Below are 56,990 nucleotides of genomic sequence, written 5' to 3' on the forward strand. Positions count from 1 at the left end.
GCAAGCGCCCCGGCAAGCTCCACGCCGACAAGGGCTACGACTACCGTAAGTGCCGTGTGGCCCTGCGCAGGCGCGGCATCAAGTGCCGCATCGCCCGCCGCGGCATCGAATCCACCCAGCGGCTGGGGCGGCACCGCTGGGTGGTGGAGCGCACCTTTGCCTGGCTCAACCGCTTCCGCCGCGTGCGCGTGCGCTACGAACGACGCGACGACATCCACTTGGCCTTTACCATGCTCGCCTGCGCACTCATCACCTGGAGAGCCGTTAAACGGTTTTGTTAGACACTCTAAACACGTTTTCCGGCTACGGAACAGGAGCGGACGCGAAACGGACTGTACCTTCGTTTTCTGTTCGCTCTTTTTTGTGGCCGGCTCCGATGGGGAGTCCGGCAGCAGTTCCCGCATGAAAAAACTCGATAAGCTGATTCTGAAGGCCTTCGCCGGCCCTTTCCTGCTCACCCTGGCGGTAGTGGAGTTTATTCTGCTCACGCAATACATGCTCAAGTACCTTGACGACCTGGTGGGCAAAGACCTGGGGGCTGAGGTGCTGGTGCAGCTGCTGTTCTATTTTGCGGTACTGCTGCTGCCCATTGCCCTGCCGCTGGCCGTGCTCCTGTCTTCTCTGATGACGTTCGGCACGCTGGGCGAGCACCACGAACTCACGGCCATCAAAACATCGGGCATCTCGCTCACGCGCATCCTGCGGCCGGTCATGATTACGAGTGTCTCACTGGCCCTTTTTGCGTTCTGGTTCAATAATACTATTGTGCCCAAGGCCAACCTGAAGGCTTTTAGCCTGCTCTGGGACGTCCGGCAGCAGAAGCTGGCCCTCGATATCCGGCCCGGGGTTTTTTACAGTGGCATCCCCGGCTATACTATCAAGGTGAACGACAAGCTGGGCGAGGAAGGGGATGTGCTGATGGGCATTATGATTTATGACCACACCCAGGGCACGGGCAATATGCGCGTGATTCTGGCCGACTCCGGCCGCATGTTTACCCGCTTTGGCGGGCAGTATCTGGGGTTGGAGCTGTTCCGGGGGCAGAGCTATGTAGAGCAGCCGGATTCGCGCAGTCGCTCCGGGGCCACCTTTATCCGGCAGGCCTTCAACCGCAACATGATTACGTTCTCGCTCAAATCGTTCGACCTCAACCGAACCAAAACCGAGCTGTTTGCCGAGAACAAAATGATGAAGAACATTCCGCAGCTGGTGGCCTTCATTGACTCTTTGCAGAAGCGCCTGCGTACCGAGCGGAGCCAAGTGCCTCATTTGGTGGCACCCTACTATGCCTATCTGCGCTTCGATACTGTCGGGCAGGCCCAGAACCGGCGGGCCGAGCTGGTACAGGTGCCCGATACGCGCCTGCCCGTGCTAAATGCCGGTGTGCTGGAACAGGCCACCAACCGGGCCCGCAACCTCAAATCCTTTGCCGGCAGTACCGGCGAGCGGCTGGCCAACCTGGCCAAGGAGTCCGGGAACTACCGCATCGAAATCTACCGCAAATACGTGCAGTCCACGGCCATTCTGCTCATGTTCCTGATTGGTGCGCCGCTGGGCGCCATCATCAAGAAAGGCGGGCTGGGTGTCCCGATTCTGGTATCAATCCTCTTCTTTATTGTCTACTACATCCTCTCCATCATGGGCGAGAAGTATGGGCGCGAAGGGGTAATGCCCGTGTCATTCGGCATGTGGATGTCGACGCTGGCGTTGCTGCCGTTCGGCCTGTTCTTCCTCTATCAGGCCCGCAACGACTCCGGCCTGCTCGACTGGGACCTGCGCCGTTTGCTCCCTGCCTGGCTGCGCTGGCCCTTCCGTGGCTACAAAAAGACGCTGTAGCGGTTTCGGGGCTTTCCTTTGTGGAGAGCAGAGCAACTACAAGAACTTCAGCAGAATGCACGGCCATAGTGCGCCGCATCAAATAAATCCCTACCTTTGCGGCCACCCCGAGGTGCGGGGTGAATTTCTTCTCATTTTTAATCCAGGACGGGGAAACCTATCTGCCGATGAAACTTACTACCGAAGCAAAACAGGCCATTTTCGAGAAAAACAGCCTGCAGAAAGTGGCCACCGACACCGGTTCGGCCGAAGCACAAATTGCGCTGTTCACGCACCGCATCACGCACCTGACCGAGCACCTGAAGGTGAACAAAAAAGACTTCTCGACCCGTCTGGGCCTGCTGAAGCTCGTTGGTAAGCGCCGCCGCATGCTGGACTACCTCCAGCACCGCGAAATCAACCGCTACCGCGCCATCATCAAGGAACTGGGCATTCGTAAGTAAGCCCACGGTCCGGAGCAGGGAGCCTTTCACCCGAAAGGTTCCCTGCTCTTTTTTTGTCCGAAACCGGCCGCATTATTCTGCCGGTTTCGTTGTTTAGTCTCCCGAAGAAGAATTTTAGAGCAAAGTGGGGCCACTGCTGGCCCCATTTTTACGGCTGCTCGCCCGCTGCACGCTTTCCCAAAGCAATCCTCTCAGATGCCCAATTACACCGCAGTTACCAAACACATTACGCTGCCCGACGGGCGGCAGATTTCCATCGAAACCGGCAAGCTGGCCAAATTCGCGGATGGCGCCGTAGTGGTGCGCCTCGGCGACGCCATGCTGCTCGCTACGGTCGTGTCGCAGCCCAGCGCGCGCGGCGACGTGGACTTCCTGCCCCTGTCGGTTGATTACCAGGAGAAATTTGGTGGTGCCGGCAACATTCCCGGCTCGTTCCAGCGCCGCGAAGGCCGCCTCTCGGATTACGAAATCCTGGTGTGCCGTATCGTAGACCGTATCCTGCGCCCGATGTTCCCCAAGGACTATCACTACGAGGTGCAGGTGATGATTACCCTGATTTCGGCCGATAAAACCGTGCAGCCAGATGCCCTGGCCGCCCTGGCCGCTTCGGCTGCCCTCTCGATTTCGGATATTCCCTTCGCCGGCCCCATCTCGGAGGTTCGCGTAGCCCGCATCGACGGCAAGCTGCAGATCAACCCCCTCACCGCCGATATTGCCCGCGCCGACATCGACCTGATTGTAGGTGCCACGGCTGATTCGGTAGCCATGGTAGAAGGCGAGATGAACGAAGTGAGCGAGGAAGAAATGGTAGAAGCCATTGCCTTCGCCCACGAAGCCATCAAGGAGCAGGTACGGGTGCAGCTGGAACTGGCTGCCGAGGTGGAGAAGTCGCACGTGAAGCGCGAGTACCCCAAGTACGAGGAAAACGACGACCTGAAAAAGCGCATCCAGGAAGGCGTATACGAGCAGGCCTATAAAGTGGCGCACTCGGGCAACCCCAGCAAAGCCGGCCGTAAGGAAGGTTTTGGAGCCATCAAAAAGTCGCTGACCGAGAAACTGCTGGAAGAGCAGCCCGAGCTGGACATGAAGATGTTCGGCCGCTACTACTCTTCGGCCGAGAAAAAGGCCATCCGCGACATGATGATCAAGGAGCGCACCCGCCTCGATGGTCGTCAGCTCACCGAAATCCGTCCTATCTGGAGCGAAGTGAACTACCTGCCCGGTGCCCACGGCTCGGCCCTGTTCACCCGCGGCGAAACCCAGTCGCTGACCACGGTAGCCCTCGGCACCAAGCTCGATGAGCAGATCATCGATACGGCCATGACCTCGGGCTACAGCAAGTTCATGCTACACTACAACTTCCCGGCCTTCTCGACCGGCGAGGTGAAGCCTAACCGCGGCCCCGGCCGCCGCGAAATCGGCCATGGCAACCTGGCTCAACGCTCGCTGAAGAAGGTAATGCCTTCCGACGACGAGAACCCCTACACCGTGCGTATCGTGTCGGACATCCTGGAGTCGAACGGCTCTTCGTCGATGGCCACGGTATGCGCTGGCTCGATGGCGCTGATGGACGCCGGTATTCCGGTGCGCGCTGCCGTTTCGGGTATTGCCATGGGCCTCGTGCAGGATAAGGAAACCGGCGAATACGCCGTGCTTTCGGACATCCTGGGCGATGAGGACCACCTCGGCGACATGGACTTCAAAGTAACCGGCACCGAGAAAGGTATCGTTGCTTGCCAGATGGACATCAAAATCCAGGGGCTGAGCGCCGAAATCATGACGGCTGCCCTGCACCAGGCCCGCGAAGGCCGCCTGCACATTCTGCGGGAGATGGCCAAGACCATCAGCCAGCCGGCTGCCGAGCTGAAGCCGCATACGCCCCGCTCGCACAAAATGCTGATTGACAAGGAGTTCATCGGTGCTGTAATCGGGCCCGGTGGCAAGGTGATTCAGCAGATCCAGAAGGATACCAACGCTACGGTTATCATCGAGGAGAAGGACGAGAAAGGCCACGTGAGCATCTACGCTTCCAACCAGGAAGATATGCAGGCCGCTATCAGCCGGATTCAGGCTATTGCCGCCGTGCCCGAGGTAGGGGCTACCTACAAAGGCAAAGTGCGCAGCATTCAGCCCTACGGTGCCTTCGTGGAAATCATGCCGGGCAAAGATGGCCTGCTGCACATTTCGGAGGTGTCGCACGAGCGACTGGCTGCGCTGGAAGGCGTGCTGGAAGTAGGGCAGGAAATCGACGTGAAGCTGCTCGACATCGACAAGAAAACGGGCAAATACCGCTTGTCGCGCAAGGTGCTGCTGCCCAAGCCGGAGCGCGCTGCTGATTCCAACGGCGCAGCTTAACCCGCTGCCGCCGAACTTTCGCGGGTACCGGGGTGTTGCTCTCAACTGACCCGGTACCCGCGTTTGGGTATCCCTCGTATACCGGACCAACACGACCTTACTAGCATCAACAACTCAACTCTCTCGCGCCCGCAATGAGACAGCTAAAAATCAGCAAGCAGATCACCAACCGCGAAAGCCAGTCGCTGGATAAATACCTCCAGGAGATTGGCAAGGTGGATCTGCTAACCCCCGACGAGGAGGTAACGCTGGCGCAACGCATCAAAGAAGGTGACCAGCAAGCGCTGGAAAAACTCACTAAGGCCAACCTGCGCTTCGTGGTGTCGGTGGCCAAGCAGTACCAGAACCAGGGCCTGAGCCTGGGTGACTTGATCAATGAGGGCAACCTCGGCCTGATTAAAGCCGCCAAGCGCTTCGACGAAACCCGGGGCTTCAAATTCATTTCCTACGCCGTTTGGTGGATTCGTCAGTCGATTCTGCAGGCTCTGGCCGAGCAGTCGCGCATTGTGCGTCTGCCCCTGAACCGGGTGGGCTCACTGAATAAAATCAGCAAATCCTTCTCGGAACTGGAGCAGAAATTCGAGCGGGAGCCCTCGCCCGAAGAAATTGCCGAAGTACTCGAGCTGACTACCTCGGAAGTGGTGGACACGCTCAAGATTTCGGGCCGCCACGTATCGGTGGATGCTCCCTTCGTGCAGGGGGAGGAAAACCGCCTGCTCGACGTGCTCGAAAACGAAGACGAGGAGTCGCCCGACACCGGGCTGATGAACGACTCGCTCCGCAAGGAGGTGCAGCGCGCCCTGAGCACGCTCACCAAGCGCGAAGCCGACGTGATTACGCTGTATTTCGGCCTGAACGGGGAACACTCGCTCACGCTGGAAGAAATTGGCGAGAAGTTCAACCTGACCCGCGAGCGGGTGCGCCAGATCAAGGAAAAAGCAATCCGCCGCCTGCGCCACACTTCGCGCAGCAAGGCCCTTAAGCCATATCTGGGATAGTTTGTTACTATTCCGTTACAAAAAGCCCTGACCTTTGGTTGGGGTTTTTTGTTGACGTACAGGGCCTTGGCTTTCCATTGTCCTGCTTTCTCGGCGATTCGGACAAAGTGGCCGACTTAGCGGATTGGCTTAATTTTCGGCAATACGCGGCCGCACCGGGTGATAATCCGGGACGCGTGTACTTTTGCACCCCAACTATACTCTTCATCGCGCCGGCAGAATCCGGCGCTTCGAACCTTCTCATGGCAACAACCACCCCGGAACACATCAAGTGTCTGATTATTGGCTCCGGCCCGGCTGGCTACACGGCCGCCATTTACGCCGCCCGCGCTAACCTCAAGCCCGTTATGTACCAGGGCCTGCAGCCCGGCGGCCAGCTCACGATTACCAACGACGTCGAGAACTTCCCTGGCTACCCCGACGGCATCATGGGCCCCGAAATGATGGAAGACCTGAAAAAGCAGGCCGCCCGCTTCGGCACCGACATCCGCTACGGTATTGCTACTTCTGTAGACTTTTCGGGCCGCCCGCACCGCATAACCATTGATGAAAGTGTGGAGCTAACGGCCGACACGGTCATTATTGCTACCGGTGCCTCGGCCAAGTGGCTGGGCCTGCCCTCGGAGCAGCGCCTGAATGGCTCGGGCGTATCGGCCTGCGCCGTGTGCGACGGGTTCTTCTACCGCGGCAAGGACGTGGCCATTGTCGGCGCCGGCGATACGGCCGCCGAAGAAGCTACGTACCTGGCCAACCTGTGCAACAAGGTGTACATGATTGTGCGGAAAGGGGAGATGCGCGCCTCGAAAATCATGCAGAAGCGGGTAATGGACAACCCCAAGATTGAGGTGCTCTGGAACACGGTGACGGACGAAATTCTGGGCGAACATGCCGTGGAAGCCGCCCGTGTGAAAAACGCGCTGACCCACGAGACCCGCGACCTGGCCGTGGAAGGCTTCTTTGTGGCTATCGGGCACGAGCCGAACTCCAAAATCTTCCAGCCCTACCTGCACCACGACGAGCAGGGCTACCTGAAAACCATTCCGGGCACGGCCAAAACCAACGTCGACGGCGTGTTTGCCTGCGGCGACGTGCAGGACTATACGTACCGCCAGGCCGTAACGGCGGCGGGCTCCGGCTGCATGGCCGCGCTGGATGCCGAGCGGTATCTGGCCGCGCTAGGGGACCACTAATGTGCATGAGTAAATGAGTGAATGAGTGATTTAGCGGGTTGGCACACTATCCAAAATGGGGAAGCGTTCAGCCAGCTACTTCTTTCATTCACTCATTCACTCATTCGCTTACTCACTCATTAACCTTTTGCCCTTGCTTAATTTTGTGAAACATTGGCTGCTGCCGCTGCTACTGATCGGGCTGTTTCTTGGCTTGCCCGGCCAGCTGCTGGCCCAGCGCCGCAAAGCGCCGCAGCCGAAGGCGAAAGCCGGCGCGGCAGGCAAACGGAAGGATTTCTTCCGCATCAAATCCCCGACTATCCGCTACGTGCGGCCCGATACCACCATCCTGATTGAGACGGAGGAACTGCCCGACGAAGGGTCCGACGCCGCAAAATCCATCTTCTTCAATCCGGCCAAAAAGCTGTCCATCGTGAGCGAGGACACCACTACGCTCAACGAAGGCGGGCAGCATATTGTGGAAGTAAAGGAAGAGGTGCAAATCGATTCTTCCTGGATTCAGGTGGCCGGCTATTATGCCATCTGGGATACGCACAACATCAATCCGTACCGGGTAGATGGCCGGCGCATCCGCGACACGCTCAACCTGAAACTGATTGAGCCGGAGCGGCAGCGCTACGCCAAAATGCCGCTCGTGAAAACGCTGCTGACCTCCGATTTCGGCTTCCGCGGCTACCGCTGGCATTACGGCGTGGACCTAGACCTGGAAACCGGCGACTCGGTGAAGGCGGCCTTCGATGGTGTAGTGCGCATTGTGAAGTGGGACGGCTCGGGCTACGGTAACTACGTGCTCATCCGCCACTACAACGGCATCGAGACGCTCTACGGGCACATGCAGAAGTCGCTCGTGACGCCGGGCACCTTCGTGAAGGCCGGCCAGCTGATTGGGCGCGGCGGTAGCACGGGGCGCAGCAGCGGCTCGCACCTGCATTTTGAGGTCCGCTACGAGGGCAACCCCATCGACCCGGAGAAGATGTACGACTTCCCCGACTACCGGCTCATCAAGGACAACTTCCAGATAACTTCCGGCCTGTTTGCCTACTACAGCAAGTCGCTGAAGTACCGGGGCGGCAGCGTGCCGGGAGCGGCCAGCCGCAGCAGTAGCAGCGGCAAGCCCACTGCCGCCCGCCGCGTAGTCACGCACAAAATCCGCAGCGGCGATACGCTGTCGGAAATTGCCGATAAGTATGGCGTTTCGCAGGCCCAGATCCGGCGTCTGAATGGCGGCACTGCTGTGCTGCGCGTAGGCCGCGTATTGCGGATTAAATAAGGTGCTGGTTGTTGAGTGGTAGGTGTTGGTTGGCGGTTGTTAGTTCGTTCTAGCAACCTGCAACTAACACCTACTACTCAACAACCAGCAACCAACAACTGATACAGATGAAACTGGATATCCTGGCCCTGGGGGCGCACCCCGATGATGTAGAAATGTCGGCCGCCGGTACGCTGCTGGCGGCGGCGGCGGCGGGCAAGAAAATCGGTATTGTTGATCTCACGCGGGGCGAGCTGGGCACGCGCGGCACGCCGGCCACCCGGGCGCAGGAGGCCGAAGCCGCCAGCCGTATTCTGGGCCTGAGCGCCCGCGAAAACCTGGGCCTGCCCGACGGTTTCTTCCGCAACGACCGGGAGCACCAGCTGCCCCTGATTGCAGCGCTGCGCCGCTACCAGCCCGATGTAGTGCTTTGCAATGCCATTCAGGACCGCCACCCCGACCACGGGCGCGGCGCCGAGCTGGCCCGCGACGCCTGCTTTCTGAGCGGCCTGCGCATGATTGAAACCCTCGGCGCCGATGGCCAGCCCCAGACGCCCTGGCGGCCCCGCGTGGTGTACCACTACATCCAGGACCGCCAGCTGCCCGCCGATTTTGTGGTGGACATCACGGCGCACTGGCCCGGCAAGTGGGCCTCGATTCAGGCGTACAAAACCCAGTTCTTCGACGCGGAGAGCAAGGAGCCCCAGACCTACCTGTCCAGCCAGGAGTTCAGCAAATTCATGGAAGCCCGCGCCCGCGAGTTCGGCCATCTGATAGGGGTGGAGTTTGGTGAAGGCTTTACCCGGGAGCGTCCTCTGGGCGTGCAGGAAATCACCGAGCTGATCTAGCCGCAACCAGCACAGGTACAACGGCAGAGTAGGAGAGCAACTGCCCGGTTGGTAGAGCTCCAGCTTGACTTTATACAAAAAGCCCGGTCCGCAAGGCCGGGCTTTCTGCGTGAAATATGGGTGCTATGGGAGGTTTTCTCCGTGCTTTTACAGAAAATGTAAAGTCTGATGAGAGGTTTCGAAAAGCTGATGTATGCTTGATTACAGCCAGTTTTGGTGACTTTTTAAAAGTCTGATGAGGGCGTGAATTGCGTTGGGTATTCGGTTGCCGTGGTGCTACTTCGGGCATCCCTTCTGGGTAGGCCCACCTGCAAGGCGCAGTCTACGGGAAGCGAGTTACTCCACCTTATTCTCGATACGCATGAAACGCCTTCCTGCCCGCCTGCCGCTCTGGCTGAAACTGGTGTTCACCGCTTTTCTGCTGGTGATGGTGCCGGTATACTGGCTGAACTACGGCCCCACCAACTTCCTGTACTTCTGCGACGTGTCGTTGCTGCTGTGCCTCATCAGCGTATGGACGGAGCGCCGCCTGCCCGCTTCCATGGCGGCCGTGGGTATTCTGCTGCCCCAGGTGCTGTGGTGCGCCGATTTTCTGGGCGAGCTGCTGGGCGTTCATCTGGTTGGGATGACGTCGTACATGTTCGACGAAAACCGCTCGTTGTTTCTGCGCGGACTTTCCTTCTTCCACGGCTGGCTGCCCTTCCTCATCCTGTTTCTGGTGAAGCGCCTGGGCCACGACCGGCGCGCGCTGCCCGCCTGGACGCTGCTGCCCTGGGGCCTGTGCCTGGTGGCGTATTTCTGGCTGCCGCCGGCCGGGACCATGCTGCCCGACCCAAAGATTCCGGTGAACATCAACTACGTGTTCGGTTTCGATGATGCTCAGCCCCAAACCTGGCTGCCCGCTCCGTTCTACTTAGTAGGCTGGCTGCTGACGCTGCTGGTAGTGGTGTACCTGCCCACGCACTGGGCCCTGCGCCGGTGGCGCGCGCCCAAAGCCGTTGCCGCCGAGCCGACAGTCCGCTCCGGTGAGTTGGTGTGGAAGTAGCCGTGAGTTGCGTCAATCTCTCGCCGGTCCACTATCTTGTTATGAAAATCACTCGTATTGTCGCCCCCATTACTCGCCTTATCCTGATGGCTATCCTCGGTCCGGAGCAACTCCCCACTTTAGGCTCTCAGCCAGCTGAAACCGGCCGCCGTCAGCGCCTGGCCGCTACCACCGCCACGCAGCTGCTGCCGCTGCTCAAGCTGCTCGATACCATTCAGCCCCAGGTTGCCAGCGACTCGGTGTTTCACCTGCGGCGGCTGAAGATTCAGGCGCATTTTGCCGAGGTGCGCCGGGAAATCCGGGCGGAGCGGCCCCGGCGGCAGGCTTTGCAGTTTGCCCTGCAGGCCCTCACCGAGCTGGTGCGCGAGGAAGTCCGCGACATTCACCGCGACGAGCTGCAGCAAGCCGCCAGGGAAGTAGTGTTGGCTACCCTCACGAATGCCCCAGCGTTGATTAACGTGGACAATCAGGCGCGCAGGCTGTTGGTGTAAGGATAGAAAGCGTCGCGGATGAATACTATTACTATATTTGTGTAACTAAAAAATAGTTACCAATGTTATGACTCAACTCGAGAAGCTGCACAAGCGAATCTGTAGCCGGCCCAAAGACTTTACCTGGGAGGAGTTGGTCCGGCTGCTGAAAGCGCACGGCTACGACGAGTTAACCGGCGGCAAAACGGGCGGTAGTCGCCGCCGGTTCTTTAACCCGGCTACTCAACTCGTCATCACGCTGCACAAACCACACCCCGGCAATATTCTCAAGGAATATCAGCTTAAGGAAATCATTGCCCACCTCGGCATCTGCCGCTAATTCGCTCTGCTATGGATAATGTTCTCACGTACAAAGGATACATCGGCTCGGTGCAGTACAGCCCGGAGGATGAGGTGTTTCACGGCCGCATCGAAGCCATTGCCGATTTGGTAACCTTTGAAGCCGACTCCGCCAAGCAGCTCCGCCAGGAGTTTGAAGCCGCCGTGGATGATTACCTGGAAACCTGCCAGCTCGCCGGCAAAGCCCCGGATAAGACGTTCAAAGGCGTGTTCAACGTGCGCCTCGGTACAGAACTGCACCGCAAAGCGGCCCTGGCGGCTTTATCGCGCCGCATCAGCCTGAACGAGCTAATGGCGCAGGCGGTGCGGCAGTTTGTGGACTGACTGGCGCGAGTTTAGTGGAGCTTAACTCGTGTCAGCTCTGTCAGAGCGACCAATGCCGCCTGAGTTACTTTTAGGCGACGCGTTTGCGGGGTTGCTGCTGGCGCGGCAGTGGAGGCGCAGCCTCCACGTTAAGATTGGTCACGAGTTGCGGCTGTGCCTAAACTCGCGCCAGTTAGGGGAAATAGTTATGGATAACAATATGAGCATGGTTTAAAATTAAGTTCATCTAATAATCTTCCTTTGAAATCAAGTTCGGGGTTAAAATAAACTTTGTAATAATCTCGCAAATCATCTATTAAAGGTTGTTTGTATTTGTCATGATATTGCTTTAGAAATTGTTTTAATCTATCATCTGAAAAACCAGTAGTATTATTAAGTATGGGATTAGGGCTATATCCAAGCCTGCTGGCTTTTGCAAAATGTCTAAGCACTTGTTGTGTAATTGGATTTTGAGAATTGTAAAAATATAATAAGTTATCAATAGCTTCATCTATCCTAGATGTCAGTTGTCCAAGGTCTAGATTTTTTTGCTCTTGCGGTTCTTCGATATTAGGAACATCTTCTTGTTCAAGATTTTCTCTTGTATCAGCAGTTTCATCAGGTTCACCGAAGATTGTTTTCATTTCCTGAAAGAAAAAATCGGTATGTATTCCATATGCTCCTCCAAGTCTATTTATATTTAGCTTATACCAAGATCGGAAAGATTTAACTTCGTTAGGACCCCTCTGTCTTATGTAATCAGGGATTACATAAGTTTTGAATCCCGAATTGAGAAAAGGGCAATGTCTAGATATATGATAACTTGATGCTCTCGCTTCGTCTAAATAAGTGTAGGTGTCTGTTTTGCTAGATTTGTTATAAATTGACTCAATTCCCTCGGGGTTTCTGTATATAACCTTCCAAAGTAAAAGGCTTTTGGTTTCACGCCAACTCAGTTGAGGAATTGTGCGTGGCCATATCTTACCTACTTTTGAAATATAGGAATCTGGTACATCTTCCAGTATAATAGTTTTGAATATTCTGCTTAAGCTGGAATTAGTAATGTATGGCATTGCTAAACGTTTAAGGTGGAAAGGAATAGACTTATCACAGCGTAATTTGGAATCCATCCCAATCTGGTTGGGAAGTAGACTAGTGCTTAGTCAGGCAAATTGGTTAGAGCGTGTTTGGAAATTTGCGAAAACGCCGTTTCTGTCATGCTGAGCTTGTCGAAGCATCTCTACCGCTTGGTTGAAAAGCCTCATACGAAGCGGTAGAGATGCTTCGACAAGCTCAGCATGACGTTCTTTTATAATTCCCAAACACGCTCTTAACCAAAAGAGGGCTGCTGCGGTTGGTGGTTTATGGGACGTTCTTGCCGCACTTTTACCTTGCCCGACGCAGACCGGGCCGAGTTGGAACACTTCACGCGCACGGGCCGGCGGCCGGTGCGGGCCGTGCGTCGGGCGCAGGCGCTATTGGCGTTGGCCGAGGGCGTCGGCCAAGCAGCGGCCGGGCGGGTCGCGGGCGTGAGCCGGCAGACCGTGGCCCAGGTGCGCCAGCGCTACGCGGCCGGCGGCGTGGCCCGGGCCGAGTTGCCGCGCAGCGGCGGCCCCGCGCGCTTCACCGGGGCGCAGCGGGCGGCCGTGACGGCGCTGGCCTGCACGCCCGCGCCCGTGGGCCACAGCCGCTGGACGCTGCGCCTGCTGGCCGATAAAGCCGTGGAACTGGCCTTGGTCGACACCATTTCCCACGAGACGGTGGGGCAGGTGCTGAAAAAAACGAGTTGCAGCCCCAGCGCCAGCAGCACTGGTGCCTGGGGGCGATGAACGCGGCCTTCCTGGCCCGCATGGAAGACATCCTGGCCGTGTATGCCCGGCCGGTTGACGCCCGCTTTCCCGTGGTGTGCTTCGATGAGCGGCCCTGCGTGCTGCACGGCCAGCCCGTCGCGCCGCTGGACCCGGTGCCGGCCCGGCCGGGCCGGCACCGGCGCGAAAGCCACACCTACGTGCGCCAGGGCACGGCCTGCCTGCTGGCCGCCTTCGAGCCGGCCAGCGGCCAGCGCCTGGTCGAGGTATCGGCCCGGCGCACCGGGGCCGACTACTGCCGCTTCCTGCAGCGGCTGGCCGCCCACTACCCGCACGCCCAGAAAATCGTGCTGGTGCAGGACAACCTCAACACCCACACCGACGCGGTCCTCTACCAGCACCTGCCGCCGGCCGAGGCCCGCGCCCTGGCCGAGCGGTTTGAATGGCATTACACGCCCAGGAATGCCTCCTGGCTCAACATGGTCGAACTCGAACTCTCCGCCATCGCCTGCCAGTGCCTGCACCAGCGCATCCCCACCCTGGAAGAACTCACGGCCCACGTGGCCGCCTGCGTAGCCGAGCGCAACGCCGCCCGCGCCACCGTCCACTGGCAATTCACCCTCGAAGACGCCCGCCAGAAACTCAATCGCCACTACCAGAAAATTAGGGGGTGTAGACAATTAGCGTAGCTTTTGGGCATGAATAAAGACCGAACGCTCTTGACGGACGCGCAGTGGGCGCGCTTGGCGCCGCTGCTGCCGGGACAGGCGCACACGCGCGGGGTAACGGCCGCCGACACGCGTTTATTTGTGGAAGCGGTGCTCTGGCGCATGCGCTGCGGCGTGTCGTGGCGGGACCTGCCCGAACGGTTCGGGTCATGGTCGACCGTGTTTGCCCGCTTCTCGCGCTGGAAGAAGAGCGGGGTGTGGACCCGTGCGTTGGCCGCCTTGCAGGACGAGGCGGCCTTGCACACGCTCATGGTGGACGCGACGACGGTGCGGGCGCACCAGCACGCGGCCGGGGCGCGCAAAAAAACGGGCCGCAAGCCCTCGGCCGTTCGCGCGGCGGCTTCAGCTCGAAGTTACACCTGAGCTGCGACGCCTGGGGCCGCCCACGCCACCTGGCCCTGACGCCCGGCCAGGCGGGCGACTGCCCGCAGGCGCTGGCGCTGCTGCGGCCGGACCTGCGCCCCGGGCAACAGGTGCTGGCCGACCGCGCCTACGATGCGGATTACGTGCGGGCAGCCGTGACGCAGGCGGGCGCCCACGCCGTGATTCCCAGCAAGAAAAACCGCACCCACCCCATCCCGCACGACGCCGACGCCTACAAGCACCGCAACCAGATCGAACGCTGCGTCAACCGCCTCAAAGCGTACCGCGGCTTGGCCACCCGTTTTGAAAAAACCGCCGACGCCTACCTCGCCTTGGTCACCCTCGCCGCCATCCGCATGTGGCTCTAATTGTTGACACCCCCTAGGTCAACTAATTCTCCTGACTAAGCACTAGGGGGTGTTAACAGTGGTTAGTAATTTGGAGCATGGAAAGAATGCTCACGGATGCGCAATGGGCGCGGTTGGCCCCGCTGCTGCCGGGCCGGGAAGGCACAAGCGGGGGCCGGGGGCGCGACAACCGCCAGTTTGTGGAAGCCGTGCTCTGGCTGGCCCGCAACGGGTCCCGGTGGCGGGCCCTTCCCCAGGAGCGGGGCAACTGGCACACGACGTACACGCGCTTCCAGCGCTGGGCGGCCTCGGGCGTGTGGCAACGCGTGTTTGAGGCCGTGCAAGAAGACGACGCGCTGCACACGCTGCTGGTGGATTCGACCACGGTGCGGGCGCACCAGCACGCGAGCGGGGCGCGCAAAAAAACGGACCGCAAGCCCTCGGGCGCAGCCGCGGCGGGCTGACCAGCAAGCTGCACGTCGTGGCCGACGCCCGCGGCCGGCCTCTGCGCTGCCGCCTGACAGCGGGGCAACGCCACGACGTCCCGCAGGCCCTGCCGCTGCTCGAGGGCCTGGCCCCGACCCACCTCATCGCCGACCGGGGCTACGATTCCGACCCGCTGGTGGCTGCCCTGGCCGCCCGCGGCACCTGCGCCGTGATTCCGCCCCGACGCAAGCGCCGCCACCCGCGAGCCTACGACCCGGCCCGCTACGCCCAGCGCCACCCCGTCGAACGGCTCTTCAGCCGCCTCAAGCAGTTTCGACGCGTGGCCACACGCTATGACAAGTTGGACAGGCATTTTCTGGCTTTTATTCACCTGGCCGCAACCGTCCTCTGGTTGCGCGACTGTTAACACTTCCTAGTCAAAATCTGAAGCTATTAACGCAGCCCAATCAATCAAGATTGGGCTGCGTTTTTCATGTGCTCCCTCTACCGCGCCCCCAGCCGGTTGCGCTTCCAGGCCGAGCCGGTAGCGGCCGGCGCTTCAGTTGAAGCAGCTATGGCGGGCTTCTTCTCGGCCAGAAGCATGGCCGTGAGCACGGCGGCAAGCTTGGCGGTGGCCTCATCGGGGGCGGCGGGTTTCAGGGCGTCGGCCGGGAAATGGTCCCGGATGAAGTTGGTGTCGAAGTTGCCGCTCACGAAGGCCGGGTGGCGGAGCACGTAGCGGCCGAAGTCGAGCGTAGTCTGGATGCCGGTAATCTGGTATTCGTCGATGGCGCGCAGCATCCGGGCAATGGCCTCCTCACGGGTGGCCCCGAACGTGACGAGCTTGGCAATCATGGGGTCGTAGTAGATGGGAATCTCCATGCCCTGCTCAAAGCCGTCATCCACGCGCACCCCGGGCCCTTGGGGGCGCACATACGTCGTCAGCGTCCCGATGTCGGGCAGGAAGTTGTTCTGCGGATCTTCGGCGTACACGCGCAGCTCCAGAGCGTGCCCGGTGATGCTCAGGTCGTCCTGCCCGAAAGCCAGGGGCAGGCCCTGCGCCACTTTGATCTGCTCCTTCACTAGGTCGAGGCCGGTAATCTGCTCCGTGACGGGGTGCTCCACCTGCAGGCGGGTGTTCATCTCCAGGAAGTAGAAATTGTGCTGGTCGTCGAGCAGGAACTCCACGGTGCCGGCGCCGGTGTAGTTGCAGGCACGGGCCACGTCCACGGCGCAACGGCCCATTTCGGCGCGCAGCTCGGGCGTGAGCACCGCCGAAGGCGCCTCCTCAATCACCTTTTGGTGGCGGCGCTGAATGCTGCATTCCCGCTCAAACAGATGCACAATGTTGCCGTGCTCGTCGCCCAGCACTTGTATTTCAATGTGGCGCGGCCCGGTCACAAATTTCTCGATAAACACAGCTCCGTCGCCGAAGGCCGAGGTGGCCTCGTTGATGGCCAGCTGCATCTGCTCCTCAAACTCTTCCAGGTTATGCACCAGGCGCATTCCTTTGCCACCCCCGCCCGCCGAGGCCTTAATCAGGATAGGGAAACCCACCTGCTGGGCAATCTGCTTGGCTTCATTGACATCGGAAATGGCTTCGTCGGTGCCGGGCACCAGCGGAATGTTATAGGCCTTAACAGCCTGCTTGGCCGAAAGCTTGTCGCCCATAATGTCCATGGCTTCGGGCGAAGGACCCACGAAGATGATGCCGGCCTCCGTGACCTGGCGGGCAAACTCGGCATTTTCCGAGAGGAAGCCGTAGCCGGGGTGAATGGCATCGACGCCGAGCTGGCGGCAGACTTCCAGAATTTTGTCGCCGCGCAGGTAGCTGTCTTTGCTGGCGGGCGGGCCCACGCACACGGCCTCGTCGGCGTAGCGCACGTGCAGGGCGTTGCGGTCGGCTTCGGAGTAGATGGCCACGGTAGCAAGGCCCAGTTCTTTGGCCGAGCGCAGCACGCGCAACGCAATTTCGCCCCGGTTGGCGACGAGCAGCTTGGTGATTTTCTTCATCGGGAGAGAGGTGGAGCGGGTGGGAGTGGAGTCGGATTATGTAAACAGAACGTCATGCTGAGCTTGTCGAAGCATCTCTGCCGCTTCGTTGCAATGCTAACCCAACGAAGCGGCAGAGATGCTTCGACAAGCTCAGCATGACGCTCCTGTTGGCTGTAACAGGCGTTCAGACACCCAAAGAAACGCCATTCCGGCCGCACCAGAAAACGCGCCGGGCCAATTCCTATAAGGTTGGATGCCGGCCGAAAGGCGGCTACCTTTGCGGATTGCCATAACTTTGTACATTACTTGAGCGTTAGGCCCTCGGGCGTAATGTCCCGTTTTCGTTTCACATTCAACCCGTTCCCTCGTGGATCTATTTGAAAAGATTGCCGCCAACCGCGGCCCGCTGGGTAGCCATTCACACTACGCGCACGGCTATTTCACTTTCCCCAAGCTGGAAGGCGAGATTAAGCCCCGTATGATTTTTCGCGGTAAAGAGGTGCTTACCTGGAGCCTGAACAACTACCTGGGCCTGGCCAACCACCCCGAAGTACGCAAGGCCGACGCCGACGCCGCTGCCGAATATGGCATGGCGCTGCCCATGGGGGCCCGCATGATGTCCGGCAACTCTAACCTGCACGAGCAACTGGAAAACGAACTGGCGGAGTTTGTGCAGAAGCCCGAGTGTATGCTGCTCAACTTCGGCTACCAGGGTGTGGTATCTATTATTGATGCCATGGTAGGCCGCCACGACGTAATTGTATACGACGCCGAGTCGCACGCCTGCATCATTGATGGGGTGCGCCTGCACGCGGGCAAGCGCTTCGTGTACGTGCACAACGATATGCAAAGCCTGGAGAAGCAGCTGGAGCGCGCCCAGCGCATCATCGACGAAACCGGCGGCGGTATTCTGGTAATTACGGAAGGCGTGTTCGGCATGTCGGGCAACCAGGGCGACCTGCGTGGCGTGGTGGCGTTGAAGGAAAAATACCAGTTCCGTCTGTTCGTAGACGATGCCCACGGCTTCGGCACCATGGGCGCTACAGGCGCCGGAACGGGCGAAGAACAGGGTGTTCAGGACGGTATCGACCTTTATTTTTCAACGTTTGCCAAGAGCATGGCCAGCATCGGTGCATTCGTGGCCGGCCCCGAGAACGTAATTGAATATTTGCGCTACAACATGCGCAGCCAGATTTTCGCCAAAAGCCTGCCCATGCCGCTCGTAGTGGGCGCTTTGAAGCGCCTGGAGCTGCTGCGTACCCAGCCCGAGCTGAAGGAAAACCTCTGGACCATTGTGCGGGCTCTGCAAAGCGGCCTGCGCGAAAAAGGCTTCAATATCGGCAGCACCAGCTCGCCCGTAACGCCGGTACTGCTGGAAGGCCAGATTCCGGATGCTACGCAGGTAACCTTCGATCTACGTGAGAATCACGGCATTTTCTGCTCTATCGTGGTGTATCCGGTAGTGCCGAAGGGCGTGATTATGCTCCGCATCATTCCCACCGCAGTACACACCCTCGACGATGTGGCCGTTACCATCAAGGCCTTCGAGGCGGTGAAGGAGAAGCTGCAGAAAGGGCTTTATTCCAAAGCAGAAGTACCTGCCGGGCTGCAGAACTAGTTTGTGCTTTGCTAAATACAAAAGCCGGTGCCCCCGTGGGTACCGGCTTTTGTATTTAGTACTATTCTATGATGGTGATGAAGTAGCTGAAACGCGTGAGAAGGGGTTTCATAGGTGAAAAGCGCCTCCCAAGCCTGAAAAACGGCATTAATAAAAAAAGTTGGCAACTTGCTTGTATTTGAAATCCCTGTATATTAGGCCCGTTGAAACTAAATTTTCCACTCCACACAACCCCTCTCACATGAGCAATTTCAGCCAACTCAAGGACCTCGTTATGGGCCTGGAAAGCGACTTCGAGAAATTCTATGACAAGAACAACTCGGCTGCCGGCACCCGCGTGCGCAAAGGCATGCAGGAGCTGAAGAACATGGCCCAGAGCATCCGCACGGAAGTACAGAACGCTAAGAACAGCGCCGCTGGTGCTGCTCCGGCTGCTGGCAAAGCTGCTCCGGCTGCTAAGAAAGCCGCTCCGGCTGCTGCCAAGAAGGCTGCTCCCGCTGCCAAGAAAAAGTAGTCTGGTACCACGCGTCGCGTGGTAGCTATACACCACACAAAAAAGCCCTGCCGATATTTCGGCAGGGCTTTTTTGTGTGGTGGCAAGCCGGGTTATACCAGCTTAATCAGGAAGTAGCTTTTGCCCTTCTGGGCTACCAGGTACTTGTCCAGCAGCGGCGCAATGGCCTCCGCGGTCTGCTCCAGCGTGACTTTCTGCCGGTTGAGCTTCACGCCGTTGTTCTGCACCATCTTGCGGGCCTCGCCTTTGGAGGAGAAGATGATGTTGCCGGAAGCCGTGCTGAGCAGCGTGAGGGCATCCAGGCCCGCCAGTTCCGCGCGCGGTACCTCCACGTGCGGGACTCCGGCAAATACGTCCAGTAGCGTGGCCTCGTCGAGGCTGCTTAGCTCACCGCCACCGAACAACACCTGCGAGGCGGCCAGAGCCGCTTCGTAAGCCGCTTCGGAGTGCACCCGGATGGTGACGTCCTTGGCCAGGGCCTTTTGCAGCACGCGCAGGTGCGGCGCCTGGGCGTGCTCAGCTTCCAGAGCCTCAATTTCGGACTGCGGCAGCAGCGTAAACACGCGGATGAGGCGGGGCACGTCGGCGTCGGCGGCGTTTAGGAAGAACTGGTAGAACTGGTAGGGCGAGGTCATGGTGGGGTCGAGCCACACGGTGCCGGTTTCGCTCTTGCCGTACTTGGTGCCATCGGCCTTAGTGATAAGCTGGCCGGTGAGGGCGTAGGCTTTGCCCTCGCCACCCGACATGCGCCGGATCAGCTCGGTGCCGGTCGTGATGTTGCCCCACTGGTCACTGGCGCCCATCTGCAACGTCGTGCCCAACTCCTTATAGAGGTGGAAGAAGTCGTAGCCCTGCAGCAGCTGGTAGCTGAACTCGGTGTAGCTCAGGCCCTCGGCGCCCGACTCTTCGTTGCCGCTGATGCGGCGCTTTACCGAGTCTTTGGCCATCATGTAGTTCACGGTGAGGTGCTTGCCCACTTCGCGCAGGAACTGCAGGAAGCCGAACTCCTTGAACCAGTCGTAGTTGTTCACCACTTTGGCGCCGGTGGGGCCTTCCGAGAAGTCGAGAAACTTCTCCAGCTGAGCCTGGATGCCGGCCTGATTGCGGCGCAGCGCCTCCTCATCCAGCAGGTTGCGCTCCGCCGACTTGCCTGATGGGTCGCCAATCATGCCGGTGGCGCCGCCTACCAGCGCCAGCGGGCGGTGGCCGGCGCGCTGCAGGTGCACCAGCAGCATAATAGTGGCCAGGTTGCCGATGTGCAGCGACGGCGCGGTAGGGTCGAAGCCGATGTAGCCGGTAATGGGCGCGTTCTGGCGCAGGTGCTCGTCGGTGCCGGGCATCATGTCGTGAAACATGCCGCGCCAGCGCAGTTCGTCGATTAGGTTCAATGAGTGAATGAGTAAATGAGTGAAGGAGTGACCAGACGCAGTAGCTGAAGCATCCGGTTGTAATGGAAGACAAAGGTAAAGGCTGCAATGGTACCTTTGTTTATGGGAGTGAAATCGGCCGCCGTGCCGGAAACTCATTCACTCATTCACTCATTCACTCATTCACTCATTCACTCATTCATCCCTTGACCCTCACGCCCGACGAAATCCTGAAGCAGCTCCAGCAGCGACAGTTTGCGCCCGTGTACTTTCTGCAGGGGGAGGAGCCGTACTATATTGATCTGGTGGCCGACCTGCTGGAGAAAACCGTGCTGCAGGAGCACGAAAAGGGCTTCAACCAAGTAGTGCTCTACGGCAAGGACACCGACGTAGCCGGCATCCTGGGCCAGGCCAAGCGCTTCCCCATGATGGCCGAACGCTCCGTCGTGATTGTGAAAGAGGCGCAGGCCGTGGCCGACCTGGAAGCGGAGAAGACGTGGCCGTTTCTGGAGGCGTACCTGCGCAATCCGCTGCAAAGCACGGTGCTGGTGCTCTGCTACAAGCACAAAACGCTGGACGCCCGCAAAAAGCTGGGCAAGCTGCTGGCCGGCGACAAAAAGGAAGCCGCGCCCGCCGGCACGGTGCTGCTCACCAGCAAAAAGCTCTACGACAACCAGGTGGCGCCCTGGCTCAGCCAGTACGTGCGCAGCAAAGGCCAGCAGATTACGCCCCAGGCCACGGCCATGCTGGCCGAGTACATCGGGGCTGAGCTGGGCCGCCTGACGAATGAGGTAGACAAGATGCTCATCAACCTGCTGCCCGGCCACAGTATCGACGAGGACCTGGTGCAGCGCATGGTGGGCATCAGCAAGGAGTACAACATCTTCGAGCTGCAGAGCGCCGTAGTGCGCCGCGACGTGCTCAAGGCCAACCGCATTCTGCTCTACTTCGAGGCCAACCCCAAGAACAACCCGCTCATCCCGAACCTGACGCTGCTGTTCAACTACTTCTCGCGCCTGCTGGTGCTGCACCAGAACCCCAACCCCTCGGAAGCCGACTGGCTGAAAATGGGCCTGCGCTTCCCTATGCAGCGCCGCGACTACCAAACCGGCCTGAAGGTGTTCGACTTCCACCGCACCCGCGACATCGTGCACCTGATCCGCCGCGCCGACGCCCAGAGCAAAGGCATCGACTCGGGCTCCATGACCGACGGCGAAATCCTGCGGGAGCTGATCTGGCTCATCATCCACCCCGTGCCGCTGCACGCCGTGGTGGGGGCCTGATAAACCAACCTGTCATCCTGAGCGGAGCGAAGGATGACAGGTGGTGCGAACCAAAGGAAATTTTTCTTCGTTTAAAAGAAAAATTTCCTTAGCTTCGATTGCTAATCCCTGATGCCATGGCCGCTACACTCACAAAACCCAAACTCACGACTGCGCTGCCCGCGCCTTTGCGGAAGAAATGGGCGGCCTGGAGCCGCACCGGGCAGGACTCGTTTGCGCTGGTGATGGAAGCGCGCAAAGGTCTGCCGGCCGCCACGGCTTTTGAGGTGGCCGACGCGTTTCAGCTGCAGGCCAGCCAGCTGGAGGCCATCTACGAGCTTTCTACCAAGACACTGCGCAGCTACACCCAGGAAAACCGCAACCTGAACGCCAGCAGCAGCGAGAAGACGCTCAAGATTATTGCGCTCTATGAAACCGGCATCGAGGTGTTCGGCGATGCGGCGGCGTTTTTGCGCTGGCTGAGCAAGCCCGCCCACGGCCTCGACGGCGAGGTGCCGCTGCGCCTGCTCGAAACCAGCGGCGGCATTGATCTGGTGGAGGAGGAGCTGACGCGCATTGCCTACGGCGACCTGGCCTAGGAGTAGTAAGATGTGAGTAGGTGGATTGATTGGATGCAGTTTTTGGGTGTGCGATGATTCGTTTCTGTCTTGCTACTTTATACTCACATCTGAATACTTAATTGATGCAGGTATACCGCATCTGCCTGGCTAAATATGCCGACGACCTGTTTGCCTCGGGCCGCCGTGCCCGCTGGAACACCCAGGATAAATTCGTGATTTATACGGCCGCTTCCCGCGCGCTGGCCTGCCTCGAAAACGTGGTGCACCGCAGCGGCGAAGGCCTCAACGACCAGTTTCGGGTGCTCGTGATTGATGTGCCCGATGATGTAGCCGTGGAGGAGATAACGACCGCGCAGCTGCCCGTCGGCTGGGAAAAAGCCAGCCGCTACAGCCTCTGCCAGCCCCTCGGCGACGCGTGGTATGAGCGCCGCAGCGCGGCCGTGCTGCGCGTGCCCTCGTCCATCGTGCCGCAGGAGTTCAACTACATCCTGCACACCCGCCACCCCGATTTCAAGCGCATCCGCATCGTGGCCCGTGAGGAGTTCCGGTTCGACGCCCGGATTAAGGCCGCCGACGCACTTTAGGCTGGTTTCCTGAAAGCCCACTCCATCTGCTCCGATAGCTGTTTCACGCCTTATGCAAGTCCTCGACATCATTCCCGTATCACCCAAAGAAACCTTTCTCATCGGCTACTTGGCGGGGCCGGTGCCGCCGGGCCAGTGGGCGCTGAAAGTGAACGGCGAAACCATGGCCGTGCTGGATATATTGGGGGAGGCGCAGGTGCAGGCCGGCCCCAAAGGCAAGCTGGCCCCGCCGCGCGTGCTGGAATGCCGCGGCCCGGTAGACCGCCGCGCCATCGACTTTACCCGCGACGAGGTGACGCTGGAGCGGCCGGAGTAGCTACCACGCAAAACCGCCACTGCTGAGTTCGGCAGTGGCGGTTTTGCGTGGTATGAAAATCTGCTGCTTACCGGCCCGGGTTATTGCAGCACAATCCGCTGGGCCGACAGCACTTGGCCTGCAGGTGCCAGCACGCGCAGGAAGTACAGGCCCCGGGCCAGGTGGCCAACTGGGAGAGAAGCGGTTTTGGTGGAGCCCAGCGCCCACTGCCCAACCCGGACGCCCCGGCTGTCGAACAAGGCGGCTGTGGCGCCGCCGCTGGCCGGCAGGTGCAGCAGGGCAGTTGCCGGATTTGGATAGGCGCTCCACACCCCGCGGGCGGCCGTGGCTGGCCCCGTAGCGGAGAGGGGCCCTGCTCCACTCGTGTTCAGAAACGCCGCTACGCTGTTGCCATCCAGGTCCACGCTCACCAGGTCCGGGAGGGCGTCGCCATCAAGCTGGCCCACAGCCATATCCCAGCCGTAGCCGAAGAGCGGAATTTCGGGCAGCGCCGAGAAGCTGGTGTTGCCTACATTCTGGAATACCTGCACCCGGTCGATGCCGCTGCTGGAAACCAGCAAATCCACGAAGCCGTCCCCGTTGAGGTCGGCGGCCTGTACTTTGGTGGAATTCTGGGCCGTTGTGAACGTTTGGGCCGGCCCGAAGCGGGTGCCTGCCTGGTTTAGCCGTAGTTGCAGGGCATCGTCGGTGCGGATGAGCAGGTCGGGCCACTGGTCGCCGTTTACGTCGGCGACCAGCACCTGCTCGGTCTGGTTGGGCGTGGAGTACGTGACGAGCGGCGCAAATGCGTTGTTTCCCAGGTTGCGCATCACGCCCACCGTCGAGGCGTTGTACATCGGCAAGGTCAGCACCAGGTCGGGGCGGCCGTCCCGGTCTACATCGGCGGCCTCAATGGAATGCGGGAAGGAGCCGGTGGGTAGAAAAATGGCCTGACCCAGCTGTCCGTTGTTGTTCAGAAGCAGGTCAATGCCGAAGTTGCCATAGGTAGGCTCAGAACCGGCTACGGCCACGTCGTAGCGGCCGTCGCCGTTGAAGTCGGCCGTCGTGACGCCCCCGATACCGTTGCCGGAGCGCTGAATCCACTGCGTGTTGCGGGTCGGGAAGCCGCCCTGCCCATCGTTGGTGTAAACCGTGAAGGTGGAGTTGCTGTAGTGCGTTATCAGAATCTCGGGGCGGTTGTCGCCGGTGAGGTCACGGGCTACAATAAAGCCCGGCCCCAGCCCGGAAATACCCCAGGCCCGGGCCGGCCCGAAATGGCCGTCGCCGCGGCCCAGCAGCACGCTCATGTCGCCGGCCGAGCCGCCGAAGGAGCCGCCGGCCACGGCGGCATCCAGCAGGCCGTCGCCGTTCAGGTCCGCCAGCGTCACGCGCGAGCCAAAGTGGCTGAGCACCGACGACGAGGGGCTTTGGAAGAGACCGTTGCCCCGGTTCGGCATCAGCGTCAGGTTGTGCTGGCCGGTGGAAGCGGCGTCAGCGCTGAGCAGGTCGGGGCGGCCATCGCCGGTAAAATCGGCCACAGCTACATCCTGCGGGCCACCGCTGGTCAGGTAGTGGCGGGCGGTGCCGAAGTAGCCCGTGGCCAGGCCCGGCAGCACCGTCACGCTGTTGCTGACGTCATTGCTTGTAATCAGCTCCAGCCGGTTGTCGCCGTCCAGATCGGCGGCGCGCATAGCGGTGGGCAGGTTGCCTACCCGGAACCGGATGCCCGGCGCCAGCCCGAAAGGATAGCCCAGGAAAACTAGCACCTCGTTCTGGTTGGGGTCGAGCTGCGCCAGGTCGGTCCGGCCGTCCTGGTTGAAGTCGGTGGCCAGCACTTCGGTGCCGTACGTAGCGGCCGGCAGCGACGACGACACCCCGGAACTGAACGTGCCGTTGCCGAGGCCATATAGCGTCCGGATGCTGCCCATGGGCGTGCCAGGCTGCGAAAGAAGCAGGTCCAGCTGGCCGTTGCGGTCAATATCAACCGTTGTAATACCCTGAAAAGCCAGGCCCCCCATTGTAGGCAGGGCAGTGAGCGTACCCGCAGTGCTGCCTACAAATACCTGAATAGAGCCGTTCAGAGTGCTGGCCGCCACAATATCGGGGTTGCTGTCGCCGGTGAAGTCGCCGGCCAGCAGGTGGGTGGGGTTGGCGAAAAGGCCCATGCCCAGGGAAGTGGCCGCCGCAAACGTCCCATTGCCGGTATTGAGCAGCACCGAAATAGAGGCGGCAGTACGATTGCCCACCACCAGGTCGGGGCGGCCGTCGGCATTGAGGTCGGTGGCTACCAGGGCCTGCGGACCCCGCTGCACGGCATACGGCGTGGCGGCGGCAAACACGCCGGCCCCCCGGCTCAGCGTCACGCTCACCACGTTCTGCGTTTCGCAGCTGGCCGCAATGTCGGGCCGGCCGTCGCCGTTGAAGTCGGCCGTGGCGAGATGGTAGGGCTTACCGGTAACAGGGGCGGTGCGCAGGCCATCGGGCAGTTGAAAACTGATGCTCTGGGCCTGCAGGGCGCCCGACAGAAGCACGGTAGCGCCGGCCAGCAACGGGTAGCGAAGCAGCATAGAAGAAGGAAAAAGAAAAAAAGGAAATAGAAAAATAGCGGCGCAAGGTATCAGATGGCGGGCAGAAAATTGGTATCCTCCCCATACCAACCGGCGCAGCCTTATCGTTCGAAATAACCCGACGGGCCAGGGCAGAAGCGCAACTCAAGCGGGTTTTTCGCTACTTTTGGCCATATCCGGCCCTACTGGGCCGCTTCCCGTAACGCCGAGCAATGAAGTTTATCCCCCGGATTGCGCTGGCCGCCTCCCTTAGCGCCGCGGCGCCGCTGGCCGCCCAAGCCCAGCAAACCCAGGTGTTCGCCTCCGACGAGCGCCATTTCCAGGAAGGCCTGGAGCTGTTCGACCGTGGCAAATACGGCGCCGCCCAGCAGGCCTTCCAGCGCTACCTCGACCTCACGCAGCGCCGCACCGGCGAGCTGCGCGACCGGACCATCGACGCCGAATACTACTACGCCGTAGCTGGCCTCTACCTGTTTCACCCCGACGCCGAGGACCGGATTCTGAGCTTCGCCACCCAGAACCCGGCCCACCCCAAGGCGGCCGTGGCGTTCTTCGAGCTGGGCAAGTTCTACTTCGACAAGAAGGACTACGCCAAGGCCATCGACTACCTGCAGCGCGTGGGCGCCGACAACCTGACGGTGGAGCAGCGCGCCGAGTCGGAGTTTAAGCTCGGCTACAGCTATTTTGCGCAGAAGGAGTTCGACAAGGCCCGCCTGCAGTTCGACCGCAACAAGCAGGGCACGCACGAGTACCGCTACGCCAGCTCCTACTACGCCGGCTACCTGGCGTTCCGGGCCGGCGACTACCCCGGTGCCCGCCGCGACCTGGCCGTGGCCGAGCAGAACGACGCTTACCGCCCCGTGGTACCGGCCGTGATGAGCCAGATCTATTACAAGGAAGGCGACTTCGACGGCCTCATCGACTACGGCACCAAGGCCCTGGCCCAGACTCCGCCGCCACAGTCCAGTGATGAAATCCAGCTTCTGGTAGGCGACGCCTACTACCAGAAGCAGGATTTCAAGCAGGCCGCCGAGTATTTCGACAAGTATGCCGCCGGCCGCAAAAAGATAGAACCGGAGGTGCAGTACAAAATCGGGTACGCCAACTACAAGCAGGGCGACTTCAAGGGAGCCATCGGCTCCTTCAAAGGCGTGGCGGCCCGCCGCGACTCGCTGGGGCAGAACGCCGCCTACCACCTGGGCCTGAGCTACCTGCAAACCAACCAGAAGCAGCTGGCGCTAAACTCGTTTGACGCGGCCCGCAAAGCCACGTTCGACAAGAACATCACCGAAAACGCCACGCTCAAGTACGCGCAGATCAACTACGAGCTGGGCAACACGCCCGAGGTAATTACCACGCTCAAGGACTTCGGCAAGAAGTACCCGCGCTCCAAAAACCGCGACGCCGCCGACGACATCCTGAGCGAGAGTTTCCTCAACTCCTCCGACTACGCGCAGGCCCTCAACTACCTCGACAACCTCGACGACCGGAGCAGCAAGCTCAACGCCACCTACCAGCGCGTGGCCTACCTGCAGGCCGCTACGCTCTACAACAACAGCCGCTACTCCGAGGCCCTGCCGCTGCTCGACAAGAGCCTGAAATACCCGCAGGACGACGCCTTGCGCGCCGCGGCGCAGGTGCTGAAAGGCGAAATCTACAGCGTGGGCCAGAAGTACCCCGACGCCATTACGGCCTACACGGCCGCGGCCCGCACGGCCCGGCAGGGTGGCGTGGATGCCGACGAGAAGGTGTTCGAGCAAAAGGCCCGCTACGGCCTCGGCTACGCCTATTATAATACGCAGCAGTACGACCGGGCCCGGCCGCAGTTCCAGGCCTGGCTGCAGGACCCGGTGGCCAAGCCCGCCGACCCCAACTACTACGACGTGACCCTGCGCCTGGCCGACACCTACTACGTGGCCAAAAACTACCAGCAGGCCCTCGACCTCTACAACAAGGTGATTACGGCCAACGCCGCCGACAAGGACTACGCCTACTACCAGAAGAGCGTGGTGCTGGGCTTGCTCGGCCGCCGCGACGAAGCCGCCCAGACGCTGGGCACGCTGCTGCGCACCTCGCCCACGTCGCGCTACGCCGACGATGCCGTGTACCAGCAGGCCCAGCTCGACTTCGAGGCCGGCTCGTTTCAGCAGGCCGTGGATGGCTTCTCGAAGCTGATTGCCAACCGCCCCAACTCCCAGCTGATTCCGCAGGCCCTGCACAAGCGCGGCGTGGCCTACGCCAACCTGGAGCAGCACGAGAAGGCCGCCACCGACTTCAAGCAGGTGCTGAGCCAGTACCCGCGCACCAAGGCCGCCAGCAGCGCCATCTACTCGCTGCAGGAAAGCCTCTCGGCGCAGGGCAAGACCGAAGAGTTCGACCAGTATCTGGCCCAGTTCAAGCAGCAGAACCCCGACAGCAAGGCCACCGAAAGCGTGGAGTTTGAAGCCGCCAAGTCGCTGTATCTGGCCGAGAAGTATGCACAGGCCATTCCGCGCCTGGAGTCGTATTTGAAGCAGTACCCCGACAACGCGCTGGCCGCCGATGGCCGCTACTTCCTGGCCGACGCGCTGCTGCGTACCGGCAAAAAAGCCGAGGCCCTGCCCAGGCTGAAAGCCGTGGTGCAGGAAGGCAAGTCGGAGTTTGTGAACCGCGCCGTGGGCCGCGTGGCGGATCTGGAGTTCGAGAACAAGAACTACCCGGAGGCCATTATCTACTACGGCCGTTTGCGCACCTCCTCGCAGAACAAGCGCGAAATAGCCAACGCCGGGCTGGGCCTGATGAAGAGCTACTACGAAAGCGGCGACCTGGAAGGCACGCGCCGCGTGGCCACCGAGCTGCAGGCGCAGGCCGCCTCGCCGACGGCTACCAACGCCGCGCTGCTCTACCTGGGCAAGGCCAGCTTTAAGGCCGGCAACTACGACCAGGCCATCACGGAGCTGAACACGGCCGCCACCACGGCCGCCGCCGATGAAAGCGGTGCCGAAGCCCAGTACCTGGTGGCCGATGCGCTGTTCCAGCAAAAGAAGTACCCCGAGGCGCTGGACGCGGCCTACAAGACCAACACCTCGAACTACGAGCTGTGGCAGGGCCGGGGCTTCCTGCTGATTGCCGACATCTACGCCGCGCAGGGGGAAAACTTCCAGGCACGCGCCACGCTGAATTCCATCATCGACAACAAGTTTCCGGTGGCTGAGGTAATTGCCGGCGCCAAGCAACGGCTGGCCGCGCTGCCCGGCGAAACCCCGGCCGGCGGCACCAAAGCCCCGGCCACGACGCCCGGCAAAACCACGCCCGCCAAGCCCGGCACTACCAAAACCACGCCTGCGCCGAAAGGCAAAACCGCCGGCCGCAGCTCCCTGGTGCCCAGCACCACCCAGCCCACCGACACGGTTACCAACCGCACGGATGGGCCCGTGGGCGAGGAGGAATAGGAGTGAGGAGGCTGCTTGTCTGCTGAAAATAAAAATTTGAATCTTAACTGGTTGCTGCCGGCGTGCTAAACCACTGCCTGTAGGTAAGCCCCCCCTGACTATATGACGCTTCACCCGTCGAAACTGCTGGCTCTGGCCGGACTGCTGGCTGCCGTGCCGGCTGTGGCGCAGGCCCAGCCTACGCGCACCACGCCCCGGGGCAAAATCGAAGAGGCCGAAATTGAGATTGTGAAGGAGCGCGTCAATCAGCTGCCGGAGGCGGCCCGCAACTTCGAAAAAATCAAGATTGACCCGCCGGCCAAAACCACGGCCAAGGTGCCCTACACCTACCCCGATTTCAAGCTGCCCGCCGACCTGCTCAACCCCTCGGTGCGGGTGCTGACCATCCGGCAGGAAGAGCTGGCTCCGCAAACCGGCAACTACCTGAAGGCGGGCGTCGGCAACTACGGCACCTTCCTGGGCCGGGCGCACCTGCACAACACCCGCAGCAACTCCGCCTCCTACGGCCTCGACCTGAACCACCTGTCCTCGGCCAGCGGCCCGATTGACAAGAAGAACTCGGGCCAGAGCCGCACGAGCCTGGGCGTGCACGGCGAAACCTACAGCGGCGCCACGGCGCTGGGCGGTAAGGTAGACATCGGGCGCGAGCGGTACAACTTCTACGGCTACAACCGCAACCGCCCCGACCTGCCCACCGCCGACAGCCTCAAGCAAACCTTCTTCCGGGCCGATGCCAAGGTGTATGCCCGCAACCGCGCCACCGATGCCGCTTTCCAGTACGACGTGGCCCTGGGCTTCCGGCACTGGAACGACCGGTTTGAGGCTAAGGAAAACAACATCTACGCCGAGCTGCGCTCCAGCTACGCTCTGGGCGAAACGAGCCGCGTGAGTGTCAACGGCGACCTGTCGTTCATCTCTTTCAAGGACTCGCTGAGCTACAGCCGGCCTCTGGTGCAGGTGACGCCCGCTTATGAGCTGACGCTGAACCGGCTGGCCGTATCGGTAGGGGCCACACTGGGCTACACCGGCGACACCATCCGTGACGTGTCGCAGTTCAAGGTTTTCCCGGCGGTGCGGGTGGCCTACACCGTCACGGAAGACAAATTCGTGGTGTTTGGCGGCCTGGGCGGCGGTCTGCAGCGCGTCACGATGTACGACCTGACCACCGAAAACCCCTGGCTGGCCCCCAACCAGCGCGTGGCCGACACCCACCGCGGCCCGACCGTGTTTTTCGGCTTTAATGCGGCCCCGGCCCGGGCGCTGGAGGTGAATGCCAAGGTGACGCTCAGCAACGACCGGAACCTGTACTTCTACAACAACTCCCGCCGCGACTCCACCAAGTTCGACCTCGTCTACGACAAGAAGGCCACGCAGCTGCTCAACATCCACGGCGAAATTGTGTATAACGCCGCCGAGAAAACCCGTATCGGACTCAAGGCCGACTACAACGGCTACAACGTGAAGACGCTGGCCCAGCCGTTCCACCGGCCCGCGTTCCAGTCGGTGCTGTTTGCCACGCACAACGTGTATGAGAAGCTGCTGCTGGGCGCCGAATTGTACACGTATAGCGCCAGCTACGGCTCCGGCTACAAGCCGGGGTCTTTCGATCCGGCCTTCGTGCCCGGCCGCGAAATCGTGCGCTCCACCGACTCCGTCATCGACCTGAACCTGAAGGCAGATTACCGGATTATGGAAAATCTAAGCATCTTTGCTCAAGGCAATAACCTGCTGGGCCGTAAATACGAGCGGTTCCTGAACTACCCGGTGAAAGGAATCAACGTACTGGCAGGAGTTACCTACGACTTTTAATCTGCGCTTTCAGCCTACGGAATCGTCTGTCAGCCTGCTGCCTGCAGCGGCCGGCAGACGATTTTACGGCCCTGAGCAATTTCTATCCCAGACCACACCACCTTGCCGCTATCCGACCACATCCGCACGTTGCTCCGGGACCATGACTGCGTCATCATCCCTGATTTTGGCGGCCTGATTGCCGACTACGCTTCCGCCCGCATTCATCCGGTGCGCCATACGCTGGCCCCCCCGGCCAAGCGCGTAGCCTTCAACCAGTCGCTGACCCGCAACGACGGGCTGCTGGTAGATGCGCTGAGCCAGCACCTGAATCTGAGCCCGGCCCAGGCCCGGCAGATGATCCGGGAGGCCGTAGCCCGCATGCAGCAGGAGCTGGAAACCGGCCAGCGCACCGAGCTGAGCGGCATCGGCATCTTCCGCCGCTCGGCCGGCCGGGGCCTGGAGTTTGAATACACGGGCACGGATAACCTGCTGTCGGCCAGCTTTGGGCTGCCGGAGCTGGTGTCGCGGCCGGTGCGGGCCACGGATGCGCTGAACTCGCGCGAGCGGCAGCCCGCCGTGCCGCAGCTGGCCACCGTGCGCCGCCGGGCTTCCCGCGCCGTCTACAATGCCCTCACGGCAGTGGTAGTGGGCTTAATGTTCTCGGCCAGCTATATGTTTGCCGACCAGCAGGGGTATCTACCCGAGTCGCTGCGTCTGCCGGCTCGTCTTTCGGTTTTTGAAACCCGCCCAGAGCAGGCTCCGACTACTACGCAGGCTGCCGAAGCTGGTGTCAGCCGGCAGCAGGCTACGCTCACGCCCGCCGACAACTTCGTGGCCAAGCGCCCGACTACTACGCCGGCGGAGCTACCGGCCGCTACTCCCGCCGCCACGCCGAAAGCGGCCGCCGCTGATGTGCAGACGCCGGCCGCTGCCAAACCGAAGGCGGCCGCTAAGCCGGCCGTAAAAGCACCGGGCTGGGAAAAGGCCCGCGCCACCAATGCAACTCCGGTAGCGGAAACCGCGACAATTAAAAGCCGCACGGGCCGTTACTACGTAGTGGCCGGCTCCTACACCAGCCTCGCCAACGCCGAAAAAGGCCGTCAGGCGCTGGTGCGGCTGGGCCACCCGGCCCGCGTGATTCTGCCGCAGGCCGGCAGCCGGCAGTTCAAGCTCTCCGTTGCCGACTACGCCGACCGGACTTCGGCCGACCGTCAGGCTACCATTCTGCGCAAGCGGATGGGCTCTTCTCTCTGGGTACTCAATTACTAGCATGACCTTTTTGCTTTCTCTGCTGCTTCAGATGCAAGTCGGCAGCACGCCCAATGCCGGCGCTGCCGCTGCTGATTCCACCGCTACTGCTGCCAATGCGGCTGCCAACGCCGCCGCCGCCGACCTCTCGCTGATTGACCTGATTGTGAAAGGCGGCTGGATCATGCTCCCGCTGTTTTTGCTCTCATTTGTCTCGCTCTACATCATTATCGAGCGGTACATCACCATTCGCCGGGCGGCCTCGGTGCCGGAGTCGTTCATGCCCGGTATCCGCAACCTGATGGTGAAAGGCGACCTGCAGGGCGCCAAAATGCTCTGCGCCCAGACTGCCACGCCGCTGGCCCGCATGATTGAGAAGGGTATCCGCCGCATCGGGCTGCCGCTGAAAGATATTGAAGCCAGCGTCGAGAACGTGGGCAAGGTGGAAATTGCGCGCCTCGAAAAGAATATCAGCATCCTGGGCATCATTGCCGGGGTTGCGCCGATGCTTGGCTTCGTGGGTACCATCATCGGGGTTATCAAGATTTTCTACGCCATTTCGGCCACCGGTGACTTCGGTATTGCGCAGATTTCGGGCGGTCTGTACACCAAAATGGTGACTTCCGCTGCGGGCCTTATCGTGGGTATCATTGCCCACATCGGCTACCACTGGCTCAGCATCATGGTCGAGCGCCTGGTGTTCCGCATGGAAAACTCGGCCATCGAATTCATGGACATTCTGCAGGATAATTAGTGAATGATTGAATGAGTAGATGAGTGAATGCCGTTTAATTGGCCACTGGTGTCTGCCCATTCACTCATCCACTCATTCAATCATTCGCTCAAATGAATCTCAGCCGCCGTCGTAAGCTTTCTTCTCACGTTGAGACTGGCTCGATGAATGACATCATGTTTTTCCTGATGCTGTTCTTCCTGATTGTCTCGACGATGGTGAACCCCAATATCATCAAGCTGATGCTGCCCAATGCCAAAAGCAGCAAGCAGATGATGAAACAGCCCATTACCATCTCCGTAGATGGGGCCGGCCAATACTTCATCGACCGGCAGCCGACTACCGCGCAGCAGCTGGAAGGCGAGCTGCAGCGGCGCATACAGGGCGCCGAGAGCCCCACGGCCGTATTGCGCGTAGATGCGTCGCTGAACGTGCAGAAGCTGGTTGATATCCTGGAAATCGGCAACCGGCTCAAGATTAAGATGGTTATGGCCACCCAGGCGCAGCAGGCCGCCGGGAAATGATTTTGAGGAGTTGATTGTTTGCTGTGCTGGTGTGCCGATGGTGAAGCATCTGACCAACACCTTCAGCAGACCTCAGCACATCACCACATCAAAAAGCAGCACCTCACCCCAATGGACTACCGCGAAGAACACCGGAAAGAAGCTTTGCTGGGCACCGTGCTGCTGCACGCGGCCCTGGCGGCGGTGTTCTTTTTCACCGTCTTCAAGGGCCCCGACCCACCACTGGAAGCGCTGGGCGGCGACGGAGTGGAGCTGAACTATGGCGTGGATGAAGCCGGCTCCGGCGACGTGCAGAGCTTGGCCACCGCCAACGATTCCAAGAACCGCGAAGACAGCCGCCCGCCCGCTTCCAACCCCGACCCGCAGCCCACGCCGCCCCGGCCGCAGACGGCCCCGCCCGTGCCGCAGCAGGCCGCCGAAGCCCGCACCGTCACGAGCGAAGCGGAGGAAAGCCCGGTTGCAACGCCGCCCGTGGAGAAGCCTTCGCCGGCGCCGAAAGAGGAGGTGAAGGAAGCCCCTAAGCCCGTAGAACGTCCTCGCACGCTCTACACACCGAAAGGCAGCGCCAACGGGGGCGGCAACGGTGTGAACGGCAGCAGCAACGCGCCCACCGGCAACAACAACGGTGACCGTCCCGGCTCCGTAGGCGACCAGGGCGACCCGAATGGCTCCCTCGATGCCAAAGCCCTGTACGGGCAGCCGGGCTCGGGAGGCAGCGGCAGCAGCCCCGGCAGCGGCGGCCTCGAAATGAGCGGCTGGGCCTTCGTGAACCGGCCCACGGCGCCCGCCCTGGATAACAACTCCGGTTTCGTGCGCTTCAAAATCAAGGTAAGTGCCGACGGTGAAGTGGAAGCCGTAACGAAAGTATCCGGCAACGTGTCGGCGGCGCAGGAAAAAGCCTGCCGCGACGCGCTGGAAAATGCCGAATTCCGCCGGACTAACTCGGCCAATGGCGGGGCTACCGGCTTCTACACCTTCCGATTCACGGTGCGCTAGTCCGCGCTGCGTTTCAAGTACCAGGCCGCCGGCCGGAGCAATCCGGCCGGCGGTTTCGTTTTATGGGCGCTGTGGGAACCGGACGCACCGCTACCTTTGCCGCATGTGCAGCCCGCACCCGATGGTCCGGCTACACGAATAATCATCCTGCGTTGCCAAGGCCATGACCTACGCCGAAACCCTTGAGTATCTATACAGCCAGCTGCCCATGTTTCAGCGGGTGGGAGCGGCGGGCTACAAGCCCGGTCTGCAAACCACCGAAAAGCTGGCGGCGGCTATGGGCAACCCGGAGCGGCAGCTGCGCTACGTGCACGTGGCGGGCACCAATGGCAAAGGCAGCAGCTCCAATCTGCTGGCCGCCGTGCTGCAGGCCGCCGGCTACAAAGTTGGCCTCTACACCTCACCGCATCTGAAGGAATTTACGGAGCGCATCAAGGTGAACGGGCAGGATCTGGCCCCCGATTATCTGGTGCAGTGGGTGGCACGCTGGCGGCCGTTGTTTGCCGAGCTGCAGCCTTCGTTCTTCGAAATGTGCGTGGCATTGGCGTTTTCGTATTTCGCCGAAGAAAAGGTGGATGTTGCCATCATTGAAGTGGGGCTGGGTGGCCGGCTCGACTCGACCAACATCATCACGCCGCTGGTGTCGCTCATCACCAACATCAGCTACGACCACCAGAACCTGCTGGGCGATACGCTGCCCCAGATTGCCGCCGAAAAAGCTGGCATCATCAAGCCCGGGGTGCCGGCCATCATCAGCCAGACCCAGCCCGAGGTGCGGGCCGTATTCGAGCAGAAAGCCGCCGCGGAGCACACGACTTTGCTATTTGCCGACCAGCATTACCGCGCTGAGCTAACCAAAGAGCCCGCGCCGGATGAGGACTTCCAGCAGCTGGCTACTACCCTCGACGGCCAGCCGCTGCTCGATACGCTCACCCTCGGCTTAGTGGGCGACTACCAGCGGCTGAACCTGCCCGGCGTGCTGGCTGCGCTGGATGAGCTGCGGCGACAGGACTTCGTGATTCCGGAAGAAGCCGTGCGCGAGGGCCTGCGCGACGTGCGCCGCCTGACCGGCTTCCGGGGCCGCTGGACCATCCTGGGCCGCCGCCCGCTCGTTATCTGCGACACGGGCCACAACGAGGCGGGAATCCGTTTCATTGTAGAGCAACTGGCCCGGTTGCCGCAGCGGCATTTGCACTTCGTGCTGGGCGTCGTCAATGATAAGGACGTGTCGAAGATGCTGAGCTTGCTGCCTCAGAAAGCCACGTACTATTTCTGCCAGGCTGATATTCCGCGGGCTTTGCCGGCCACCGAGCTAGCTGAGCGTGCCGCCGCTGTGGGCTTGCAGGGTGCCGTGTGGGGGCCGGTTCCGGCTGCCGTGGCTGCCGCCCGTGCCGCCGCCGGCCCCGATGAGGTGGTGTTCATTGGGGGTAGTACCTTTGTAGTGGCTGAAATCGAGGAACTGTAGAAGCCGGCTACCCTTGGCCCCAGATATAGGTCCTTGCGTTGCTGAGCCGATATCCAAGAACAGCATCACCCCGAAATTCTTTTCCAGTGCCCCGCATCAAACTCCAACGCTTCGCCGAAAATGCCGAACGGCCCGATATTGTAGAACCCGGCAAAGCCAACTATGAACAGCTGCGCGGCCGCTGGCACCAGGAGTTCTTCCACAACGACCACCCGATAACACTGGAGGTAGGTTGCGGCAAAGGCGAATACACCGTGGGGCTGGCTGCCCGCTACCCCGAGCGCAATTATTTGGGTCTCGACATCAAGGGCGAAAGAATCTGGCGCGGCAGCAAGCGGGCCGAGGCGCTGGGCCTGGCCAACGTGGGCTTCGTGCGGATGCGCGCCCACGACCTGCTCCAGCACTTCGCGCCGCACGAGCTGGACGAAATCTGGATTACGTTTCCCGACCCGCGCCCCCGCGACCGGGACATCAAGCGCCGCCTGACTGCGCCGCGCTTCCTCGGCCTGTACCAGCAACTGCTCCGGCCCGGTGGCCTCGTGCACCTCAAAACCGACAACGAAGGCCTGTTTGACTACACGCTGGAGGTGTTGGCCGAGCGGCCCGGTGTTACCGTTCTGGCGCAGACCAAAGACCTCTATGCCACTCCGGAACTGCTGCCGCACGCCGAGGACATCGAAACCAACTTCGAAAGCAAATACCGCGCGCAGGGCGTGCCCATCAAATACGTGCAGTTTCAGCTGAGTTAGCCGAAACTTCGGGAGTAAAAAAGCCGGGAGCCGATGCGTACCTTTTCGCATTAACGCCCGGCTTTTCCTATTACGCCCTGTCTTATGCGGCCACTTCCGGTAATATGCACTGCCCATCTGTTTGCGGGGCTGGATGCGCACCTGCTGCGCCTACTTCGGTCACTGGCGCCGGCCGACTGGGAGCGGCCCACGTTGGCCCCGCAGTGGTGCGTGCGCGACGTGGCCCTGCATCTGCTCGATGGCAGCCTGCGCACGTTGTCGATGCTGCGCGACGGCCATTTCGGCGCGGGCGCCCCGGCCAGCCCGAAGTACGCGGATGTGGTCGGCTACCTCAACCAGCTGAACCACGACTGGGTGAAAGCCGGGCAGCGCCTGAGTCCGGGTGTTATTACGTGGCTGCTGGAACTGAGCGGGCCGGCTTACACCGCCTACCTCAACTCGCTGGATATGCACGAAACGGCCGTGTTTCCGGTAGCCTGGGCCGGCGAAGAAACGTCACTTAACTGGTTTCACGTGGCCCGCGAATACACCGAGAAGTGGCACCATCAGCAGCAGATCCGGCAGGCAGTGGGGCAGGAGGCGCCGCTGCTCACCGCGGAGCTGTATCATCCTTTTCTGAGCACCTGCCTGCGGGCGTTGCCGCACCACTACCGCCACGTAGAGGCCGAGCCCGGTACGGTACTACAGCTCACCATCACGGGGGAAGGCGGCGGCACCTGGTATCTGCGCCGGCATGAGCTAGGCTGGGAACTGGGCACCGACTACTCCGGCCAGGTAGCGGCCAGCAGCACGCTGACCGGCGAGGTGGCCTGGCGCCTGTTCACGAAAAGCCTGCCGCGCTCCATAGCTGCCGGGTATCTGCAGACCACTGGCAATGCCCGGCTGGCGGAGCCGCTCTACAGCCTGACAACGGTGATGGGCTGATGCAGCCGGCTTAGGCTTCAAGCTCCTCAAACACGGCTTCCATTTCGGAAAAGTCGCGCAGGCCGGGTTTGATTTCGTCGCCGCCTTCCAGCACAATGCCCACCGGCCGCACTGTCTCGACGAGGCGCCGCACCGAGCCGCCGGTGCTGGCCCCGAAGCCGGCGCCCAGCCACAGCGGAAACATGCGGGCCTGCTGCGTGAGGCGGGTAATCTGGATGGCAGACAGCGTTTCGGTGGTCGGGGCCGTCAGCACGAAGCCGGCTACGTGGTCGGTCTGGGCCTGAAAGCGGCTGTCTACATCTTCGGGCAGCATATCGGAAATCCAGCGAATGAGCTTCAGGACGGGGCGGCTGAGCAGGGCCAGCTCTTCGGGCGTGCGGCGGCGGTGCAGCAGAATGCCGTGCAGGCCGCAGCGTTCCGCCAGCTCGTTGATGGCGGCTGCCGGCAGCGTATCAAACTCGCCCACCAGTTCCACGCCGGCCACCCAGCTGCTGATTTCCTGCACCGCTTCCGGCGTCAGATGCCCGGGCAGGGCGGGGTCGAGGCGAAAAGTGAGGCGGTCGGCGCCCATACCGGCGCAGTAGCGGGCATCGGAAAGGTTGTTGATACCGCGCACCAGCACGGACGTAAGCAAAGCCATAGCAAAGAAAGGTTGGCGCCCGCGCCCTCCGGTACTGGAAAGCGCCGGCAAGGGCAGTCAGAACACGAAAGTACGGAATCCGGCCCGCTGGCAGCCACCCCCGGCCGACTTTCCCGCCAAGTAGAAACTCCGACTGGCGCGGCTGTGTTATCTTTGCCCCGCGGCCGCGGACCTTGACTCCACGGGCGCCTTCTTCTATGACGCACTCTGCACCTTCCCCAACGACGCCCGCCCGCGGGCGCGTTCTTGTCGCCATGAGCGGCGGTATCGATTCATCCGTAGCGGCCGTGCTTCTGCATGAGCAGGGCTACGAAGTGGTCGGGATGACCATGAAAACCTGGGACTACGCCTCGGCGGGCGGCTCCAAAAAAGAAACTGGCTGCTGCTCGCTCGACAGCATCAACGATGCCCGCCAGATTGCGGTGGAGCTGGGCTTTCCGCATTACATCATTGATATCCGCGACGAGTTCGGCGACTTTGTTATCTCCAACTTCACCGAGGAATACCTGGCCGGCCGCACGCCCAATCCGTGCGTGCTCTGCAACACCCACATCAAGTGGGACGCGCTGTTGCGCCGGGCCGACCAGCTCGGCTGCGAGTTCATTGCTACCGGCCACTACGCGCAGGTACGCCACGAAAACGGCCGCTACGTTATCAGCAAAGGCCTCGACGAAAACAAAGACCAGAGCTACGCGTTGTGGGGCGTGAGCCAGGAAAGCCTGAGCCGCACGCTGTTTCCGCTGGGCCAGATGCGCAAAACCGAAATCTACGACGAGGCCCGTCGCCGCGGCTTCACGGAGCTGGTCAACAAGCCCGAGAGCTACGAAATCTGCTTCATCCCCGACAACGACTACCGGGGCTTCCTGCGGCGCCGGGTGCCGGGCCTGGAAGAGCGGGTGGCGGGCGGCAAGTTTGTGCTGCGCGACGGCACGGTGCTGGGCACACATGAGGGCTACCCGTTCTACACCATCGGGCAGCGCAAAGGGCTGGGCGTGGCGCTGGGCTTTCCGGCCTACGTGACGGAAATCCGGCCTGATACCAACGAGGTGGTACTGGGCAATTTCGATGATCTGGCCAGCACGCGCACCACGGTCAGCAAGCTGAACATGGGCAAATACGCGTCGCTGGAAGGCATGGGGCTGGTGCCGAGCCGTACCAAAGTGCGCTACAACCACAACGGTGGCGCCGCCGCGTTTCTGGAGCAAGTCGGCGACAAAATCCACGTTTACTTCGAGGAGCCCGTGCACGCCGTGACGCCCGGCCAGGCCGCCGTGTTCTACGACGGGCAGGACGTCATCGGGGGCGGCTGGATTGAGCGGCACACCATCGGCGAAACTCCCGTATCTTCGGCAGCGGCAGCTGCGTTATAAGCCGCAACTTACCCGCGCTATGGCCTCACTATCTGTTTCTACTGTGCTTTCCGGAAAGAATATTCGCCGCTGGCTGGCGCCGGCGCTGCTGGCCGTGGCGGTGGCCGGCTGCAAAGAGGAAACCGAGCAGGTAGAGCCGGTAGATACCAGCTACTATCCGGTGCAGGTAGGCGACTTCCGCATCTATGAGGTGACGGATACCACGTGGCTGCGCAACGTCAAAACCATTGCCCGCTACCAGTTCCGGGAGCAGGTAACCGAGCAGTATACGGATGCCGCCGGCCGCCCGGCCTTTCGGGTACTGCGCTCCAGGCGCACCACGCCCGCCGAGGCCTGGCGCTCCGATAGTGTGCTCGTAGTAAGTCCCTCAACCACCAACGTGCTGGTGACGCGCAACAACCGCCGCACCGTGGAGCTGGTGTACCCGGCGCGCACGGGCTACTTCTGGAACCTGAATGCGTTTAATGAGCTGAACCCTATCGAGAAGAGCGACATACACTTCAAGCAGGTAGGGGAGCCATTCACGACAACCAACGCAGCTGGCCAATCCGTGACGTACCCAAGCACGGTGATGACGGCGCTGCGCGAAACCGACGCGGAAGAAGGCGGCGAGTACATCAACCTGTACTACTACTACCGCAACCGCCAGGTGTACGCGCCGGGCGTGGGGCCGGTGTACCGCAGCCGCCGCCGCTTCATCTACTGTGCCGACGGCAGCTGCATTCCGACGCCCAGCTACATCCATAGCGGCTCGGCCCGCACGGAGATACTGCTTGAATCAGGCAGATAGCCGGACTCGGGTCATCTAGATTTTTTAAAAGCCGTTCTGCACCACGTGCAGAACGGCTTTTTCATTGTGCCCAAGCTAAAGCCGGAATCTTACGGCCAGCTGCGCAAACCGGAGTATGAGGCCGAATTCGTATCTTCCGGCACGTCCTTTAGCCCTACATTACATGCGTCTTTCTTACTCCGTGCTGCTGGGTGGCCTGGCGGTAGCTGCCGCGCTGGCTTCGCCGGCTTCTGCGCAGGCCCAGCCCAACGCCGTGCGCAAGCACCTGGTGTATTTCCGCGACAAAGCGGGCACACCTTTCACCGTTAGCCAGCCCCAGGCGTTTCTGTCGGCGCGGGCCGTGCAGCGGCGCACCCGCCAAAGCATTGCGGTGCAGCCCCGCGACCTGCCCGTAACACCAGCCTACGTGGCGCAGGTGCGGGCCGTGCCGGGCGCTACCGTGTGGTATACGTCGCGCTGGTTTAATGCCGCCGTGGTATCCTGCGACTCGGCCACGCTGCGCAACCTACAGGCGTTGCCGTTCGTGCGCAGCGCCACTACGCTCAACCGCACGGCTGCCGTAACGCCCTCCACCCCCCGGCCTCGGAGCTCAGAGGATGCCCAGGACCCGCAGCAGCGCACCCAGGCCAACCCGGTCTATGGCATTGCCTATCAGCAGGCGCTTATGCTGGGGGCCGTAGACATGCACAACGCCGGTTTCCGGGGCGAGGGAATGCAGATTGCCGTGTTCGATGATGGATTCCCCGGCGTCGATCAGACGTCGCCGTTTGCTTCGATGCGCAATGAGAACCGACTGGCCGACGTCTACAACTTCGTGGAGCGCAACACCGCCGTGTACGGCCGCGACAGCCACGGCACGCACTGCCTGTCTACGATGGCGGCCAACGAAACCGGCCGGTTTATCGGGACGGCGCCCAAAGCCACGTACCGGCTCTACCTCACCGAAAATATTGTCGGCGAAAACCCGATTGAGGAAGTAAACTGGCTGCTGGCCGCCGAACGGGCCGATTCGGCCGGGGTGGATGTCATCAGCTCCTCGTTGGGCTACAGCAGCTTCGATACGCCCTACGGCAACTACACCTATGCCGATCTGAACGGCCGGACGGCTATTTCGACGCGGGCAGCCAGCATTGCTGCGCGGGTGGGTATGGTGGTCGTCAACTCGGCCGGCAACGAGGGCAACAGCGCCTGGCAGCGCATTCTGGCCCCCGCCGACGCCGATTCCATCCTGGCCGTTGCGGCGGTTGACTCGTTCCGCAACCGGGTCGGGTTTAGCTCTATCGGGCCCAGTGCCGATGGCCGCATCAAGCCCAATCTGGCCAGCCAGGGCCATCAGACGGCCATTGTGAACGTATCCGGCGTGCCAACGCGGGGCAGCGGCACCTCGTATGCCTGCCCGGTGCTGGCGGGCGTAGTGGCGTGCTTCTGGCAGGCCAACCCAACGCTGAGCGCGCAGCAGGTCATCAGCTTTATGCAGCGTTCCGGCTCCCAGTATGCCTCGCCCGACAACCTGCTGGGCTACGGCATTCCCAACTTCGTGACGGCCTACAACCTCGCCAACCCCGGGGCCCCGCTCTCCGCCGACAGTCCAAAAGCCGCCACGGGCCAGTTGTTTATTTATCCCAACCCGGTCCGAAACAACGAGCTGTACCTGCAGCTGACCGATGCTTTTCAGGGCAAACCGCTGCGCGTACGGTTTTATGACGCCCGCGGGGCGCTGGTAGCCGAGCAGGCGCTGGCCGCAACCGGTTCCGCCGAAGTTCGGCTCACGCCCGGCCCGCTGGCCAAAGGCGTCTACACCTGCGACGTATCGGCCGGCGAGCAGGTGCGCCGCACCGTGCGGTTTGTAAAGCTGTAAGCCAGCTGGCGCAGTTGGTTTCTGCTGAAATAACCAACTGTATTAGTAGTGAAAGCAAATAATTTTAGTACCTTGGAAAGGAATTCGGACGAGCCGCATTCCTTTCTTTTTTCAGGGGAGCAGAACTCCCACAATCCGCAATACCATGTTGCAAATGATGATTTCGAAGCGTCTGGGGCGTCGCCAGTTCCACTTCACCGTGTCCGGTAACAACCTCCACGAAGTGGTGAGTGAATATGAGCGGCTGAGCTTTCCGGATGTAGCCAAGTGCGGCATCTGCGGCTCCGACAACCTCGACCTGACGGCCCGCGTGGCGCAGGACAAGTTTAAATACACCTCCCTGCGCTGCCTCGACTGCCGCGCCGACGTCACGTTCGGCAAGCGCCAGGAAGACGACCAGACCTACTTTCTGCGCAAAACCGAGGACGGCAAGCTGGACTGGCGCGCGTACGAGAAGACGAATTAAGCAGCGAAGCTGCTGCTGAGTTATTACAACGGAAAAAAAGCGTCGGGCGGCAACGTCCGGCGCTTTTTTTCTGTGCCCGGTGGTCGGGGCCGGGTACCAGATGCGGCCACTGGTCGTTACGGCAGGAGCAAGGCACGGCAGAACTCAGGTTTTTGCTTTGTGCGGCTACTCAACTACTCAGTTACTTTCTACCTTCGCGGTATGACTCTGAACCGCCGCCGGATGCCGTTGCTGGCTCCTTCTTTGCTTGCTGCCGACTTCGGCAACCTCCAGGCTGAAACTGAACGTTTGGCCGGCAGCGCCGCCGACTGGCTGCACTGCGACGTGATGGACGGGCGCTTTGTGCCCAATATCTCCTTTGGCATTCCGGTGCTGCAGGCCATTCACCGCCACGCCAAGCAGCCGCTGGACGTGCACCTCATGATTGAGGAGCCCCAGCATTACCTGAGCGCCTTCCGCGACGCCGGGGCCCACAACATTACGGTACACTACGAAGCCTGCACCCACCTGCACCGCGTGATTCAGCAGATTAAGGCCCTGGGGTGCCGGGCCGGCGTGGCCCTGAACCCGCACACCCCGGTTGGAGTGCTGGAAGACGTGGCCGCCGACCTGGACCTGGTGTGCGTGATGTCGGTGAACCCGGGCTTCGGGGGGCAGGCTTTCATTCCGAACACCATGCGCAAGGTGGCGGCCCTCAAGGAACTGCTGGTGGATAGCGGCTCCGATGCGCTGATTGAAATAGACGGCGGCGTAACCCGCGACAATGCCTCAGCGCTGGTGGAAGCCGGAGCCGATGTGCTGGTTGCCGGCTCGTTCGTGTTCAACTCGCCCGACCCTGTGGCAACGCTGGCTGAGCTGTGGGCCCAACTCGCGGCTACCGTAGGGGCCGCAGAACAGGAGGAACGCTAGTATGCCGCACGTTTCCTCCCCGGCCCGCCGTCTGCCGCTGCTTGTACGTCTGTCCGTCCTTGGCTTGCTGCCATGCGCGGCCCTGGCGCTGGCGCCGGTGCTGGCCGCTGCTCAGCAAACCGACCGGATAACCATCAGCGGCACCGTGCGCGATGTGGCGGGCCAGCCGCTGGAGCAGGTGGGCGTAGGCGTGGAAGGCCAGCCCGGCGGCACCGTTACGGATGGCAAAGGCCGCTTTTCGCTGCAGGTGGCGCGGACCGGGCAGCCGGCGGTGCTGGTGGTGCGCAGCCTGCGCTACCGGCCGTTGCGCGTGCCCTTGACGCTCAGCGAAGACCGGCGCGACCTGACCCTGGTGCTGCAGGCAGATTCCCGCACGCTGGGCAACGTACTGGTGCGCGGGCGTTCCGACGAAGCCGATACGCGTGAGCAGGTGAGCATGATTAAGCTCGACCCGCGCACGGCCAAGGTGCTGCCTTCGCCCTTCGGCGACTTCAATGCCATTCTGAAAACCCTGCCCGGCGTGCAGTCGACGAATGAGCTGACCAGCACCTACTCGGTGCGCGGCGGCAACTACGACGAAAACCTGGTCTACGTCAACGGCATTGAAATCTACCGGCCGTTTCTGGTGTCGGCGGCCCAGCAGGAAGGGTTAAGCTTCGTGAACCCCGACCTGGTAAACAAGGTGGAGTTTTCGACCGGCGGCTGGCAGCCCAAGTACGGCGACAAACTCTCGTCGGTGCTGAGCCTGGAATACAAGCAGCCCACCAAGTTTGCCGCGTCCGCCACGGGCAGCCTCGTTGGCGGGGCAGTGCACGTGGAGGCGGCTTCGCCCAACAAGCGCCTGAGCTATCTGGCGGGCATCCGCTACAAGAATGCCACGTACGTGCTCAGCTCCCTGCGCCAGCAGCAGGGCGGCTACAACCCCACGTTCTACGACGGGCAGGCCTACATCAATGCCAACCTGGGCCCGAAAGGCAACGAGGACCGCACATCGCTGGGGCTGCTGACCACTTTCGCGCACAACGACTACCGCTTCACGCCCGAAACCGGCCAGAGTACCTTCAGTACCGCCACCAACCAGCTCACGCGGCTGTTTATTGTGTACGAAGGCCGGGAACGGATGCAGTACGATATGGCGCAGGGTGGCCTGAACTTGAAGCACAACTTCTCGCCGCGGTTTCAGACCGAGCTGCTGGGCGGGCTGGTGTACTCGCGCGAGCTGGAATACCGCGACGTGGAGGCCAGCTACAGCCTGGCCGACATCAACCGTGACCCTAGCTCCAAGGACTTCAACCAGGCCGTGCGCCAACGCGACGTGGGCTCGCGCTTCGACCACTCGCGCAATACGCTGGAGGCCAGTATTGCCACGGCCGAGGCCCGTGCCCGCTGGACGCCCGGCAACCGCCACACCGTGCGCTTCGGCGTGAAAACGGGCCGGGAGCGGATTGAAGACGTGCTCAACGAATACAGCTTCGCCGACTCGGCCGACTACGTGCCCGATTCCCGCCGCACCCGTCTTACTTCCGACCTCGACCTGCAGAGTACCCGCACCCAGGGCTACGCGCAGCACACCGTAGAGCTGGATTCGCTGCGCACCTTCACGTATGGCGTGCGGGCGCACTACTGGTCCGTGAACAAGCAGCTGGTGATAAGCCCGCGGGCCCAGTACTCGTTTATTCCGCGCAGCCACACGAATCATTCCTACAAAGTGGCGGCCGGCATGTACTACCAGCCACCGTTCTACCGCGAGCTGCGCAACCAGCAGGGCAGCCGCGCCACCCCCGGCAGCCCGCTGCTGGTGGAGGCGGGCCTGAACCCGGAGCTGCGGGCCCAACGCTCCCTGCATTTTATTGTGGGCAATGAAATCCGGTTTGAGAAGTACGGCCGGCCTTTCCGCTTCACCGGCGAGGCCTACTTCAAATATCTGACCGACGTAGTGCCCTACGACGTCGACAACGTACGGCTGCGCTACTTCGCCAAAAATATGGCTACGGCCTACGCGGCCGGCGTGGATGCGCGGGTGGGCGGCGAGTTCGTGAACGGGGCCGAGTCGTGGTTTACGCTGGGCGTGATGACCACCCGCGAAAACCTGCAGGGTGATTCGCTCACGCTATTCAACGACGAGGGCACGGCAATTGGGCGCGAGGCCAAAGGCTACATCCGCCGGCCGCAGGACCAGCGCCTGAACATGAGCATCTTCTTTCAGGACCATTTGCCCAACAATCCGTCGGTGCGCGGCTACGTGAATTCGGTATTCGGTACGGGCCTGCCGTTCAGCCCGCCCAACAACGAGCAGGAGCGGGGCACTACCCAGCTCACCCGCGCTTACTGGCGGGTAGACCTGGGCTTTTCCAAAGTGCTGGCCCTCAACAACCAGAAGGAGCGCCGCCCGGGCCAGCTGGAAAGTCTGTGGCTGGGGCTGGAAGTGCTGAACGTGCTGGCTCGCAACAACGTGGCCGGCTACAGCTACATCCAGGATCTGAACGGGCGCACCTACGCCGTGCCCAACTACCTTTCCCAGCGCCTCGTCAACCTGCGCGTAATAGCCCGGTTCTAGAGGTAGTAAGTAACGCAGCAAAAAGGCCGTTCTGACTTAACAGGACGGCCTTTTTGCTGCGTTACTTGTTACATGCACTCGGTATCAGGGTGTGTCCTGCGGCTTTTCCTCGTGCACATCCCGGAACAGCAGCATCGGCAGCAGGCGTTGTTCCTTCTCGTCGTCGAAGCCGCAGGTGGCGCGGAACTCGCGGGGGTTGTGGTAGGTGCCGAACAGCCAGTCCCAGAGCGGCAGGTCGCCGTAGTTATGGCTGTGCTTCTGGTACTCGTGGTGGATGCGGTGCATTTCGGGCCGCTGAAACAGCACGCCCACCCACTGCGGCGTGCGCACGTTGGTATGGTAGAAAAACTCGCCCAGCGCCGTGCACAGCGTGTATACTGCCCCGGCCGCCGGGCTCAGGCCCAGCAGCGTGAACACCAGAAACCCGCCGATAATGGAATTGACCGTCATTTCGAGCGGGTGTTTGTAGAACGAGGTGATAACCTCAATGCGCTGCGGGCTGTGGTGAATCTGGTGGAAGTGCCGCCACAGAAAATCGACGGTGTGCCGCCAGCGGTGCCACCAGTAGAACACGAACGTGGCCACCACGTAGGCCAGAATGCCGCCCGCCACCGGCCCCACGTGCTCCGAGAGGTGAAACACGGAATACGCCGACAGCCATTTCTCCCAGCTCAGGCCGGCCAGCAGCACCACGCCAATCTGGGCCGCATTGATGGCCAGCACCCGAAACGGCCAGGATGCCACGCGCGGCAGCGGCCAGCCCGGAATAATTCGTTCGAGCAGAAAGCAGCCGGCAAAGGCCAGCAGAATGTAGCCGAGCATGGGGGGGAGGTCCGGCTTCGGCAACAACGGTAGGCTGTCGAAAACAGACAGCAGGAGCGGATTAGGCATGACGCATAGAATTGGGTAAAACCATGCGTCAAAGGTGCCGGCCGGGCCCCGGCTTCCTCTTGATATAGATCAAGAAAGCAACTTGCTGGCTCCTCAGGCAGGTTTGCGCCGCAGCCGGCTCAGAGTTTCGGGCGTCAGGCCCAGGTGGGAGGCAATATGCTTGAGCGGCACCTGCTGAAATACCGAGGGAAAATCCCGCAGCAACAGCTCGTACCGCTCGGCGGCGGGCAGCATCCGGAGCTGTAGGGCGCGCTGCTCACTCTGCACGTAGTACTTTTCCGTCAGCACCCGGCCTACCACGTTGAACTCCGGAAACTGCCGGTACAGCTGCTGCAGCTGCGCATACGACAACGACCATACCACACTATCGGCCAGCAGCTCCACGTACTCATGGGAAGGCTGCCGGGTGAAAAAACTCAGAATAGACACCATAAAGTCGCCGGCCTGCATAAACCACGACGACACTTCCCTGCCCTCGTGCAGGTAGTAGCCGCGCACCACGCCCGCTTCCACAAAATACAGGCGGCCCGCTACCTGCCCGGCCTGCAGCAGCACGTGGTGCCGGGGCAGCTGCTCGCGCAGCACCTGCTGCTCCAGCGCCTCCCGCAAGCCCTCCGACAGCGGCTGAATGGCTTGGCATACCTGCAGAAAAGGACCCATGAGGTGTAGCTGAATGAACCCGAAGAAACGAAAAAACAGGCCGCCGGGCCTGTTTTTTCGTTTCTATTGAACAATGCGCTGCACACTCCTTAGTATGCCTTGCCCTGCCATTCAATTAGTGATACCCGCATGGACGGCAGTTGCGCCTTGAAGTTCTCGTCGTCCTTGTCGCCGAGCTTAATGGCCTTGCGGGCGTACACGATGGCCGTGTCATAATCGAGCTTGGAAGCCAGCAGGCGGGCCTTTATCCAGTTGTTGGTGTACACGTCGCGCAGCCGGATAGACTCGTTGATGAAGTACAGGGCCCGTTCGGCGTTGAGGTTGTTCTGCACCAAGTAGTCGGCGGCCTGGGCCAGCAGCTGCCAGTCGCCGGGGCGCTGGGCCACGGCCTTCTCGATGCCGGCTACCACGCGCGCCTGCACATTGGTATCGATGTAGATGCTTACCGTCTTTTTTTCCCAGCTCAGGTTCAGATGCGCCGAGCCGGGCTTCACGTCCGAAAACCAGTATAGCAGCGTCTCATGAAACGCGGATTCTTCCGGTACTACCGGCACCCGCAGCACATCTTCCTTCTCGTCGTATTTCTCGGCGCCCCAGTGCGTGGTCACGCGGTTGAACACCATGTCCCAGTCCTGGTCGGAACGCGGAAACACAAAGAACGAGTATTGGCCGGCCGGCAGCGTTTTGCCGTTGATGCGTACCGTATCGGTGAAGGTGATGAGGGTATTCTCGTTGGCCCCCGCCCGCCAGATCTGGTTGTAGGGCACCAGGCCTTGCCAGATCTGGCGGTTGCGCACGCTCGGCGCGTGGTAGTCCACCATCACTTCCGACAGGCCAACGGTGTGGCTGAGCAGTACATGGGGGCTGGCCTGCGGCAGCGGCAGCAAGGAGGCCGCCGGCAGAGCCGGCTTGGCGGCCATCTGGGCCTGCGCGCTCGGGCCGGGCAGTACACTCAGCAGGATGCTGGAAGCAAAGACGAGGGAAAGCGGACGAAACGACAAACGCATAGCAAGGCAATAGGAGGGTAGAACGCAGGACGGGCAACTGCAGAGCGCAGCATGAAACAATTGTGCCAAACGCGGGTTGGAAAGCACAACGGGAAGGCAAAGGTCCGGGTTCCTGAGAATTTTTCCAGCTAAAATTTCATTTTGGACGTTTCCCGTGTACTTTTGCCCCGCAACTCTGCTTTTATGCCCGCATCTGCCGCGCTTTTCTTCTGCACCAACAGCCCCGTGGCTGCTCCCGCTACCGGCGGAGCTACGGTTGGGCTGCGCGCGGCGCATCATCATCTGCACGGGCATCATTCCTCTTTTTAGAGGAATAACACACGCATATTGTCCCGTTGGGCGAACCGCTTTGGTTCCCCGGCCCCCGCAACAAGGTGGCCCGGCCAGCTTTTGGCCTTTTCCCAACACCGGTTCCCCAATCCTATCCTGAAGTACAGCTAAGCGCTGGCCACGCCGGCCATTTCTTACGTCGTACTTCTTCCTTTCTAATCGACCATACTATGCTCCGTCTGGCTATCCAGAAATCGGGCCGCCTAAGCGAAGACTCCCTGAACCTGATTCGGGAGTGCGGCATCAGCTTCCTCTCGGCTTCCTACAAGCTCAAAACCGAAGCCACCAACTTTCCCCTCGAAATCCTGTACCTGCGCGACGATGATATTCCGGGCTACGTGCAGGACGGCGTGGCTGACCTGGGCATTGTGGGCCAGAACGTGCTGGTGGAAGCCGGTTTCCCTGGTCTGGAAGTTGAAGGGTTGGGCTTCAGCAAATGCCGCCTGAGCCTGGCCGTACCCCGTGCCGCCGCCTACGATTCCATCGAGAACCTGCAGGGCGTGAACATTGCCACCTCGTACCCGCGCATCCTGGGCGACTACCTCGCCGAGCGCGGCGTGAAAGCCAACCTGCACACCATCAGCGGCTCGGTGGAAATTGCGCCCAGCATCGGGCTGGCCGAGGCCATCTGCGACATTGTGAGCAGCGGTTCCACACTGCTCGGTAACGGTCTGCGGGAAGTAGAAACCGTATTCCGCTCCGAAGCCGTGCTCATTGCCCACCAGAACCTGAGCCCCGAGAAGCAGGAGCTGCTGGAGCAGCTGCAGTTCCGGATGCAGGCCGTACGCCGCGCCCGCCGCAACAAATACATCCTGCTCAATGCCCCGGTTTCGGCCCTGGATGCGGTGAAGGCGCTGCTGCCCGGCATCAAGTCGCCGACCGTGACCCCGCTGGCCGAGGAAGGCTGGGTGTCGGTGCAGTCGGTGGTGAACGAAGACGACTTCTGGCACATTACCGGCCAGCTCAAAGCCGTAGGCGCCGAAGGCATTCTGGTGCTCCCGATTGAGAAAATGATTTCATAGGGGCCTGGGGTCTTGGGGACTTAGGAGCTTGGTTGAAGTTCGAATCAGCTAATGCACATCCTGGAGTTCGTCAGAACAGTATCCAAGCCCCCAAGCCCCTAAGTCCCCAAGACCCTAAAAGATGAACATCTTCCAATATCCCTCCCAGGCGGAGTGGGCGGCGCTGCAGCAGCGGGCGGCCCAGCAGCAGGCCCAGGACGTGGAGCAGCGCGTGCAGCAGATTTTCGAGGACGTACGCCGGCGCGGCGACGCGGCCCTGCTCGACTATGCCCGCCAGTTCGACGGTGCCGATTTGTCTGCCGGGCTGCGCGTAAGCCCCGAGGAGCTGGCCGCCGCCGCGGCCCAGGTGCCTGCCGAATTGCAAACGGCTATCCGGCAGGCGCACGCCAATATTCTGCGGTTCCACAAAGCGCAAATCCCGCAGGAGGAGCGCGTGGAAACCATGCCGGGCGTGACGTGCTGGCGGCGGGCGGTGCCCGTGCAGCGCGTGGGCCTCTACATTCCGGGCGGCACTGCGCCGCTGTTCAGCACCCTGCTGATGCTGGGCGTACCCGCCCGCCTGGCCGGCTGTCCCGAAATCGTGCTCTGCACGCCCCCTCAGAAGGATGGCTCCGTGAATCCTATTATCCTATTCACGGCCCAGCTGCTGGGCATCACTACCATCGTGAAAGCCGGCGGGGCCCAGGCTGTGGCGGCGCTGAGCGGCGGTACCGACTCGGTGCCGGCCGTGGATAAGATTTTCGGGCCCGGCAACCGCTACGTGACGGCCGCCAAGCAGCTGGCCACCCGCTACGGCGTGGCTATTGATATGCCGGCCGGCCCCTCCGAGGTGCTGGTTATTGCCGATGAATCCGCCACGCCGGCCTTCGTGGCCGCCGACCTGCTCAGCCAGGCCGAGCACGGCCCCGACTCGCAGGTGATTCTGCTGTCCGACTCCTTATTAGTATTGGAGCAAACCAAAGCCGAGGTGGAGCGCCAGCTACAGGAGTTGCCCCGGGCCGAAGTTGCCGCTCAGGCGCTGACGGAAAGCCGCGCGATTCTGCTACGAACACCGGAGGAAATGCTGTACTTCTCGAACCAGTATGCGCCTGAGCACCTGATTCTGGCCGTGCGCAACCCCGAGCAGCTGGCCGAAGGCGTGACCAGCGCCGGTTCCGTGTTCCTGGGCCACCTCACCCCGGAAGCCGTGGGCGACTACGCCTCGGGCACCAACCACACGCTGCCCACCAACGGCTACGCCCGCAACTACAGCGGCGTGTCGCTCGATTCGTTCCTGAAGAAAATTACCTTCCAGCGCCTCACCCCCGAAGGCCTGCTCAACGTTGGCCCCGTGGTAGAAACCATGGCCGAATCCGAAGGACTCCGCGCCCACGCCCGCGCCGTGACCCTCCGCCTGGAAGCCCTGGCCGGTGGGGAGCAGTAATGCTTGGATAAAGTAAAACGTCATTCCGAACCTCGCTTGCTGGTGTCAAAGCCTATTTAGTTGAAATATGAAAGAGCAAAGTCAAATCATGAGCTACTCCACGCTTGAAGCCACGCGTAGTTGCCTGGTCGAAGCGGGAGCTGTTCAATTGGCCCTTTCAATTTCTCAAATCCTTGCGGGCACTCCGTTTGAAAAAAAAACGGTATTGCAAAAACACCTCGCAGCGGCTTTGGGCTAATCAGTATGCTGTGCATCTCGCAACAGACGAAATAGAGTCTATTCGTGAGATTCTATTTGATGCGGAAGTGGCTTCACTTAGAAATGATGGTGAGGCAACTGAGCAGACTAATTTCTATGCGTCATTAGTTGATGTATGGAATGAATGACTTGTTAAATCAGGCAAAGCAGTAGGGATGCTTCGGCAAGCTCAGCATGACGACCAAAAAAAATCTGTGAAATCTGCTTAATCTGCACAATCTGCGATTATATGTTCAACCTCGATAGCCTCATACGCCCCAACCTGCGGGATATGAAGCCCTACTCGTCGGCCCGCGACGAATTCCAGGGTGAGGCCCAGGTCATGCTCGACGCCAACGAGAACAGCCTCGGCAGCGCCGGCCCCGACCAGTTCAACCGCTACCCCGATCCGCTGCAGCGCGCCGTGAAGCAGGAGCTGGCCCAACTCAAAGCTGTGCGCCCCGAGCAGATTTTCCTCGGCAACGGCTCCGATGAAGCCATCGACCTGCTGGTGCGCCTCACCTGCGTGCCCGGCCACGACAGCCTGCTGATCCTGCCGCCCACCTACGGCATGTACGAGGTGGCGGCCAACCTGAATGATGTGCGCGCGGAGCGTCTGCAACTGACGGCCGACTTCCAGCTCTCGTCCGAAATCGTGGCTGGCGTGCTGGCTTCGGATGCTAAAATCGTGTGGCTCTGCTCGCCCAACAACCCCACCGGCAACCTGCTCCACGCCGGGTACATGGAGGAACTCCTGCGCGGTTTCCGCGGGCTGGTAGTAGTGGATGAGGCCTACGCCGATTTCGCCGCCGCCCCCAGCTGGACCACCCGTCTGGCCGAATTCCCCAACTTGGTGGTGCTGCAAACCTTCTCCAAAGCCTGGGGCCTGGCCGGCCTGCGCCTGGGCATGGCCTTCGCCTCGCCGGAAATCATTGGCTACCTCAACAAAATCAAGCCGCCCTACAACGTGTCGGAGGCCACGCAGCGTTTCGCCCTGCAGGCCCTGCGCGATGCCGACCGGTTTGAGGCGCTGCGCCAGCAGTTGCTGGTGGGCCGCGACTGGCTGGCCGAGCGCCTGCCCGCGCTGCCCATCGTGGCGGAGGTGTTCCCTTCGGATGCCAACTTCCTGCTGGTCCGTTTCCACCCCGATGCCACGGCCGTGTATGATTTCCTGGTAACCCGGGGCATCATCGTGCGCAACCGCACCACTCAGCCCGGCTGCGCCGGCACGCTCCGCCTCACCGTAGGCACCCCCGCCGAGAACGAGCTGCTGCTCCAGGCTTTGCGGGAGTTTGCGGGGTAGTATATATAAGGAATAAAGAACGTCATGCTGAGCGCAGCCGAAGCATCTCTACCGTTGGCTACCTCAATCGTGAGAACGAAGCGGTAGAGATGCTTCGGCTGCGCTCAGCATGACAACGACTTTTAATTAACTCATGAAAAAAGTACTCTTCATTGACCGTGACGGCACCATCCTCATTGAGCCGCCGACGGATTTCCAGGTGGACGCGCTGACGCGGGAAAAATTTCAGTTTGTGCCCGGTGCCATCACCGGCCTGGCCCGTATTGCCCGCGAGCTGGATTACGAGCTGGTGCTGGTGAGCAACCAGGACGGCCTCGGCACCGAGAGCTTCCCGGAGGATACCTTCTGGCCGGCGCACACCATGATGCTCGACGTGCTGCGCTCGGAAGGAGTGGAGTTCGTGCGCGAGCACATCGACCGGAGCTTCCCCCACGAGAACCTGCCCACCCGCAAGCCCGGCACCGGCATGCTCACCCAATACCTGGGTGAGGGCAGCGGTTATGACCTCAAAAATTCCTTCGTCATCGGCGACCGGCTGACCGATGTGGAGCTGGCCCAGAACCTGGGCTGCCAGTCTATCCTGCTGAAGCCGGAAGGGGAGGGCGACGAGCGCGCCGCGCTGACGACCATGAGCTGGTCAACAATATACCAGTTTCTGCGGCTGCCCGCCCGCACCGCCGTGGTACAACGCGACACGAACGAAACCAAAATCCGCATCGAGTTGAACCTCGACGGCAACGGCCGCCCCGAGATGCACACCGGCCTGGGTTTCTTCGACCACATGCTCGATCAGCTCAGCAAGCACTCGGGCGTGGATATGAAAATCACGGTGCAGGGCGACTTGCACATCGACGAGCACCACACCATCGAGGACACGGCCATTGCCCTGGGCGAAGCATTCACCCAAGCCCTCGGCGACAAGCGCGGCCTGGCCCGCTACGGCTTCCTGCTGCCCATGGACGACGTGCTGGCCCAGGCCGCCATCGACTTCTCGGGCCGCCCCTGGATTGTGTGGGACGCCGAGTTCAAGCGCGAGAAAGTAGGGGATATGCCCTGCGAAATGTTTTACCATTTCTTCAAGAGCTTCTCCGACGCCGCCCGCTGCAACCTCAACATCAAAGCCGAGGGCCAGAACGAGCACCACAAGATCGAAGCCATTTTCAAGGCCGTAGCCAAGTCCATCAAAATGGCCCTAGTGCGCGACGCCGGTCGCATGGAAATTCCCAGCACGAAAGGCGTTTTGTAGTTTACCCATTTATTTAAACAAATGGGTAAACAGTTGCTCGGGTGTGCGTTGCGTGCCGACCTGTCATTCTGAGCGGAGCGAAGGACCTTATCACGTTCTGATAACTATTTCTCTGTTTAATCCAGTGTGACAAGGTCCTCCGCTCCGCTCAGAATGACGGATAGGCGCGGATAATCAGGGCAAACACCTTTACACATTTGTTTAAACAAAAGAATAAATACCCGCTGACTTCCGATATTCTCAAATGGAAATAGCCATCATTGATTACAAAGGCGGCAACGTGCAGTCGGTGCTGTTTGCGCTGGAACGGCTGGGCGTGCAGGCCACGCTCACGGCCGACCACGACGTGATTCGCCGCGCCGACAAGGTGCTGTTCCCGGGTGAGGGCGAGGCCGCCTCCGCCATGCGGGAACTTCGGGCCCAGGGCCTGCACGAGTTATTGCCTACTCTCACCCAGCCGTTCCTGGGTATCTGCCTGGGCATGCAGCTGCTGGGCCGCCACACCCAGGAAGGCGGCGGTACCGACCTGCTTGGTATTCTGCCCTTCGATGTAGTGCGCTTTTCTTCGGAGCAAGATTATAAGGTGCCGCACATGGGCTGGAACAACCTGCAGGCGTTGCGTGGTCCGCTGTTCGAAGGCCTCAGCGCCGAGGACTACGTGTACTTCGTGCATAGCTACTATGCTCCAGTGGGTGGGTACACCATTGCCGAAGCTGCGTATCCCGCGCCCTTCAGCGCAGCCGTGCAGCACCAGAACTTCTACGCCGTACAGTTTCACACCGAAAAGAGCAGTGCCGCGGGTACCCGCATTCTGGAAAACTTCTTGAAAATGTAGTGCACAGTGCTTGGTGCCTAGTGCTTAGGCTGGCGAACAGTTTAGGCACCGATTGGCCGTTAGAACGTTCTAAGCACTAAGCACTAACCACTAAACCCATATGGAAATCATTCCCGCAATTGACCTCATAGGCGGCCAGTGCGTGCGCCTGACGGAGGGCGACTTTGCCCAGCAGACCACCTATGACGCCGACCCGCTGGCCGTGGCCCAACGCTTTGAGGCCGCCGGCGTGAAGCGCCTGCACCTGGTGGACCTCGACGGGGCCCGCGCCAAGCGCCCCGTAAACCTGCCCGTGCTGGAGCGCATTGCCCGCCACACCAGCTTGCACATCGACTTCGGGGGAGGGCTGCATAGCGAGGACGCCGTGCGCCAGGCCTTCGACGCCGGGGCCCGGCAGATTACGGCCGGCAGCATTGCCGTGCGTGAGCCCGAAACCGTGAACGGCTGGCTCCGTGCCTTCGGGGCCGACCGTATCATCATCGGGGCCGACTACCGCGACAACCACATTTCCATCAACGCCTGGGCCGAGCAAAGCGAGCGGACCCTGCGCGAGTTTGTGGAGGGCTACCTGGCCAGCGGAGCCACTACCTTCATCTGCACCGATGTAAGCAAGGACGGCAAGCTCCAGGGCCCTTCTCTGGCTACCTACACCGAACTGCGCGAGCAGCTGCCCACCGCCCGCCTCATTGCCAGCGGCGGCGTAACCACCATTACTGACGTGGAGGCCCTGGCCGCCGTAGGTATGCACGGGGCCATCATCGGCAAAGCCATCTACGAAGGCACCATCACGCTGGAGCAGCTGCAGCCCTGGCTGTAGCTGTAATACTGTTATGGAGCAGCTTCTTAAGGTAAATGTGCTAAGTCTGGATGATGGTGACGGCTTTCTGCATTATGAAATTGCCTTGTCTAATGGTGAATCAGCGGCTGCCCTCGAATTCTATGGATACGATGACCAGTTCAAAGACTTTGGAGAGCAACTCAAGAATTTTCCGTTGACTGGCAAAAGCACTGTCAGGCTACAAATAGGAGAAAACTCTCCTGAATGGGCATACTATATGTTGCTGGAAGTCTTCTGCTACCAGCCAAATGGTGCATCCGCAATTCTGGTGGATATCAAGAATCATTCAGAAGCACCTTATAGCTTTGATTGTAAGTTTTATATACTGACGATGCCAGCAGAGCTGAATAGGTTAGGGGCTCTACTCAGCGGTTGGAACCCACGTGAAAAGCCAGTTATCAACTGGCCCAGTTCAAATCAAACAGAATAATCGAGTCAACAACCAAGCATGCTAACCAAACGAATCATACCCTGCCTCGACGTGAAGGACGGGCGCACTGTGAAAGGGGTGCGCTTCGAGGGCCTGCGCGACGCCGGCGACCCGGTGGCCCTGGCTGCCCGCTACGCCCGCGAAGGCGCCGACGAGTTGGTATTCCTCGACATCACCGCCACCAACCAGAAGCGCGCCACGCTGGTGGCCCTGGTGCGCGACGTAGCCCGCGAGCTGGACATTCCGTTCACCGTGGGCGGCGGCATCGGGACGGTGGCTGATGTGGAGGCCCTGCTCATGAATGGGGCCGATAAGGTAAGCATCAATTCGGCGGCGCTGGCCCGCCCCGAGCTTATCAATGAGCTGGCGGCCCGGTTCGGGAGCCAGTGTATCGTGGTGGCCGCCGACGCGCGGTTTCACGAGCCCGACGGCTGGCAGGTGTATACCCGGGCCGGTACCCATAACACTGGCCGCGACGCGGTGCAGTGGTGTCGGGAGGCTGCTGACCGGGGGGCCGGCGAAATTCTGCTTACCAGCATGAGCAACGACGGTACCAAAGACGGATTCGCCCTTGATATCACCGGCGCCGTAAGCCGGGCTGTCTCCATTCCGGTGGTGGCCTCAGGAGGGGCGGGGGCCATGCAGGATTTCACCCACGTTTTTCAGCAGGCGCACGCCGACGCCGGCTTAGCCGCCAGCATTTTTCACTTCGGCGAAATTGGAATCCGGGAGTTGAAAGAACATCTGCGCCGCGACGGTATTCCG

The 56,990-nt window shown here is 61.1% G+C and carries 53 protein-coding genes and 2 pseudogenes (1 of these 55 running past the window's edge); 47 read left to right on the forward strand and 8 right to left on the reverse strand.

What is annotated here, in order from left to right; genetic code table 11:
• The 12 genes from BUE15_RS16140 to BUE15_RS16195 form a co-directional block, all read left to right on the forward strand.
• A partial coding sequence (locus BUE15_RS16140; protein WP_073287456.1) for an IS5/IS1182 family transposase occupies positions 1 to 281 on the forward strand: 281 nt, incomplete at its 5' end.
• Positions 282 to 402: 121 nt separating this feature from the next.
• A complete protein-coding gene (locus tag BUE15_RS16145; protein ID WP_073287613.1) occupies positions 403 to 1,836 on the forward strand; it encodes an LptF/LptG family permease in 1,434 nt (477 codons plus the stop codon).
• A 167-nt stretch (positions 1,837 to 2,003) separates the two neighbouring features.
• A complete protein-coding gene (gene rpsO, locus BUE15_RS16150) occupies positions 2,004 to 2,279 on the forward strand; it encodes a 30S ribosomal protein S15 (protein WP_022823754.1) in 276 nt (91 codons plus the stop codon).
• Between the two features lie 195 nt (positions 2,280 to 2,474).
• The gene (gene pnp, locus BUE15_RS16155; protein ID WP_073287459.1) at positions 2,475 to 4,634 is read left to right on the forward strand and encodes a polyribonucleotide nucleotidyltransferase; all 2,160 of its coding nucleotides are present in this window, start codon (positions 2,475 to 2,477) and stop codon (positions 4,632 to 4,634) included.
• Between the two features lie 134 nt (positions 4,635 to 4,768).
• Positions 4,769 to 5,632 (forward strand): sigma-70 family RNA polymerase sigma factor, encoded by an 864-nt coding sequence (locus BUE15_RS16160; RefSeq protein WP_022823752.1) that lies wholly within the window; start codon positions 4,769 to 4,771, stop codon positions 5,630 to 5,632.
• Positions 5,633 to 5,874: 242 nt separating this feature from the next.
• The gene (gene trxB / locus BUE15_RS16165; protein ID WP_073287462.1) at positions 5,875 to 6,822 is read left to right on the forward strand and encodes a thioredoxin-disulfide reductase; all 948 of its coding nucleotides are present in this window, start codon (positions 5,875 to 5,877) and stop codon (positions 6,820 to 6,822) included.
• A gap of 145 nt (positions 6,823 to 6,967) precedes the next feature.
• On the forward strand, positions 6,968 to 8,092 hold the full coding sequence (locus tag BUE15_RS16170) for a M23 family metallopeptidase (RefSeq protein WP_244535963.1): 1,125 nt from the start codon (positions 6,968 to 6,970) through the stop codon (positions 8,090 to 8,092).
• 107 nt (positions 8,093 to 8,199) lie between these two features.
• Positions 8,200 to 8,919, forward strand: a complete 720-nt coding sequence (gene bshB1 / locus BUE15_RS16175; RefSeq protein WP_073287465.1) for a bacillithiol biosynthesis deacetylase BshB1 — start codon at positions 8,200 to 8,202, stop codon at positions 8,917 to 8,919.
• Positions 8,920 to 9,280: 361 nt separating this feature from the next.
• Entirely contained in the window at positions 9,281 to 9,964 is a 684-nt protein-coding gene (locus tag BUE15_RS16180; protein ID WP_073287468.1) for a hypothetical protein, read from the forward strand.
• A 41-nt stretch (positions 9,965 to 10,005) separates the two neighbouring features.
• Positions 10,006 to 10,455, forward strand: coding sequence for a hypothetical protein (locus BUE15_RS16185; RefSeq protein WP_139252351.1), 450 nt, complete (start codon positions 10,006 to 10,008; stop codon positions 10,453 to 10,455).
• 67 nt (positions 10,456 to 10,522) lie between these two features.
• Positions 10,523 to 10,774 carry a type II toxin-antitoxin system HicA family toxin gene (locus BUE15_RS16190; RefSeq protein ID WP_073287474.1) on the forward strand — a complete coding sequence of 84 codons (252 nt, stop codon included), beginning with the start codon at positions 10,523 to 10,525 and terminating at the stop codon, positions 10,772 to 10,774.
• 11 nt (positions 10,775 to 10,785) lie between these two features.
• A complete protein-coding gene (locus tag BUE15_RS16195) occupies positions 10,786 to 11,118 on the forward strand; it encodes a type II toxin-antitoxin system HicB family antitoxin (protein WP_073287477.1) in 333 nt (110 codons plus the stop codon).
• 185 nt (positions 11,119 to 11,303) lie between these two features.
• On the opposite strand, the gene BUE15_RS21700 is transcribed toward BUE15_RS16195, so the two are convergent.
• Positions 11,304 to 12,227, reverse strand: coding sequence for a hypothetical protein (locus BUE15_RS21700; RefSeq protein ID WP_139252352.1), 924 nt, complete (start codon positions 12,225 to 12,227; stop codon positions 11,304 to 11,306).
• 261 nt (positions 12,228 to 12,488) lie between these two features.
• On the opposite strand from BUE15_RS21700, the gene BUE15_RS16200 reads away from it, so the two are divergent.
• From BUE15_RS16200 to BUE15_RS21370, 4 genes and pseudogenes are all read left to right on the forward strand, one after another.
• Entirely contained in the window at positions 12,489 to 12,926 is a 438-nt protein-coding gene (locus tag BUE15_RS16200) for a helix-turn-helix domain-containing protein (protein WP_170865290.1), read from the forward strand.
• Positions 12,923 to 13,594, forward strand: a complete 672-nt coding sequence (locus tag BUE15_RS16205) for an IS630 family transposase (protein ID WP_084549120.1) — start codon at positions 12,923 to 12,925, stop codon at positions 13,592 to 13,594. The genes BUE15_RS16200 and BUE15_RS16205 overlap by 4 nt, the downstream gene beginning before the upstream one ends.
• A gap of 9 nt (positions 13,595 to 13,603) precedes the next feature.
• A pseudogene (locus tag BUE15_RS16215) lies at positions 13,604 to 14,364 on the forward strand (IS5 family transposase).
• Between the two features lie 77 nt (positions 14,365 to 14,441).
• Positions 14,442 to 15,196, forward strand: a protein-coding gene (locus tag BUE15_RS21370; RefSeq protein ID WP_262987466.1) for an IS5 family transposase whose coding sequence is annotated in 2 segments (ribosomal slippage) — positions 14,442 to 14,775 and positions 14,775 to 15,196 — 756 coding nt in all. Because the reading frame shifts where the segments join, the coding sequence is not laid out codon by codon here.
• A gap of 77 nt (positions 15,197 to 15,273) precedes the next feature.
• On the opposite strand, the gene accC is transcribed toward BUE15_RS21370, so the two are convergent.
• Positions 15,274 to 16,782 (reverse strand): acetyl-CoA carboxylase biotin carboxylase subunit, encoded by a 1,509-nt coding sequence (gene accC / locus BUE15_RS16230; protein ID WP_073287492.1) that lies wholly within the window; start codon positions 16,780 to 16,782, stop codon positions 15,274 to 15,276.
• Positions 16,783 to 17,131: 349 nt separating this feature from the next.
• On the opposite strand from accC, the gene BUE15_RS16235 reads away from it, so the two are divergent.
• Positions 17,132 to 18,382, forward strand: a complete 1,251-nt coding sequence (locus BUE15_RS16235; RefSeq protein WP_073287495.1) for an aminotransferase class I/II-fold pyridoxal phosphate-dependent enzyme — start codon at positions 17,132 to 17,134, stop codon at positions 18,380 to 18,382.
• Between the two features lie 241 nt (positions 18,383 to 18,623).
• Positions 18,624 to 18,794 (forward strand): annotated as a pseudogene (locus BUE15_RS22580) (histone H1); the annotation flags it as partial.
• A gap of 194 nt (positions 18,795 to 18,988) precedes the next feature.
• Here the strand turns inward: BUE15_RS22580 and tyrS are convergent.
• Complete coding sequence (gene tyrS, locus BUE15_RS16245; protein ID WP_073287501.1) at positions 18,989 to 20,284, reverse strand: tyrosine--tRNA ligase; 1,296 nt, start codon at positions 20,282 to 20,284, stop codon at positions 18,989 to 18,991.
• 185 nt (positions 20,285 to 20,469) lie between these two features.
• Between tyrS and holA the strand changes: the two genes are divergently transcribed.
• The 4 genes from holA to BUE15_RS16265 all read left to right on the forward strand — a co-directional run bounded on the left by holA (position 20,470) and on the right by BUE15_RS16265 (position 23,006).
• Positions 20,470 to 21,546, forward strand: a complete 1,077-nt coding sequence (holA, locus tag BUE15_RS16250; protein WP_084549121.1) for a DNA polymerase III subunit delta — start codon at positions 20,470 to 20,472, stop codon at positions 21,544 to 21,546.
• Between the two features lie 116 nt (positions 21,547 to 21,662).
• Positions 21,663 to 22,124, forward strand: a complete 462-nt coding sequence (parS, locus tag BUE15_RS16255) for a type II RES/Xre toxin-antitoxin system antitoxin (protein WP_084549122.1) — start codon at positions 21,663 to 21,665, stop codon at positions 22,122 to 22,124.
• A 104-nt stretch (positions 22,125 to 22,228) separates the two neighbouring features.
• The gene (locus BUE15_RS16260; RefSeq protein ID WP_073287504.1) at positions 22,229 to 22,690 is read left to right on the forward strand and encodes an RES family NAD+ phosphorylase; all 462 of its coding nucleotides are present in this window, start codon (positions 22,229 to 22,231) and stop codon (positions 22,688 to 22,690) included.
• A 52-nt stretch (positions 22,691 to 22,742) separates the two neighbouring features.
• The gene (locus tag BUE15_RS16265; RefSeq protein WP_073287507.1) at positions 22,743 to 23,006 is read left to right on the forward strand and encodes a hypothetical protein; all 264 of its coding nucleotides are present in this window, start codon (positions 22,743 to 22,745) and stop codon (positions 23,004 to 23,006) included.
• 80 nt (positions 23,007 to 23,086) lie between these two features.
• On the opposite strand, the gene BUE15_RS16270 is transcribed toward BUE15_RS16265, so the two are convergent.
• Positions 23,087 to 25,552: a T9SS type A sorting domain-containing protein gene (locus BUE15_RS16270; RefSeq protein ID WP_073287510.1), complete on the reverse strand. Its 2,466-nt coding sequence runs from the start codon at positions 25,550 to 25,552 to the stop codon at positions 23,087 to 23,089.
• A gap of 212 nt (positions 25,553 to 25,764) precedes the next feature.
• On the opposite strand from BUE15_RS16270, the gene BUE15_RS16275 reads away from it, so the two are divergent.
• From BUE15_RS16275 to BUE15_RS16315, 9 genes are all read left to right on the forward strand, one after another.
• Positions 25,765 to 28,983, forward strand: coding sequence for a tetratricopeptide repeat protein (locus tag BUE15_RS16275; RefSeq protein WP_073287512.1), 3,219 nt, complete (start codon positions 25,765 to 25,767; stop codon positions 28,981 to 28,983).
• A 102-nt stretch (positions 28,984 to 29,085) separates the two neighbouring features.
• The gene (locus BUE15_RS16280; protein WP_073287515.1) at positions 29,086 to 30,792 is read left to right on the forward strand and encodes a hypothetical protein; all 1,707 of its coding nucleotides are present in this window, start codon (positions 29,086 to 29,088) and stop codon (positions 30,790 to 30,792) included.
• 102 nt (positions 30,793 to 30,894) lie between these two features.
• Entirely contained in the window at positions 30,895 to 32,043 is a 1,149-nt protein-coding gene (locus tag BUE15_RS16285) for an HU domain-containing protein (RefSeq protein ID WP_073287518.1), read from the forward strand.
• A 1-nt stretch (position 32,044) separates the two neighbouring features.
• Entirely contained in the window at positions 32,045 to 32,776 is a 732-nt protein-coding gene (locus tag BUE15_RS16290) for a MotA/TolQ/ExbB proton channel family protein (RefSeq protein WP_084549123.1), read from the forward strand.
• Between the two features lie 92 nt (positions 32,777 to 32,868).
• A complete protein-coding gene (locus tag BUE15_RS16295) occupies positions 32,869 to 33,279 on the forward strand; it encodes an ExbD/TolR family protein (RefSeq protein ID WP_073287521.1) in 411 nt (136 codons plus the stop codon).
• Between the two features lie 111 nt (positions 33,280 to 33,390).
• Positions 33,391 to 34,275 carry a hypothetical protein gene (locus BUE15_RS16300; RefSeq protein WP_073287524.1) on the forward strand — a complete coding sequence of 295 codons (885 nt, stop codon included), beginning with the start codon at positions 33,391 to 33,393 and terminating at the stop codon, positions 34,273 to 34,275.
• A 163-nt stretch (positions 34,276 to 34,438) separates the two neighbouring features.
• Positions 34,439 to 35,740: a bifunctional folylpolyglutamate synthase/dihydrofolate synthase gene (locus BUE15_RS16305; protein ID WP_073287526.1), complete on the forward strand. Its 1,302-nt coding sequence runs from the start codon at positions 34,439 to 34,441 to the stop codon at positions 35,738 to 35,740.
• Positions 35,741 to 35,826: 86 nt separating this feature from the next.
• Positions 35,827 to 36,489 (forward strand): tRNA (guanosine(46)-N7)-methyltransferase TrmB, encoded by a 663-nt coding sequence (gene trmB / locus BUE15_RS16310; RefSeq protein WP_073287529.1) that lies wholly within the window; start codon positions 35,827 to 35,829, stop codon positions 36,487 to 36,489.
• Positions 36,490 to 36,573: 84 nt separating this feature from the next.
• Positions 36,574 to 37,413 carry a maleylpyruvate isomerase N-terminal domain-containing protein gene (locus BUE15_RS16315; RefSeq protein ID WP_073287531.1) on the forward strand — a complete coding sequence of 280 codons (840 nt, stop codon included), beginning with the start codon at positions 36,574 to 36,576 and terminating at the stop codon, positions 37,411 to 37,413.
• 10 nt (positions 37,414 to 37,423) lie between these two features.
• On the opposite strand, the gene trpF is transcribed toward BUE15_RS16315, so the two are convergent.
• Positions 37,424 to 38,053: a phosphoribosylanthranilate isomerase gene (gene trpF / locus BUE15_RS16320; RefSeq protein ID WP_073287534.1), complete on the reverse strand. Its 630-nt coding sequence runs from the start codon at positions 38,051 to 38,053 to the stop codon at positions 37,424 to 37,426.
• 197 nt (positions 38,054 to 38,250) lie between these two features.
• Between trpF and mnmA the strand changes: the two genes are divergently transcribed.
• The 6 genes from mnmA (at position 38,251) to BUE15_RS16350 (ending at position 46,003) form a co-directional block, all read left to right on the forward strand.
• On the forward strand, positions 38,251 to 39,423 hold the full coding sequence (gene mnmA, locus BUE15_RS16325; RefSeq protein ID WP_139252355.1) for a tRNA 2-thiouridine(34) synthase MnmA: 1,173 nt from the start codon (positions 38,251 to 38,253) through the stop codon (positions 39,421 to 39,423).
• Positions 39,424 to 39,442: 19 nt separating this feature from the next.
• Entirely contained in the window at positions 39,443 to 40,213 is a 771-nt protein-coding gene (locus tag BUE15_RS16330; RefSeq protein ID WP_139252356.1) for a hypothetical protein, read from the forward strand.
• Positions 40,214 to 40,376: 163 nt separating this feature from the next.
• The gene (locus BUE15_RS16335) at positions 40,377 to 42,071 is read left to right on the forward strand and encodes a S8 family serine peptidase (RefSeq protein WP_073287543.1); all 1,695 of its coding nucleotides are present in this window, start codon (positions 40,377 to 40,379) and stop codon (positions 42,069 to 42,071) included.
• Positions 42,072 to 42,225: 154 nt separating this feature from the next.
• Entirely contained in the window at positions 42,226 to 42,537 is a 312-nt protein-coding gene (locus BUE15_RS16340) for a hypothetical protein (protein WP_139252357.1), read from the forward strand.
• Positions 42,538 to 42,738: 201 nt separating this feature from the next.
• Entirely contained in the window at positions 42,739 to 43,446 is a 708-nt protein-coding gene (gene rpe, locus BUE15_RS16345; RefSeq protein ID WP_073287549.1) for a ribulose-phosphate 3-epimerase, read from the forward strand.
• 1 nt (position 43,447) lies between these two features.
• The gene (locus BUE15_RS16350; RefSeq protein ID WP_084549125.1) at positions 43,448 to 46,003 is read left to right on the forward strand and encodes a TonB-dependent receptor; all 2,556 of its coding nucleotides are present in this window, start codon (positions 43,448 to 43,450) and stop codon (positions 46,001 to 46,003) included.
• 84 nt (positions 46,004 to 46,087) lie between these two features.
• Here the strand turns inward: BUE15_RS16350 and BUE15_RS16355 are convergent, their stop codons facing one another.
• The 3 genes from BUE15_RS16355 to BUE15_RS16365 form a co-directional block, all read right to left on the reverse strand.
• A complete protein-coding gene (locus BUE15_RS16355) occupies positions 46,088 to 46,894 on the reverse strand; it encodes a sterol desaturase family protein (protein WP_244535964.1) in 807 nt (268 codons plus the stop codon).
• Positions 46,895 to 46,987: 93 nt separating this feature from the next.
• Positions 46,988 to 47,554 carry a Crp/Fnr family transcriptional regulator gene (locus BUE15_RS16360; protein ID WP_073287555.1) on the reverse strand — a complete coding sequence of 189 codons (567 nt, stop codon included), beginning with the start codon at positions 47,552 to 47,554 and terminating at the stop codon, positions 46,988 to 46,990.
• 89 nt (positions 47,555 to 47,643) lie between these two features.
• Positions 47,644 to 48,561: a DUF2911 domain-containing protein gene (locus BUE15_RS16365; RefSeq protein ID WP_170865291.1), complete on the reverse strand. Its 918-nt coding sequence runs from the start codon at positions 48,559 to 48,561 to the stop codon at positions 47,644 to 47,646.
• A gap of 183 nt (positions 48,562 to 48,744) precedes the next feature.
• On the opposite strand from BUE15_RS16365, the gene BUE15_RS22515 reads away from it, so the two are divergent.
• The 10 genes from BUE15_RS22515 to hisF form a co-directional block, all read left to right on the forward strand.
• Positions 48,745 to 48,870: a hypothetical protein gene (locus tag BUE15_RS22515; protein WP_262987467.1), complete on the forward strand. Its 126-nt coding sequence runs from the start codon at positions 48,745 to 48,747 to the stop codon at positions 48,868 to 48,870.
• 191 nt (positions 48,871 to 49,061) lie between these two features.
• Positions 49,062 to 49,913: an ATP phosphoribosyltransferase gene (gene hisG, locus BUE15_RS16370; RefSeq protein WP_073287558.1), complete on the forward strand. Its 852-nt coding sequence runs from the start codon at positions 49,062 to 49,064 to the stop codon at positions 49,911 to 49,913.
• 121 nt (positions 49,914 to 50,034) lie between these two features.
• On the forward strand, positions 50,035 to 51,336 hold the full coding sequence (gene hisD, locus BUE15_RS16375; RefSeq protein ID WP_073287561.1) for a histidinol dehydrogenase: 1,302 nt from the start codon (positions 50,035 to 50,037) through the stop codon (positions 51,334 to 51,336).
• A 67-nt stretch (positions 51,337 to 51,403) separates the two neighbouring features.
• Positions 51,404 to 51,574 carry a hypothetical protein gene (locus BUE15_RS22040; RefSeq protein ID WP_170865292.1) on the forward strand — a complete coding sequence of 57 codons (171 nt, stop codon included), beginning with the start codon at positions 51,404 to 51,406 and terminating at the stop codon, positions 51,572 to 51,574.
• Between the two features lie 249 nt (positions 51,575 to 51,823).
• Positions 51,824 to 52,876 carry a histidinol-phosphate transaminase gene (gene hisC, locus BUE15_RS16380; RefSeq protein ID WP_073287564.1) on the forward strand — a complete coding sequence of 351 codons (1,053 nt, stop codon included), beginning with the start codon at positions 51,824 to 51,826 and terminating at the stop codon, positions 52,874 to 52,876.
• Between the two features lie 133 nt (positions 52,877 to 53,009).
• Positions 53,010 to 54,122, forward strand: a complete 1,113-nt coding sequence (gene hisB, locus BUE15_RS16385) for a bifunctional histidinol-phosphatase/imidazoleglycerol-phosphate dehydratase HisB (protein ID WP_073287567.1) — start codon at positions 53,010 to 53,012, stop codon at positions 54,120 to 54,122.
• A 244-nt stretch (positions 54,123 to 54,366) separates the two neighbouring features.
• Positions 54,367 to 54,957, forward strand: coding sequence for an imidazole glycerol phosphate synthase subunit HisH (gene hisH, locus BUE15_RS16390; protein WP_073287571.1), 591 nt, complete (start codon positions 54,367 to 54,369; stop codon positions 54,955 to 54,957).
• Positions 54,958 to 55,057: 100 nt separating this feature from the next.
• Complete coding sequence (gene hisA, locus BUE15_RS16395) at positions 55,058 to 55,774, forward strand: 1-(5-phosphoribosyl)-5-[(5-phosphoribosylamino)methylideneamino]imidazole-4-carboxamide isomerase (RefSeq protein ID WP_073287573.1); 717 nt, start codon at positions 55,058 to 55,060, stop codon at positions 55,772 to 55,774.
• 13 nt (positions 55,775 to 55,787) lie between these two features.
• A complete protein-coding gene (locus BUE15_RS16400; protein ID WP_073287576.1) occupies positions 55,788 to 56,225 on the forward strand; it encodes a hypothetical protein in 438 nt (145 codons plus the stop codon).
• A gap of 18 nt (positions 56,226 to 56,243) precedes the next feature.
• Positions 56,244 to 56,990, forward strand: partial view of an imidazole glycerol phosphate synthase subunit HisF gene (gene hisF, locus BUE15_RS16405; RefSeq protein ID WP_073287578.1) — the 5' portion only. 12 nt of this gene lie beyond the right edge of the window; 747 of the gene's 759 nt are visible here — the first part of the coding sequence; it begins with the start codon at positions 56,244 to 56,246; the stop codon falls past the right edge of the window.

The organism is Hymenobacter psychrotolerans DSM 18569, assembly GCF_900142395.1.
Lineage (GTDB): Bacteria > Bacteroidota > Bacteroidia > Cytophagales > Hymenobacteraceae > Hymenobacter > Hymenobacter psychrotolerans.

Bases quoted from the DNA above. Each gene is read 5' to 3' on its own strand.
- BUE15_RS16145 (WP_073287613.1), top strand. From the start codon at position 403: ATGAAAAAACTCGATAAGCTGATTCTGAAGGCCTTCGCCGGCCCTTTC.
- rpsO (WP_022823754.1), top strand. From the start codon at position 2,004: ATGAAACTTACTACCGAAGCAAAACAGGCCATTTTCGAGAAAAACAGC.
- pnp (WP_073287459.1), top strand. From the start codon at position 2,475: ATGCCCAATTACACCGCAGTTACCAAACACATTACGCTGCCCGACGGG.
- BUE15_RS16160 (WP_022823752.1), top strand. From the start codon at position 4,769: ATGAGACAGCTAAAAATCAGCAAGCAGATCACCAACCGCGAAAGCCAG.
- trxB (WP_073287462.1), top strand. From the start codon at position 5,875: ATGGCAACAACCACCCCGGAACACATCAAGTGTCTGATTATTGGCTCC.
- bshB1 (WP_073287465.1), top strand. From the start codon at position 8,200: ATGAAACTGGATATCCTGGCCCTGGGGGCGCACCCCGATGATGTAGAA.
- BUE15_RS16180 (WP_073287468.1), top strand. From the start codon at position 9,281: ATGAAACGCCTTCCTGCCCGCCTGCCGCTCTGGCTGAAACTGGTGTTC.
- BUE15_RS16185 (WP_139252351.1), top strand. From the start codon at position 10,006: ATGAAAATCACTCGTATTGTCGCCCCCATTACTCGCCTTATCCTGATG.
- BUE15_RS16190 (WP_073287474.1), top strand. From the start codon at position 10,523: ATGACTCAACTCGAGAAGCTGCACAAGCGAATCTGTAGCCGGCCCAAA.
- BUE15_RS16195 (WP_073287477.1), top strand. From the start codon at position 10,786: ATGGATAATGTTCTCACGTACAAAGGATACATCGGCTCGGTGCAGTAC.
- BUE15_RS21700 (WP_139252352.1), bottom strand. From the start codon at position 12,227: ATGGATTCCAAATTACGCTGTGATAAGTCTATTCCTTTCCACCTTAAA.
- BUE15_RS16205 (WP_084549120.1), top strand. From the start codon at position 12,923: ATGAACGCGGCCTTCCTGGCCCGCATGGAAGACATCCTGGCCGTGTAT.
- accC (WP_073287492.1), bottom strand. From the start codon at position 16,782: ATGAAGAAAATCACCAAGCTGCTCGTCGCCAACCGGGGCGAAATTGCG.
- parS (WP_084549122.1), top strand. From the start codon at position 21,663: ATGGCCGCTACACTCACAAAACCCAAACTCACGACTGCGCTGCCCGCG.
- BUE15_RS16260 (WP_073287504.1), top strand. From the start codon at position 22,229: ATGCAGGTATACCGCATCTGCCTGGCTAAATATGCCGACGACCTGTTT.
- BUE15_RS16265 (WP_073287507.1), top strand. From the start codon at position 22,743: ATGCAAGTCCTCGACATCATTCCCGTATCACCCAAAGAAACCTTTCTC.
- BUE15_RS16270 (WP_073287510.1), bottom strand. From the start codon at position 25,552: ATGCTGCTTCGCTACCCGTTGCTGGCCGGCGCTACCGTGCTTCTGTCG.
- BUE15_RS16275 (WP_073287512.1), top strand. From the start codon at position 25,765: ATGAAGTTTATCCCCCGGATTGCGCTGGCCGCCTCCCTTAGCGCCGCG.
- BUE15_RS16280 (WP_073287515.1), top strand. From the start codon at position 29,086: ATGACGCTTCACCCGTCGAAACTGCTGGCTCTGGCCGGACTGCTGGCT.
- BUE15_RS16290 (WP_084549123.1), top strand. From the start codon at position 32,045: ATGACCTTTTTGCTTTCTCTGCTGCTTCAGATGCAAGTCGGCAGCACG.
- BUE15_RS16295 (WP_073287521.1), top strand. From the start codon at position 32,869: ATGAATCTCAGCCGCCGTCGTAAGCTTTCTTCTCACGTTGAGACTGGC.
- BUE15_RS16300 (WP_073287524.1), top strand. From the start codon at position 33,391: ATGGACTACCGCGAAGAACACCGGAAAGAAGCTTTGCTGGGCACCGTG.
- BUE15_RS16305 (WP_073287526.1), top strand. From the start codon at position 34,439: ATGACCTACGCCGAAACCCTTGAGTATCTATACAGCCAGCTGCCCATG.
- BUE15_RS16315 (WP_073287531.1), top strand. From the start codon at position 36,574: ATGCGGCCACTTCCGGTAATATGCACTGCCCATCTGTTTGCGGGGCTG.
- trpF (WP_073287534.1), bottom strand. From the start codon at position 38,053: ATGGCTTTGCTTACGTCCGTGCTGGTGCGCGGTATCAACAACCTTTCC.
- mnmA (WP_139252355.1), top strand. From the start codon at position 38,251: ATGACGCACTCTGCACCTTCCCCAACGACGCCCGCCCGCGGGCGCGTT.
- BUE15_RS16330 (WP_139252356.1), top strand. From the start codon at position 39,443: ATGGCCTCACTATCTGTTTCTACTGTGCTTTCCGGAAAGAATATTCGC.
- BUE15_RS16335 (WP_073287543.1), top strand. From the start codon at position 40,377: ATGCGTCTTTCTTACTCCGTGCTGCTGGGTGGCCTGGCGGTAGCTGCC.
- BUE15_RS16340 (WP_139252357.1), top strand. From the start codon at position 42,226: ATGATGATTTCGAAGCGTCTGGGGCGTCGCCAGTTCCACTTCACCGTG.
- rpe (WP_073287549.1), top strand. From the start codon at position 42,739: ATGACTCTGAACCGCCGCCGGATGCCGTTGCTGGCTCCTTCTTTGCTT.
- BUE15_RS16350 (WP_084549125.1), top strand. From the start codon at position 43,448: ATGCCGCACGTTTCCTCCCCGGCCCGCCGTCTGCCGCTGCTTGTACGT.
- BUE15_RS16355 (WP_244535964.1), bottom strand. From the start codon at position 46,894: ATGCCTAATCCGCTCCTGCTGTCTGTTTTCGACAGCCTACCGTTGTTG.
- BUE15_RS16360 (WP_073287555.1), bottom strand. From the start codon at position 47,554: ATGGGTCCTTTTCTGCAGGTATGCCAAGCCATTCAGCCGCTGTCGGAG.
- BUE15_RS16365 (WP_170865291.1), bottom strand. From the start codon at position 48,561: ATGCGTTTGTCGTTTCGTCCGCTTTCCCTCGTCTTTGCTTCCAGCATC.
- BUE15_RS22515 (WP_262987467.1), top strand. From the start codon at position 48,745: ATGCCCGCATCTGCCGCGCTTTTCTTCTGCACCAACAGCCCCGTGGCT.
- hisG (WP_073287558.1), top strand. From the start codon at position 49,062: ATGCTCCGTCTGGCTATCCAGAAATCGGGCCGCCTAAGCGAAGACTCC.
- hisD (WP_073287561.1), top strand. From the start codon at position 50,035: ATGAACATCTTCCAATATCCCTCCCAGGCGGAGTGGGCGGCGCTGCAG.
- BUE15_RS22040 (WP_170865292.1), top strand. From the start codon at position 51,404: ATGAAAGAGCAAAGTCAAATCATGAGCTACTCCACGCTTGAAGCCACG.
- hisC (WP_073287564.1), top strand. From the start codon at position 51,824: ATGTTCAACCTCGATAGCCTCATACGCCCCAACCTGCGGGATATGAAG.
- hisB (WP_073287567.1), top strand. From the start codon at position 53,010: ATGAAAAAAGTACTCTTCATTGACCGTGACGGCACCATCCTCATTGAG.
- hisH (WP_073287571.1), top strand. From the start codon at position 54,367: ATGGAAATAGCCATCATTGATTACAAAGGCGGCAACGTGCAGTCGGTG.
- hisA (WP_073287573.1), top strand. From the start codon at position 55,058: ATGGAAATCATTCCCGCAATTGACCTCATAGGCGGCCAGTGCGTGCGC.
- BUE15_RS16400 (WP_073287576.1), top strand. From the start codon at position 55,788: ATGGAGCAGCTTCTTAAGGTAAATGTGCTAAGTCTGGATGATGGTGAC.